Origin of the sequence: Bradyrhizobium sp. 35 (assembly GCF_023073215.1) — a bacterium.
Taxonomy (GTDB): Bacteria; Pseudomonadota; Alphaproteobacteria; order Rhizobiales; family Xanthobacteraceae; genus Bradyrhizobium; species Bradyrhizobium canariense_D.
On sequence record NZ_JADPJC010000023.1, the window covers coordinates 1 to 57,671 of the forward strand.

Here is a 57,671-nt window from a genome sequence, read left to right on the forward strand (position 1 = left end):
GCCGTCCAACCATCGCGCAGGGAAGGCCGAGTGATTGGCTACACCTGTATGCTGCTGTGCGGTTTCCTTGCGCTACATTTTCGCGCAGCGGACCGCGGGTGCCAGCCGGCACCCGGCCTTCCCTGCGCCCTCTTGGCTTTGAGGGTGGAATGACCAGGCAAAGCTCGGGCGAAACGCGCCGCGAGGACGCGAAGGCATGTCTGCAAGTTGAACCTGAATTGGAGGATGGCGATGCTGCCCTTTGCTCCGTCATTGCGAGCGTAGCGAAGCGTTCCAGCGTCCTACCGCGGAGAGATTCTGGATTGCTTCGCTGCGCTCGCAATGACGCTTTGAGAGAGTGCGCGCCTCACTCCGCACCAGAGTCCGCGTCACAATGTTTGCAACAACTTCTCGGCAGCCTTGATATCCGCTGTTTCCGAGCCCTGGGCGAAGCCTTCATACGCCAATTGAAGCCACCGCTTCGCTTCCTCGCGCCGGCCGCGTTCGACAAGGAGACCGGCGAGATCGATCGCGGCCCGCAGCTCCCAGGCCTTGGCACCTTTGCGACGACTCAATGCCAGTGATTGCACGAAATGGGCTTCCGCTTGATCGGCCTCGGGCTGGGCTCTGGCCAAGAGAACCCTGCCCTTCATGCGCAGCAGCTCGGGCATGTACAGATGATCGCCGCTTTGCTCGACGAGGCGGATCGCGTCGTCGAGCAGGCGCGCGCTCCGCTCGATCTGCCCAAGCGTCATCAAGCCCTGAACAAGCGCGATGTTGAACGTCGTGGTGAGCAACTCGTAACCGGCATCGTGGAGCTCACGCAGACACGTCCCGATCGTCTCGACGCCTTCGGCGGCATTGCCGCGCTGGATCGCCAGCTCGCCTTTGACGCCGCGGCCGACCGCAAGATAGGGCCCCATGGAGCGCGATTCGGCATGGGCGATGAAGCGGTCGATGTTCTCTTCCGCGGCATCGAGGTCTCCGCTCCAGAGATCGATCGAGACCGCCCAGATCAACGCAATGCAGAGCGTGATCGGATGGTCCATCTGGGCGGCCTCGACGACCGTCTGCCGGGCCAGTTGCATCGCATCCGCGGGGCGGCCCTGCAACCAAAACTCGCGCGCGAGCGAGATGCCGGCCCGGTTGCGGTGATCGAAGCCATAGACGGTGCTGATCCGTTCCGTGCCCGGCTTATGCCAGGCGGTCTCCAGCATCGTCAACGCGTCGCGATGCTCGCCGGCAAGATGCAAGGAGACACCGAGGAGCGAATGGGCGAGGGCGAGGGAGGCGGCATCGCCGAGTGTCCCGGCGACCGTGAGGCTTTGCTGCGCATAGCCGAGCGCGGCGTCGAACTGTCCCATCCGCTCGTGGAAGATATGCATGCGCCCGAGCAGCTGGAGCTGGTTCGGCGCGTCGCCGCGCGCCTCGGCGATCGCAAGGCTTCGGCTCAACGCGGCACGCGCCGCTTCGCTGCCGCCGCGCGTGAACATCAAGGTCAGTCCGAGCGCGGCCTGGATGTGCATTTCCTCGGCGCCGCCGCGCGAGGAAGGATCGAGCGCAAGCAGCGCCCGTTCAGACCAGCGCCGGCACTCGACCAGCAACGACATCGCGAGAAAAATTGGCGCTGCAGCTGCGGCCAGTGCAATGCCGATGCTGGCATCGCCGTCCGTGCCAAAACACCAGTCCAGCGCCGCGCGCACGTTGTGAAGCGCGGAGAAGTGGATCGCGCGCTCGTCGGCGCTCGGCACCGTGGCCCATGTCGTGCCGGCCTGCTCCAGCCATTGCCGGTAATAGGTCGCGTGGCGGGCGGCGAGCGCCGCGTCATCAGGTTCGATCTCGAGCAGATAGGCGCGCGTCGTGTCGAGCAGACGGTAACGCATCATGGCGCCAATCGGCCGCGCCGCGACCATCGACTTGGCCACCAGGCCGTCGATGGCATCGAACAGGCGGGAGCGGTCGACGCGTTCGTCCGGCACGATCTCGAGTGCGGCGTCGATAGTGAAGTGACCGGCGAAAACCGCGAGCCTGCGCAGCACGAGACGTTCGATATCGGACAAGAGCCCGTAGCTCCATGCCAGCGTCGCCTGCAACGTCTTCTGTCGCGGCGGCGCCGTGCGCTGGCCCTGCCAGAGCAGATTGAGGCGCTCGTCGAGCAGTGCCGCGGTCTGCTCCAGGCCGTAGGCTTCGACCCGGCCGGCGGCGAGTTCGATTGCCAGCGCCATGCCGTCCAGCTTGCGGCAGATCCCGGCGACGATCGCTGCATTGGCATCGTCGAGCGCGATCTGCGCGCCACCGGCCGTGGCACGTTCGAGGAAGAGTTGAAGTGCAGGATAAGTCTGCGCCGCGGCCGCCGTCAGACCGGGATGGTCGGGCGGAACGGCAAGCGGCGCCAGCCGATACACCTGCTCGCCCTCGACCCGCAGGGCTTCGCGGCTCGTCGCCAGAATGTAGATATTCGGTGCGGCGTGGAAGATCTCGGCGGCCAGCGGGGCCGCGGCTGCGATGACGTGTTCGCAATTGTCGAGGATCAGCAGCATCCGCTTGTCCCGGAGATGCGCGAGCAGCGCAGGCAGGGGATCGTCGGTTTGCGCCGGCAAGCCCAGCATCAGCAGGATCGAGGTGATCACGAGATCGGGATCGCTCAGCGCGGCAAGATCGACGAAATGTGCGGCGTCGGAGAATGTCGCGAGCAGATCGTGAGCGATGGCAACGGCAACGGCGGTCTTGCCGACACCGCCCGGGCCGACGATCGTGACGAAGCGCGAGCGGATCAGCCTGTCGGAGACGGCGGCGACCGCATCGTCGCGCCCGACCATTCGTTGCAGCCGGTTCGGCAGTTTGACGGGCGGCAATTCCGTTCGCGCTACGGTGCGCCGATCTGCCGCGATAGCCGCCTGCGAGATCGGCGCCACGAAGCAATAGCCGCGGCCGGAGAGCGTCGTGATGTAGCGGGCACCGTCCCTGCCGTCGCCAAGGGCCTTGCGAAGCGCCGCGACGTGAAAGCGCAGATTGGCGTCCTCGACTGTCATGCCGGGCCACACCAGCGCCATCAGATCATACTTGCTGACGACCTGGTTCGGCCGCGACATCAGCGCGAGCAGCGTGTCGAAGGCCTTTGCACCGAGCGGCAGCGCGACGCCGTCGCACATGACGAGTCTTTCGTGCGGCGTCACAGTGAATGGCCCAAACGAGAGGGTTCCCGTTGCGGTGCCGGCCGGCTCGGTCATGGCGGAATCCTGATCTTTTGGAACGGACCGGATAGCCAGATGATCGCAATCCGGCAAGGCCGTCCCACGCCGCGATCGGACCGCGGATGCAGGTCCTGTGAGGCGCGCGAACCGAGACCTCACAACTTCTCACAAGTCCCAACGGGTGTGTCGCGGCAGCCGCTGCTAGTGAGTTGCGCGATGGCAAGGAGACATTCATGACCCAAGCGGCAAAATTGCTCTACACGGCCCGGACCCGCACCAGTGGCGGGCGGCAGGACGGGATATCGCGCAGTTCCGACGGCCGTCTGGATGTCAAGCTGTCGCCGCCGGGCGGCAACGGCATCGGTACCAATCCCGAGCAATTGTTCGCGGCCGGCTGGTCGGCCTGCTTCGAAGGCGCGATGGAAATCGCGGCCCGCAAGCGGAAGATCGAGCTCCCCAGGAAATGTGCGATCGATGCGGAGATCGACCTCGTGCTCGACGAGGGCGCCTATTCGCTCAGGGCACGCCTCGATGTCAGCCTGCCCGGCCTCGATCGCGAGATCGCGCGCGGCCTCGTCGATGAGGCGCATCAGACCTGTCCCTATTCCAAGGCCGTCCGCGGCAACATCGACGTCACGGTCGCACTGATCTGACGCACCACCTCCAACTATCAGAAAGGTAGCAGCATCATGAAACAGATCATCGATCAGCACCGCCGCCAGTTTTTCGGCATCGCCGCGGGAACTGTCGCCGCCGGCCTCGGCGTGATCGGCCTCGCCCGCGCCGAATCGCAAGCGACGCGCTCTTCCGCAAGGAATGCGTCGTTCGGCGCGATCAAGCAGATCGATGCCGGCGTCCTCAACGTCGGCTACGCGGAGGCCGGTCCTGCGAACGGCCCCGTCGCGATCCTGCTGCACGGCTGGCCCTACGACATTCACGCCTTCGTCGACGTCGCGCCAATCCTGGCAAAGGCCGGCTATCGCGTCATCATTCCCTATCTCCGTGGTTACGGCTCGACCCACTTCCTCTCCGCCGAGACGCCGCGCAACGGCGAGCCCGCGGCAATGGCAGCCGATATCATCGCGCTGATGGACAAGCTCGACATCAAGAAAGCGGTGGTCGCCGGTTTTGATTGGGGCGCGCGCACCGCCGACATCATCGCCGCGCTCTGGCCGGAGCGCTGCCGCGCGCTGGTCTCGGTCAGCGGCTATCTGATCTCCAGCCAGGCCGCGGGCAACGCGCCGCTGCCGCCGTCGGCCGAGCTGCAATGGTGGTACCAGTTTTATTTCGCGACCGAGCGCGGCCGCGCCGGATACGAGAAGTACACGCATGATTTCGCAAAACTGATCTGGAAGCTCGCTTCGCCGCAGTGGAAGTTCGACGACGCCACTTTCGAGCGCAGCGCGGCGGCGCTGGACAACAAGGATCACGTCGCGATCACCATCCACAATTACCGCTGGCGGCTCGGACTCGCCCAGGGCGAGGCGAAGTACGAGGAGCTCGAAAAGAAGCTTGCCGCAGCTCCCGTCATCAGCGTCCCGGCGATCACGATGGAAGGCGATGCCAACGGCGCGCCACATCCCGATCCAAGCGCCTATGCCAAGAAATTCTCGGGCCGGTACGACTATCGCCTGATCACCGGGGGCATCGGCCACAATCTGCCGCAGGAAGCACCGCAAGCCTTTGCCAAGGCCGTCATCGACGCCGACGGCGGCGCCTGAGGATTTTGGCAGCGCCTCGGTCCGGCAAGGCCGGACCGAGGCCTGACATGCGAACGCAGTTCAATGAAGCGTCAGCGAAAATGAAATCCGAAAAGTCAAAAGTTCCGTCTTCTACGACGATGATCGTGCTTGCCGTGCTCCTCCTCGTCGTTGTCCTGACCTGCGTGCCCTATCTGGTCACGATCGCTTTCGCGCAGGGCCCGGCGGATGCCTCGCCCATCTTCGGCGTCACTGTGCCGGAGGGCTACAAGCAGTGGGAGCTGATCGCGCCGGCCGAGGAGGCGGCTCCCCTGGACGAGCTGCGTGCCGTCGTCGGCAACAGGACCGCGATCGATGCTTATCAAGACAACAAGCTTCCGTTCCCGGACGGCACAATTCTGGTCAAGCGGGCCTGGAAGCGGAAACAGTCGCCCGAATTTGCGTCCGCGACGATTCCCGGTGAAGCCACCACCGTCCAGGTGATGGTCAAGGATTCCAAAAAATATGCCTCGACCGGCGGCTGGGGATTTGGTCGCTTCATCAACGGCAAGCCGGTCGACGAGGCCCAGCATCGCACCTGCTTCGCGTGCCACGAAGCTCGTGTGAAGTGTCGCGACTACGTGTTTACAAGGCTTGCGCCCTGAGTGCGGAGTTTCACTCCGCAGCCACCATCTGCTGCGTGCGCCACTGGCCGAGCAGGGCGCGCAGCGAAGCCGGCTTGACCGGCTTGTTGAGCACCGCAACCTTTTCGTCGCGCGCAGCCATTTGCACGGCGGGGCTGCGGTCGGCGGTGATCAGGATCGCGGGGATGCCGTCACCGAAGCGGCGGCGGATGTCGCGGATCGCGGCGATGCCGTTGCCGCGGTCGAGATGGTAATCGACCAGCAGGCCGGTCACGCGGCGGCCCGCAGTCTCGATTGCGGCGATCGCGGCCTCGGGATCGGCGACCGCGATCACTTCGGCGTCCCAGGCTTTCAGCAGCGTGCGCATGCCGTCGAGGATCGCGGCGTCGTTCTCGATGCAGACGATCAGGGTACCCGAGATCGAGGTGCGTGCGAGCGGCGTCGCACTGGTCACGGCCGCGGTGTGGGTGATCGCCTTCGCCGTCGGCACCGTCACGGAAAACACCGAGCCGCCGCCGACATTGGAATCGATGGCAATGTCGTGCTTGAGCACGCGCGCCAGCCGCTCGACGATCGACAGGCCCAGGCCGAGGCCGCGGGCGATCCGCGCACCCTGCTCGAGGCGGTGAAATTCCTTGAAGATCTCGCCGCGCTTGACCGTCGGGATGCCGACGCCGGTGTCGTAGACGCAGATCTTCAGCGTGGCGCCGCGGCGGCGGCAGCCGACCAGCACGCGCCCGCGTGGAGTATATTTGATCGCGTTGGAGATCAGGTTCTGGAGCAGCCGCCGCAGCAAGAGACGATCCGACTCGACGGGCAGCGAACACGGCACGAACACGAGCGCCAGATTCTTCGCGCGTGCGATCGGCGCGAACTCGATCTCCAGCGAGCGCATCAGATCGGCCATCTTGAAGCTCGAGATCGAGGTCGTCATCGCGCCGGCGTCGAGCCTGGAGATGTCGAGCAGCGCGCCGAGAATTTCCTCGATCGCCTGGAGCGATTCGTCGATGTTCTCGACCAGCCGTGTCTCCTCGCCGCTGTGCTGACGCTCGACCAGGCTCGTGACATAGAGCCGCGCCGCGTTCAGCGGCTGGAGAATGTCGTGGCTTGCGGCGGCGAGAAAGCGGGTCTTGGAGATGCTGGCGTCTTCGGCCGCGCTCTTGGCCAGCGCCAGCTCGGAATTCAGCCGGGTCAGCTCCTCGGTGCGGTCGCGCACCCGCTTTTCCAGCGTCGCATTGGCCCTCTCCAGCGCTTCGGCCGCCTCGAACGTGGGCGTGACGTCGGTGAAGGTAATGACGAAGCCGCCGCCGGGCATGCGGTTGGTCAAGATCTCGATCACCATGTGGCGGTCGGGCAGGCGCTCGAGATAAGGCTCGCCGTCGGTGGTGTAAGCCACCAGCCGGCGCTCCAGCATGGCCTCGCGCTCGATCGGATCGGCCGGCTCGCTCACGCCCATGAATTCCAGGATTTCACGCAATGGCGTGCCGAACTGGATGAAATGCGGAGGAACGTTGAGGAGATCGCCGAACTGCCGGTTGGAGCAGATCAGTTGCAGATCGGCATCGAACACCGCGATGCCCTGGCGCACATGGTTAAGCGCGGTCTGGAGGATCTCGCGGTTGAAATGCAGCGCCGCATGGGAATCGTCGAGCAGTTTTAGCGCAGCCTTGGCGGAGACCGTCCGTTTGCGCAGCAGCAGCGACATTACGAGACGCGAGGAGGCTGCGCCGATCGAGGAGGCGATCAGGTGCTCGGCGTGCTGCAGCAGCTCGAAATCGGCGGGCGCCCCGGACTCCAGCCGCACATTGCGCCGCGCGGATAAGGCCTCGAACGAATGCCGCGCGCGGTCAGGCCCGAGATATTGCGCTACCGTGGTCTGGATGTCCTGCACCGTGACCGTGGTGCGCCAGCGGCGGAAATTCGGGGAAATTGGCGCGAGCGTGTTGGGGACGAACAGATCGGCCTGGACCAGCTCGATCGAAGACGGCCGGCGCGCCAGCGACAGCAGCACGTAGGTGAGGATGTTGAGCGACAGCGACCAGACCACGCCGTGCATCAGCGGCGGCAAATCGGCGCCGAACAACGCCTGCGGCCGCAGCGCCTCGATCCCGAACGGGCCGTGCTGGAGCAGCAGGATGCCCGCCGTCGAGGTATCCATGAAGCTCGGGATGAAGAGCGTGTAGAGCCACACTGCGAAGCCGACCAGCATGCCGCCGATCGCGCCGCGCGCGGTCGCGCGCCGCCACAGCAGTCCACCGAAGAAGCTTGGTGCAAGCTGGGCGATGGCGGCAAAAGACAGCAGGCCGATCGCCGCGAGCTGGGTGTTGCCGAGCGCGCGGTAGTAGAAATAGGCCATCACCATGATGGCGAAGATCGCGAGCCGGCGCGAACGCAACAGGAAGTCGCTGAAATCGGCACCGCCGGTGCGCCCCTCCGGCCGTCGTTGCAGCACCAGGGGCACCACGAGGTCGTTCGAAACCATGATGGAGAGCGCGACGCATTCGACGATCACCATCGCGGTCGCCGCCGACAACCCGCCGACGAAGACGGCGACGCTGAGCAGATCCGCGCCGCCCTCCATCGGCAGCGCCAGCACGTACATGTCAGGATCGGCGGCGCCGAACGGGAAGCTGACGAGGCCGGCGAGCGCGATCGGGATCACGAACAGATTGATGGCGACGAGATAGAGCGGAAACAGCCAGCGCGCGCGACCGACCTCGGCGTCCGAGGAATTCTCCACCACGCTGACGTGGAACTGGCGCGGCAGCAGCATGATCGCGCACAGCGACAGCAGCGTCATGGTCAGGAAGTTGCCGATCGACGGCGAATAGTTGATGACGCGCACCGCCTCCGGTGTCTTCATCGCGCGCTCGATCAGTTCGTGCGGCGAGAACATCCAGAACGTGACGAAGGTGCCCGCAGCGAGGAAGGCGACGAGCTTGATGATGGATTCGGTTGCGACCGCCAGCATCAGGCCGTGCTGGTGCTCGGTGGCGTCCGTCTGCCGCGTGCCGAACAGCACCGCGAAGGCCGCCATCGCCAGCGTCACGATCAGCGCCACGTCGCCGATGATCGGGATGTGGGAGAAGGCCTGGTCTTCGCTCAGGATGGTTTCGAGCGAGGAGGCGACCGCCTTGAGCTGGAGCGCGATGTAGGGCACCGAGCCGATGATGGCGATCAGCGCGACGGTTGCCGCCACTGCCTGGCTCTTGCCGTAGCGCGCGCCGATGAAGTCGGCGATCGAGGTGATGTTGTGGGCCTTCGCGAGCTGGATCACGCGGCGCAGCACGCCGGCTCCGAGTCCGATCATCAGGATCGGGCCGACATAGATCGCGAGGAAGTCGGTGGAGGTGCGGGTGGCGAAGCCGACCGAGCCGAAGAAGGTCCAGGAGGTGCAGTAGATCGCCAGCGACAGCGGATAGATCAGCCCCGAGGCGCGGCCGCGCCCGGCCGGCGAGCGGCGGTCGCCATGGCTCGCCACCAGGAACAGAAAGCCGATATAGCCGAAGGCGGCGGCGATCACGCCCCAATCGTGCAGCATGGCGAGCGTGCTTCTCCCGGGGCGCGCGCTGGCCGCGCCCGATCTCATTTTCCCTGTAAATCTAGCGCGTTGGACGGGTGGAGGCGACAGCGAAATGCCGTGCCACGGCGGGAACCGGAGTTGTCGTTAAGCGGCTGCCTTAAAGCTGCGCTGCTTCTGGCTCCCCGAGAGAGTCCCCGCGTGGTACCCCCTCCCTGACCCTCCCCCACAAGGGGGAGGGAACGGAGAGACCGTCCGCGTTGCAGGAAATTCGAGACCGACCGCTACGCTGTGCGGCTCCGCCGACCTAAGGGAGGCGCAACTCTCTCGCTCCCTTCCCCCTTGGGGGACGGTGGGGAGGGGGTAGCTCCGGGACGGTGAAACTTAGATCGAAAGAGAAGGCGAAGAAGCCTACTCCGCCGCCAGCGACTTCTCGCGGAGCGGCAGACCCAGGCGGTCCCACACCTGCAGCAGGGCTTCGGCGAGTTGATCGATCAGGCCGTCGTCGTGATAGGGCGAGGGCGTGATGCGCAGGCGTTCGGAGCCCTTGGCGACCGTCGGATAGTTGATCGGCTGGATGTAAATGCCGTGCTGTTCGAGCAAGAGGTCGGAAGCCTGCTTGCACTTCTCGGCATCGCCGATGAACAGCGGGACGATGTGGGTGTCGCTCGACATCACCGGCAGGCCGGCGGCGTTGAGGATCGCCTTGACTCGGGCGGCACGGTCCTGGTGACGCTCGCGCTCCCAGCTTGACGTCTTCAGATGCTTGATCGCGGCGGTCGCGGCCGAGCAGATCGCCGGCGGCAGCGCGGTGGTGAAGATGAAGCCCGGCGCATAGGAGCGCACGGCGTCGATGATCTGGCCGTTGGCGGCGATGTAGCCGCCGAGGCAGCCGAACGCCTTGGCCAGCGTGCCTTCGAGAATGTCGATGCGATGCATCACGCCGTCGCGCTCGGCGATGCCGCCGCCGCGCGGGCCGTACATGCCGACGGCGTGGACCTCGTCGACATAGGTCATCGCGCCGTACTTCTCGGCGAGGTCGCAGATCTTAGCGAGCGGGGCGATGTCGCCGTCCATCGAATAAAGACTCTCGCAGGCGATCAGCTTGGGCCGGCTCGGGCCCGCAGCCTTCAACAGTGCTTCGAGATCGGCGAGGTCGTTGTGGCGGAACACGACCCGCTCGCAGCCGGACTGGCGGATGCCCTCGATCATCGAATTGTGGTTGAGCTCGTCGGACAGGATCAGGCAGTTCGGAATGAGCTTTGCGATGGTCGCGATGCCGGTCTGGTTCGAGACGTAGCCGGACGTGAAGAGCAGCGAGGCTTCCTTGCCGTGGAGATCGGCGAGCTCGGCCTCGAGCTGCACCAGCGGATGATGCGTGCCGGCGATGTTGCGGGTGCCGCCGGCGCCGGTGCCGACGCGGGTCGCGGTCTCGACCATCGCGCCCACCACCTTCGGGTGCTGGCCCATGCCGAGATAATCGTTGGAGCACCAGATCACGACGTCGCGCTTGCCCTTGGGCGAGTGCCAGAGCGCATGCGGGAACCGGCCGGCAATGCGCTCGAGATCGGCGAACACGCGGTAGCGCCGCTCGGTGTGGAGACGATCAAGGGCGGAATTGAAAAACTGGGCGTAATCCATCGTCAAACCTGCAGCGGAACCGACCAAAGACCCGCATATCCTTAGAGCTTTTCCAGCTCCAATGTCTATGCGCTATCCCACATTTGGACCTGCGGGGCATTTGGGCAAAATGCCCTATCGTGCGATTTGAAACTTGATCCGGATCAAGTTCGCGCGAGATGCAATGTTGCTCTGCACCATCCGCTGAATTGAAGTCAGCGCTCAGGTCGTCCTGAACTGCAACACGCCGTCCTGCGTCTCGGCCGTCAGCCGGCCCTCGACGATCATGTAATTGACGTGGGCGACCAGTTCGCCGGCAGCGAAACCCATCTGATGTTCGTCCAGAACGTGCTTGTTAAACACCACGGGCACCAGGGCGCGCGAGGTCTGCGGCACCTCGCGGCAGGCTTCCGCGATCAGGCGGCAGCGCTCCTCATGGTGATCGGCGAGCTGCTTGATGCGGGTCTTGAGCCCGTAGAACGGCACGCCGTGGCCAGGCAGCACCAGCACGTCATAGGGGAGAGTCGTGGTGAGGCGGGCGAGCGAGGCCAGATATTCGCCGAGCGAGTTCTGGTCGGGTTCGACCGCCCACACGCTGACGTTCGGCGAGATCTTGCTCAGCACCTGGTCGGCCGAGAGGAACAGCTTGTCGTCGGCGCAGTACAGCATCACCTGGTCGAGCGCGTGACCGCCGCCGGTGATCACCTTGAAGCGGCGCGTGCCGATCACGACGTCATCGCCATGCGAGATGCGGCGGTAGGACGGCGGCAGCACCGAGACGCGCTTGAGATAGTCCTGGCCGCGGCCGAGCAGTTTTTCGGTGAGCGACTCGTCCATGCCATGGCGGCGGAAGAACAGCCGCTGCGCTTCCTGCCGCTCCTCGGTGCCGCGGTTCTGGTGATAGACCGATTGCAGATATTCGACCTGCGACATCACGAGCGGGCAGTTGAACCGCTCGACGATCCACCCGGCCAGACCGACATGATCGGGATGGGAATGGGTCACGATCAGGCGCGTGATGTTGACGCCCTTCAGCGGCCCGTCGAACAGCTTCGTCCAGGCTTCGATCGTCTCCTCATTGCCGAAGCCGGCATCGATCATGGCATAGCCGTCACCATCGGCGAGCAGGTAGATGTTCACATGGTTGAGGCGGAACGGCAGCTTCAGCCGCGCCCACAACACTCCTGGCTTCACCTCGACGACCTGTTCGGGGCCGGGATGCTGTTCCCAGGGATAGCGCAGGGCGTCGGCGGAGGACTGCACGGTGTCGGTCTTTGCGTTCATCCTACCGGCTTAAACCCGCCCGTCACGGCGCGCCAGCCGAAAAAGAACGCTGGCGCGGCCTGCATAGCGGTCATTCCGGGCTACGGAACGGCGCCTTACGCAGCCCGCATGTTGTTGAGGAACGCGTCGATCTCTCCGCGCAGCATGTCGGCTTCGCGGCGGAGCGCGTCGGAGGCGCCGAGCACTTCGTTCGCCGCTGCGCCGGCTTCCGCCGAAGCCGTGGAGACGCCGACGATGTTGCTGGAAACCTCGCTGGTGCCACCGGCCGCATGCTGGATGTTGCGGGCGATCTCGCGTGTCGCCGCGCCCTGTTCCTCGACGGCGGCGGCGATCGTCGTAGTGACGTCGTTGATCTCGCCGATGATCCGGCCGATGCCCTGGATGGCGCCGACCGCCGACGTCGTCACTGACTGCATGCTGGCGATCTGGCTACGGATCTCCTCCGTGGCCTTGGCGGTCTGGCTCGCGAGGCTCTTCACCTCGGAGGCGACCACCGCGAAGCCGCGGCCGGCTTCGCCCGCGCGCGCCGCCTCGATGGTGGCGTTGAGCGCCAGCAGATTGGTCTGCGAGGCGATGGTCTGAATCAGGTCGACCACCACGCTGATGCGGCTCGCGCTGTCGGCGAGGCTCTGCACGGTGGCGTCGGTCGCGCCCGCTTCGTCGACCGCCTTCCTGGCGATCGCGGCCGAGGTGACGACCTGCTTGCTGATTTCCTCGATCGAGGACGAGAGCTGCTCGGTGCCTGACGATACGGTCTGCACGTTGACCGAGGTCTCTTCGGCTGCGGAGGCAACCGCGTTCACCAGCGCATTGGACTGGTCTGCCGTGGTCGACATGCTCTGCGCGGTCGATTGCATCGAATTGGCCGACTGCGCGAGATTGTCGAGTGCGGAGCGCACCGTACTCTCGAACCCGGCGATCTTCGCCTCCATCTGCGCCGCACGCTCGGCCTTGGCGATGCGATCCCTGTCCTGCTCGCTCGCAAGCGCCCGGGCTTCGATCATGCTGTCGCGGAACACCGTCAGCGTTTCCTTCATCGCGCCGATCTCGTCGTTCTGCCGGGAGCGGACGATCTCGGTGTCAAGGTCGCCGGCCGAGAGCAACTGCATGGCGCGTTGAAGCTCGCGAATGCGGCGCAGGATGTTGCGGCCGACATAGAGCCAGACGAACAGCGCCGAGCCGACCAGCGTCAGTGCGCCGAGCGCCAGCATCGCGGTGGTCGCGAGCGAGATCTCCTGCCGCGCCTGGAAGGTCGACGCGTTGGTCTCCTTCTGCACACCCTCGACCAGCTGCTGCACGCTGATGCCGAGGCCGACATTGAGCTTGCGGGTCTCGTCCAGGATGGTCTGGCCGTAGTCGATGGCGTCGAGCTCCTTCTGGCGGATCTTGAACACGCCGGACTTGCCTTCGCCGAAGGCGAACAGCTTTTGCACGGTGTCGCGCACCGCTTGCATCGAGGCCATGTTCGGCAGGTCCTCGAGGTTCGACTTGACACGGTCGCGCGTCGCCTTGAACTCCTTCTCGATCGCCTCCAGCGTATCGCTGTTGTTGGCCGACAGCGCCGCCATCATGTCGGCGGCCATCAGATTGCCGTTGGCGGAGATGGTCGCGACCTGGGAGACGGTGCGGGCGGCTTCGGTGGCATCGTCAGCGGAAACTTCCGCCGCACCGAGGATCGCGTTCAGACGCGTCTGCGCATCCAGCATGGCAGGACCGGCCGCACCGACGAAGGTGAGCTGCGCCTTGCGGAGTGCTTCATATTGCTTGTCATGCAGCGCGCCGGTATCGAGCCGCTCGCGCGCGGCTGACACCAGGCTCTGGGTCGCCTCGTCGATGCTCTTGGCGGTGTCGCGCAACGCGGTTGCGATCTGCTTGTCGGCGCCGAGCTCGATGATCTCGCCAAGCTTGGCCATGGCAAGCTGCTGGATCTCCTGCACCTTCTTGGTGCGTTCGTTCAGCGCCTCGTCGGACGGCGACGCCAGCAGGCCCGGCCCCTGCGCCGCGAGCGTTGCGCTTTGCGATGCGAGTTGAAGGCTTGCGGAAAGGCGGGGGATATCGCGGCCGCTCAGGTCCATCATAGTGCTGCCGAGATGGTTGAAGACGAAGCCGGCGCCGGCCGCGATCACGAGACCCATGCCCGCGATCACTGCGAAGGCCGTGAACAGGCTGCCGCGCACGCCCCATGTCGGCATTTTGAAACGAGGCCGGATACCACCAAGCAAACGGCCAAGGCCCAGACGGATCGCCATCGAAATTCCCCCACGCATGATCTTTATGTTTTCGCGGCGGAGTATCCTCGGGGCAGGTTAAAAAATCGCAAGTTGCTCAATTGGTTGCGTTGCGTTCCGCACAGCGAAAAAAGAAGGGCCGGCAACGATGCCGGCCCTTCATCATGATAAGGCTTTGATAACCGTTCAGTAGCGCGCGACCGCCGAGTTGGCCCAGTTGAAGCGGTAGTTGACGCCCGCCTTGATGGTGTGGTCGTCGGTGGTGAAGTTGCCGGTTCCCGCCAGCGGGCCCGCGGTGAAGTGGGCGTCGCCGAAATTGTAGTACTGGTACTCGGCCTTGGCTGACCAGTTCGGCGCGAACATGTATTCGAGGCCGGCGCCGACGGTGTAGCCGTTGCGGTGGTCGCCGCTGATGATGAAGCCGGTCGGCACGCCGCCGACGGTCACCTTCTCGTTGTTGTCGGAATAGGCGTAGCCGCCCTTCACGTAGAGCAGGCCCGGACCCCAGGTGTAGCCGACGCGGCCGGTGATCGAGCCGAGACCGCGCTGGTCGTTGGTGTAGGCGACGCCGGCTGGGAACACCGCGCCGACGCTGCCGGAGAGCCAGGAATACTGGCCTTCGACGCCGACAACGAAGTTCGGGTTGAACTGCCAGTCCGCACCGGCCTGCAGACCGCCGAGGAAACGGCCGTTGCCGTTATTGCCGGTGGAGAGGCCGCTGAAATTGTTGTCGCTGGAGAACGCGCCGCCGACATGGCCGCCGATATAGAAGCCGGTCCAGTTGTAAATCGGGGCGGCATAGGCGGGCGCGGGCGCCTTATAATAGTTGCGGTTACCGAGATCGGCACCGACCGCCGGTGCGGCAGCGCCCACCACGAGCAGCGCAACGGTCGCAAACAGAATCTTCTTCATAGTCCAAACTCCAACACTTAAGTCCCCGGCAGTCGCGCTTTCCGCGCCGTCGTTGGTTTGCAGATAGCTCGCTTTTGACGAAAATGCTGTCACATCCATGGCACAGCGGCAGCCAACGTAACTTATTGGGCTGTAAATGATTTTTGTGCTTAATGTCGGCTTAAGAAGTGCTGAAGGAAAGCTTAACTCGGCGTTATCAGGGTAACTTGCGCGCGCATCTCATTAACCAAGACGGCGCCGCGCCTCATCGCGCATCTGTTCGCGGAATGCAGCGCGCTTTGCGGGCCGGTCTTCCTCGCGCACGTCATGACGATCGAAGACGTCGAACTTCTCCAGGATCGGATAGCGCTCGCTCGCCATCGCGAGCACGCGCAGCACCTTGGTCGCCGACGGTGTCGGGCCGCTCACTTCCCAGCGCCGGATGGTGTCGGCGCCGCCCTTCTCCGGCAATCCGCAAAGCCGGGCCATGTCGGCCGCGGTGAGCTTGCGCTCGAGGACCTCCGAGAGATCGTTGCGGAGTTGCTTCAGTTCGGGACCGGTCATGTCGCCTCAATACGCGAAGTCGATGAGGTGAATGCACTAGCGCTGATTCGGGTCCATCCGAAGGCGAGGCACGCGAGCGGGCGTGCTAGTCGTGCGACCGCTCCCCGGCGCCTCCGCCCGCGCACGGAGTTATGAACGGCTGCCTATGGAAATCCGCGGCTGAATGAACAGATGGCAAGGGGCCCACAGCGAATGAAGGGATCAGCCATGACAAGCATCAAACCCGCCATTGCCGCCCTAGTCACCGTCGGGTTGCTTGCCGCGCCGATCGCGGCTGAGGCCAAGAAGCACCGGTCAAGCCGAGCTTACAGCACCGGCGTGGTGGCTCCGAGCTATGGGAGCGCCGGATCGTTGGCAGCACAGCCCAGAGCCTACGGGTCGAGCGGACAGTCGGTCGGGACGGTCACGGCGCCGTCGGTCGGTACGTATAACTGGCCGTCGGTCGGCGTGACCAACGCAGTCCCGACCTGGAGCAACACCAACCCGCCGGTCAGGTAGGCGCGCCTGTCTGGCGAGCCAATGCCGGTCACCTGTGACGGTCGCAAGGCCAAAGAAGATGATAAAGTGCGACCAGCAATGATCATGGCGGTGGACCAGACATTGCGGATCGTTCAGGGAGAGCCCGTCCGATCCTAAATTCCCCCCCCGGCCTGTTGGCCGATCACGCAGCGCCACCCGGCGAGGCGCTCGGCCGGATGCTGGTTCATCCATTCGGCGAGTTGCGGCGCGCCCATCAGGCAAGATTGCATCGAGACGTCGGCGAAGTCGGATGTGGTGACGGTCTGCTCATGACAGTTCGCCGGAGAGGCGAGGTTGCAGAGCACGGCGATGATTTTGATCACGCGAGGTTGCCCCCGTCGCTGCGACGTGCGGCGGCTCCGCCTGATCTCTCGCTCATCGGATCAGTCGGCGGGAAGATGCTGTCGTAGATCGCGCGCGCTTCCTGGATGAGGCGAATGCGCTCGCGCTCGGATTTCGAGACAAACTGAATAATCTGGCCCATGTCGGCTCCAATTAGATCTTCAATCCACCATCACATGATGGAAATCATTTCATGCGGATGTGGGGTGCCGGCTTCGGCTTTGCAGCCATGCGGGCGGCCACGAGGGATAAAAAGCCCGTGACTATTCCGTTCCTGAGGTGGAACGGGGTACCTTCAGCGATGCGCCGATGGCACGGCGCATCCGTTCGGCGGGGACCGCTTCGTAGCATCGTGATGAAGAGTTGAGCCCACGGGATGATGGCACTGCGGCACATTTTCTCGCGCGTGGAGTTGTAAGGTCAGTCAGTGCACGGGCGCCTCGACGAACGGCATTGCGATTGAGAGACCGCGCCCGAAAGGATCAGCCATGACAAGAACAAAACGCACCATTGCTGCACTTATTGCTCTCGGATTGGCCGCCGCGCCACTTGCTGTAAACGCACAAACATCGGGGACGGGTACACCAGGCAGCACGAGCGGACGCACCGGAGCGCCGGTGCAGCAAGGGACCATCGGAAGTTCCGGGCAGACCGTCGGGACGGTGACGGCGCCGTCGATCGGAACGTCCAACCAGCCCTCCGTCGGCGTAACAAACTCAGTCCCCACCTGGAACAACACGAATCCTCGAACGAAGTAGAAACCGCGGTCGGCTGACTTACGCCGGCGCGCGCTCTCTCTGCCCCGGGACTGCTGCGAGCAATTCGCGTGTATAGGCATGCTCGGGCGCGGCGAACAGCTGCGCGGTCGGCTTCAGCTCGACGATGACGCCGCGCTGCATCACGGCGATGCGGTCACAGATTTGCGCTGCGACTCGCAGGTCGTGGGTGATTAACAGCATCGAGAGGCCGAGGCGGGCCTTGAGGTCTTCGAGCAGCCTTAGGACCTGCGCCTGCACGGAGACGTCGAGCGCGGAGACGGCCTCGTCCGCGACGATGATCTCGGGCTCGAGCGCGAGCGCGCGCGCAATGCCGATGCGCTGGCGCTGGCCGCCGGAGAATTCATGCGGATAGCGTTCGAGCGCGCCGGCATCGAGCCCGACCATCTTGAGGAGATCGCGGGCGCGGTCGAACGCCACTTTCGGATCGGTGCCGGCCGCGATCGGGCCGTCGGCGATGATATGACCGACCTTGCGGCGCGGATTGAGCGAAGCGAACGGATCCTGGAAGATCATCTGGATGCGAGGGCGCTCGGCGCGTAGCGCCTTGCCCGCGAGCTTTGTGAGATCGGTCTCGCCGATCCGCACGGTGCCGCGGTCGGCCTCGATCAGCCGCATCACAAGGCGGGCCACCGACGATTTGCCAGAACCGGATTCGCCGACCAGGCCGAGCGTCTCGCCTTTGAGGATGTTGAAATTAACCCCGCGCGCGGCATCGACGCGGCGGTCCTCGCGAAACCAGCCGCCCGAGGTGACGTAGGTCTTGTCCAGTCCGATCACCTCGACCGCCTTGGCCTGGTCGTCCAGGGGGCTGCGGGCGGGTGGGTCCATCGAGGGCACGGCGGCGAGCAGCGCCTTGGTGTAGTCGTGTTGCGGCGCGTTGAAGACCGCCGAGGCGGGGCCTTCCTCGACCACCTTGCCATGGCGCAACACCACGACTTGGTCGGCGATGTCGGCGACCACGCCGAAATCATGGGTGATGAACATCACCGCCATGTTGCGATTGCGCTGGAGGTTGCGGATCAGTTTCAGGATCTGCGCTTGCGTGGTGACGTCGAGCGCGGTGGTCGGCTCGTCCGCGACCAGCACCGCCGGTTCGAGCGCGAGCGCCATCGCGATCATGGCGCGCTGGCGCTGGCCGCCGGAGAGCTGGTGCGGATAGGCGCGCACGATGCGCTCGGGGTCGGGGAGGCCGACTTCGCGCGCCAGCGATAGCGCCTTTGCGCGCCGCTCCCTCGGCGTGAGCAGCCCGTGCGCCTCGAACATCTCCGCCATCTGGTCGCCGATCCGCATCAACGGATTGAGCGCGGTCATCGGTTCCTGAAAGATCATCGCAAGCCGGCGGCCGCGCAGATCGCGCCAGCATTCGTCGTCGAGTTTGAGCAGGTCGCGTCCTTCGAACTGGATCTCGCCGGAGGTGACGGTGACCGTGTCCGGCAACAGGCCCATCAGCGCATGCGCGCACATCGACTTGCCGGAGCCGGATTCGCCGACCACGCAAACGATCTTGCCGGGCCGCAAATCGAGCGAGATGCCGTCGACCGCGAAGGGACGCTCGGCGCCCTTGGGCAATGCGATCCGCAGATTCTTGACGGAGACGGCGGGCGGTGCGGTCATGATCAGCGGCCCTCCCGCGACAGCCGCGGATTGAGCGCGTCGTTGAGGCCTTCGCCGATCAAATTGAGCCCGAGCACCGAGATCAGGATCGCGACGCCGGGAAACACGGTGATCCACCAGGCCTGGCGGATCACGGTGCGGCCGGCACCGACCATGTAGCCCCAGGAGATCAGATTGGGATCGCCGAGGCCGAGGAACGCCAGCGAGGATTCCAGCAGGATCGCGGTCGCCACCATCAGCGAAGCCAGCACGATCACCGGCGACAGCGTGTTCGGCAGGATTTCGCGCAGGATGATCCAGGTGTTGCTCTGGCCCGTGACCACCGCGGCCTGGACGTACTCCCGCGTGCGCAACGACAGCACCTCGCCGCGGACGAGGCGCGCGACCGGCGGCCAGCTTACCAGCGCGATCGAGGCGACGATCGAATAGATCGAGGGCTGCAGGATCGCGACCAGGACGATCGCGAGCGCAAAGCTCGGAATGGTTTGGAAGAACTCGGTGAAACGCATCAGGGCGTCGTCGACCCTGCCGCCGAAATAGCCGGCCATGGCGCCGATCGGAACGCCGACGACCAGCGCAACCAGGGTGGAGACCATGCCGACGAGCAGCGAGACGCGTGCGCCGAAGATCATGCCGGCGAACACGTCGCGGCCGAGTGCATCGGTGCCGAGCGGCACGGTCGCGAGCGTGAACGGCGGCAGGAACGGCCGCTGCACCATGCGCCAGGGCGAGTTCGGGAACAGCATCGGACCGAACAAGGCGACTGAGATCGCAAGGAGCAGGATGATGAGCCCGATGACGCCGCTCGGGCTCCTCAACATCGATTTCCAGAACTGTTTCATATGGAGAATTCGATGCGCGGGTCGACCAGGCGATAGACCAGGTCGGTGATGAGGTTGAAGATCAGGACAATGGCGGAGCAGATCACGAAGACCCCGAGCAGCAGATTGTAGTCGCGCTGGAGCAGGGCGTCGTACATCAGGCGTCCGATGCCGGGCCAGGCGAACACGGTCTCGGTGATGACGGCGCCGCCGATCAGGGTGCCGGAGTGGACTCCGGCGAGCGTCACGACGGGCAGTAGCGCGTTGCGCAGGACGTGGCGACGCTGGATCACGGCGTCGGACAGGCCTTTGGCGCGCGCGGTCTTGACGAAGTCGAGACGCTTCACTTCGAGCATCGAGGCTCGCGTCATGCGCGTATACGTCGCCATAAAAAACAGGCCGAGCGTCATCGCCGGCATAATCAGGTGCCTTGCGACGTCGACCACATGGGCAGGGCCGGAAAGGTTGGCGCCGACCGTCTCGTAGCCGAAGCTCGGCAGCCAATCCATGGTGACCGAGAACAGCAGGATGCTCATGAGCGCCACCCAGAAGATCGGCATGGCGTAAAAGATCAGCGCAAAGACGGTGATCGCGGTGTCGAGAAAGGTTCCGGCAAAGCGCGCGGCGAAGGTGCCGAAGAGAATGCCGAGCACGAGCGAGATCGCGAAGGCCGTCAGCGTCAGCAGCAATGTCGCCGGCAGCCGCTCGCCGATCAGCTTCGCGACCGGCGCCTGCTGGCGGAAGGAGAAGCCGAGGTCGAGGGTCACGATGCCCTTGACGTAGATGAAGAGCTGCTCGGGCAGCGGCTTGTCCAGGCCGAACTTCTCCCTGAGCTGCTGGACGAAGATCTGGTCGCTGGCGCCGGCCTCGCCCGCCATCACGACGGCGGGATCGCCGGGCGCGAGCCGGATCAGGAAGAAATTGAGGACGACGATCGCAAGCAGGACGATCACGCCCTTCGCGACACGCTGAGCGACAAAGGAGAGCATCTAGAGGATCATATCGGTGGTGTGACCTGGAGCGACAGAGACGGAGCGCCCACCTCTCCCCGCAAGCGGGGAGAGGTGACGGAGGTAGCCCTCACTTGTCGAGCCATGCATCCTTGAAGCCGTCGTTGACTCCGATCCCGGTGGTGATCAGGTTCTTGACCTTGCAGCGCATGATGGTCGGGAATTGCAGCTCGAGCATCCAGGCCACCGGCACGTCCTCGACCAGGATCTTCTGCGCCTTCTCGTAGATCTCCTTGCGCTTGGAGTCCGGCGTTGCCACCGCGCCCTCGGCGAACAGCTTGTCGATCTCAGCGTTGGAGTAACCCTCGACGTTGTTGAACACCTGGCCCTTGGCAATCGCGCTGGAGACGTAATTGCGGCCGACGCCGAGCGCGGGGTCGCCGTACTGGTAGAGGTAGGTGAAGGCGATGTCGTAGTCCCAGTCGCCGATCTTCTGGTTGCCGCCGGCGACGTCGGTGGCGATGGTCTCGATGTTCATGCCGACGTCCTGGAGGTTCTGCTTCACGGCTTCACCCCAGCGCTGCCAGGTCTCGCCATAGGCGAGCGGCAGAAGGCGGATCTTCTCGCCCTTGTAGCCGGCTTCCTTCAGCAGCGCCTTGGCCTTGGCGGGATCGTAAGGGTACTTCGGCACGTCGTCGGTGTAGTATTTGATGGTCGAGGCCGACGGGCCGGTTGCGACCTTGCCGAGCCCGTTCCAGATCACGTCCTTGGCGAACTCGCGGTCGATCGCAAACATGACCGCCTGCCGCACCCGCTTGTCGGCGAGCGGACCCTGCCGGTTGTTGAGCCACAGCCAGGCCAGCGGCGAGAAGAACTCCCAGCCGGCGCCGGTGACGCAGGTGTCCTTCAGCTTGGAGAGCCGGGGCACGTCGAAATTCTCGACCGAGCCGCCGGGCAGCACGTCGACCTTGCCGGTCTCATACGCCACCGAGCGCGCCGCGGCATCGGGAATGATCTGCCAGTAGATCTCGTCGAGATAGGGCTTGCCCTTCTCGTAATAGTTCGGGTTCTTGACCAGGCGGATGAAAGAGCCCTTCTGCCATTCCTTGAACATGAAGGGGCCGGTGCCGACAGGGGCGTTATTGTAGGGATTGGTCTTCCAGTCGGTGCCTTCATAAAGATGCTTGGGTACCATCGGCATTGAGCCGACCTCGAAGATGCCCAGGAACGGGCCGAACGGCTGCTTCAGCGTGAACACCACCGTGTAGTCGTCGGGAGCCTCGACCTTGTCGACCTGCGCCAGATTGTTGCGGGCACGCGCGTGGGTCTGTTTCAGCATCTCGAGCGAGAACAGCACGTCGGCGGCGGTGAAGGGCTTGCCGTCATGCCAGGTCACGCCCTTCCTGAGCTTGAATGTGTAGGTTTTTGCGTCCTCGCTGACACTCCAGCTCTCGGCGAGCTCGGCCTGCGGTTCGAGCTTGGGGCTGTAGCGAAGCAGGCCTTCGAAAATGTTGCCCGACACCATCTGCACCGGGCCGTTCTGGACCATCGCCAGCATCAGGCCGGGCGGCTCGGGCTGAATCACGGCATTGATCGCTCCACCCGCTTTCGGGTCTTGCGCCAGCGCCGGGGCCGCGAGACCGCAAGCCAGGAGGACACCAAGCAACACTCGTTTTGACATGTCGTATCTTTCTCAAGCGAGACCAGCCGCAAACGCTTCGCACGTCATGGCGCGCAAAGCTATGGCCGGCCCATCCAAGTCCCCATCCGGGATCGAGGCTCACACAGTCTCGTTCGGCGCCGCAAGATGAAAGTCTCGACAGTGTTCGCACAAAAAATGTACAGCGCGTCCTGTTATGGCGTTTGGCAGCCAATCCGGCGCCGCAGCGCCGCGCGATCCGTCCATCTGCGCCGCAAGCGCGACGCGGACCCGGCGTGAGGATCGTCTAGCGCAAGCCCGCCCGCCGGAATCCTTCCAGATAGTGCTCGCGGTCGGCCTCATTGGCCCATGGCAATTGCGTCGAAATCCAGTGCAGCGAGATGTTGGGCTGGGTGCGGCGGAGCTCGCCCAGCGCCATCTCCCCAAGCACGCCGTCTCCGGTCATGCCGGCAGAAACCGCGAGCACGCGGTAGGCGCCGGTAAGGTCGCCGCGATGACGGATTGCCTCGCGCGCGAGCGCGATGGCCTCGGCATAGCGCCGCTCGGTGAAGCGGGCATAGCCGGCGATGCCGTGATAGATCGCCAGGGATGGATCGCGCGGCGACAGCCGCATTGCCCTCTGCGCTGCCTCGAATGAATCCTTCGGCCGCCCGGCATAGGACAGCGCCAGTGCGTAATAGCCCTGCGCCAGCGAGAAGTTCGGATTGAGTGCGAGCGCCTGCTCGAACTCGGACAGTGCGTCGGCAAGTCTTCGCGTCGAGAAGTAGACGCTGCCGAGCGCGGCGTGCGCCCAGGCATCCTCATGGTCGCAGCGCACCGCGGCGAGCGCGGCGGCTTCCGCCGCTGGCGCCACCATGGCAAGCTCGGCCCAGCCGAGATGCACGCCGAACATGTGGTTCGCCGCGAGCACCGACAGCGCCTGGCCGTAGTTCGGGTCGATCCCCACCGCGCGTTCTAGCAGCGCCCGTGCGGTCTCGTGATCCCGCCGCGTCACGCGCCAGTAATGCGACAGCGCCCGCATCAGGAGATCCCAGGCATCCAGGCTCGCGGGGGGCTTGCGATGGGCGCGAAAACTTTCCGCCGCATGGATCTGCGGCTCGATCGCCGCAGCGATCGCATTCGTGATCTCGTCCTGCACGGCGAACACGTCGACCAGCTCGCGGTCGTAGCGCTCGGCCCAGAGATGGCTGCCCGTCGTGGCGTCGTTGAGCTGCGCGGTGATGCGCACCCGGTTGTCCGACTTGCGCACGCTGCCTTCGACGACGTAGCGGACGCCCAGTTCCTCGGCAATCTGCCGGATGTGGACCGCGCGTCCCTTGTAGGTAAAGGACGAGTTGCGGGCGATCACCATGAACCAGCGCTGCTTCGACAGCGCGGTGAGGATGTCCTCGCTGATGCCGTCGCCGAAATAGTCCTGTGCGGGATCGCCGCTCATGTTCTCGAAAGCGAGCACCGCGACCGCCGGACGGTCCGTCAGGACGCGCGGCAGGGCAGCGACGGGCTGCGCGGGCGCAGTCGTGGCTGCCACTTCTTCCCGGACTTCGCCGACGAAACGAAAACCCTTGCGCGGAATGGTCTTGATCAGCCGCTGGCTTGCGCCATCGTCGCCGAGCGCCTTGCGGGCGGCGTTGATCCGGCTGTTCAGGGCGGAATCCGAGATGATCCGATCGCTCCAGATCTGGCTGATCAGGTCATCCTTGCTGACCACACGCGTGCGCTGCGCCACCAGATAGAGCAGGAGATCGAACACCTGCGGCTGCAACGGCACAGCGGCTCCGCTGCAAGTGAGTTCCCGCAGGTCGCCGTCGAGCACGTTGTTTTCAAAGCAAAATCGCACGTTTTTGTCGTCTCAAGCAAAAATCAAAGTCGTCTCAGGCGAAAATCAACCGTCCGCGAAAGTCTTGGGACCTCCGGTGCGGCATGGTGCAGCGACCAATGAAGTGCCGGCGTTTTGGCACAACGGAGCTGTTTATGACCCAAATTGATCATCAGGTTCATCCTATCGGCCCGGTTGCGGGCTCACGCATTTTCAAGTTCATCGCCTTTCTGTACGGAATTGCGGCGTATCTCGTGTTTTTCATCACCATTCTCTACGCCATCGGTTTCGTCATGGGGCTGGTGGTGCCGAAGACCATCGATACCGGGACCGACACGCCCGTGGCCGAGGCCATCATCATCAATCTGCTCCTGATGGCCCTGTTTGCGGTCCAGCACAGCGTAATGGCGCGCCGGCAATTCAAGGCCTGGTGGACGCAGTACGTCCCCAAGCCGGTCGAGCGCAGCACCTATGTGCTGTTTGCGAGCCTGTCATTGCTCCTCCTGTTCTGGCAGTGGCGTCCGCTGCCCACGGTCATATGGGACGTCGCGAATCCGGATATCGCTGTGACGATCGTCACGCTGTCGCTGGCGGGCTGGGTCCTGGTGTTCACCTCGACCTTCATCATCAATCACTTCGAGCTGTTCGGCTTGCATCAGGTGACCAATCATCTCGTCGGCAAGGAGGCGTCGCCGCCGCGATTCAAGACGCCGCTGCTCTACAAGTTTGTCCGTCATCCGATCTATCTCGGCTTCATCATCGCGTTCTGGGCGGCGCCGGTCATGACCGCGGGCCATCTGCTGTTCGCCGCCGTGACCACGGCCTACATCTTCGTCGGCATCGCGCTGGAGGAGCACGACCTCGTCGATCTCTTCGGCGACGAGTACCGGCAGTACAAACAACGGGTGTCGATGCTTATTCCCTGGCGCAAGTCGGTATAGCTTGCGCGTCGTTCCGTCGCGTCCGCCGAAAGGAGGATGCGCGGCGGCGCCGAGGCGCGTAACGGATCGTGCCGGACGCAACCTTCAACGTTTCTCGGGGTGAATCCCCCTCACCCCGACGCTATCAGTGCGAGCAAAGCTCGTCGCGACCCCGCATTCGTTTTTGCCGAGTTCTCGGCAAACAGGAGCGGGGGGAGGAATCTAAACCATCATCAACGGAGACGACCTAATGAAACATGTTGGAAACTGCTTCTGTGGCGCAGTCACGATCGAGGTCACAGGTGCACCGGAGGCGATGGGCTATTGCCATTGCAGCTCGTGCCGCTCGTGGTCGGGCGGTCCGGTGAACGCCTTCAGCCTGTGGAAGCCCGAAGCCGTGCGCATCAGCGAAGGTGCAGAGAATGTCGAGACCTTTGCGAAGACGCCGCTCAGCCAGCGCAAATATTGCAAGAAGTGCGGCGGTCATCTCATGACCAACCATCCGCCGCTCGGCCTGATCGACGTCTTCACTGCCACCATCCCCACCCTCGCGTTTGCACCAGGCGTCCACGTCAATTACGCCGAGACGGTGCTGCCAATGCGCGACGGACTGCCCAAGCTCAAGGATTTCCCGGCCGAATTCGGCGGCAGCGGCGAGATGATGCAGGAGTAGCGGCGCCCTTCTCCTCTCCCGCAAGCGGGAGACGAGAAATTAGCTACCTCATCCCCGCGCGCCGCAATCCCTCGAGATAATGCTCGCGATCCTCGTCCCGCAGCATCGGCAGCTCGCGTGTGATCCAGGCCAGCGAGATGCCGGGCTGGGCGCGGCGCAAGCCTTCCAAGGCGGAAGCCGCGCGCGCGGAATCCCCTGACATACCGGCGGCGGCCGTCAGCACGCGATGCGCGCCGACGAAATCGGCGCGCTGCCGCATCGACTCGCGCGCCATCTGTGCGGCGCCTTCGTAATCGCGGCCGATGAACCGGGCATAGGCCGCGACGCCGCAATAGATTGCTGCGAGCGGGTCGCGCGGGCTCAGCCGCAGCGCGCGGCGCGCCGCGACATCGCCGTTCTGCCATCGTCCCGCGTAGCACAGCGTCACGCCATAGAAGGCGTGCGCCATCGCAAAGTTCGGATTGAGGTTCAGCGCCAGTTCGAACTCCGCCAGCGCGTCGTCGAAGCGGCGGCGGAATAGATAAGCATACGCCAGACCATGATGAGCCCAGGCATCTTCGCGATCGGCCTCCACCGCCGCGAGCGCGGCGCGCTCGGCGACCGGCACGGTCGGGGCCATGTCGGACCAGCCCATATGCGCGCCGAAGATGTGGCTGGTTGCGAGCAGGCCGAGTGCCTTGCCATAGGCGGGATCGAGCGCGACGGCCTCTTCGAGCAGTCCTTGCGCGGCGGCATTGTCCTCGCGGGTGATGCGCCAGTAATGCGACAATGCGCGCATCACAAGGTCCCAGGCATCCAGGCTTCCCGGCGGCTTCTGCTGGGCGCGAAAACTCTCGGCGGTATAGAGCTGCGGCTCGATCGCGGCGACGATCGCCTCGGTGATCTCGTCCTGCACCGCGAAGATGTCGGCAAGCTCGCGGTCGTAGCGTTCGGCCCAGAGATGGCTGCCGGTCGAGACGTCGTTGAGCTGCGCGGAGATACGCACGCGATCGCCGCTCCGCCGCACGCTGCCTTCGAGCACGTAGCGCACGCCGAGCTCGCGCGCGACCTCGTTCATGTGCACCGCGCGGCCCTTGTAGACGAAGGAGGAGTTGCGCGCGATGACGAAGAACCAGCGCAGCTTCGACAGCGCGGTGATGATGTCCTCGCTGATTCCGTCCGAGAAATAATCCTGCTCGCGGTCGCCGCTCATGTTGGTGAAGGGCAGCACCGCGATCGCGGGGCGGTCCGGTAGCGGCAGCGGGGCCCGTAGAAGCTTCGCTTCGAAATCGGATTCCGGCGCGGTTGCCCCACGCTTGGTTTCGACGTCGCCGACGAAACGAAAACCCTTGCGTGAGATGGTGCGGATCAGCGCCTGGCTCGCGCCGCTGTCTCCGACCGCCTTGCGTGCCGCATTGATCCGGCTGGTCAGCGTGGATTCGGAGACGCTGCGCCCGTGCCAGATCTTGTCGATCAGCTCGTCCTTGCTGACCACCCGATCGCGGTTCTCCATGAGGTGGACGACGAGATCGAAGACCTGTGGCTCCACGGCAACGGGAACCTGCTCGCGGCTCAGCTCGCGCAAGTCGGTATCGAGCAGGTGATCCCGGAACAGAAACTGCACGTCGAAAACTCAGACCTCAAGGCAACATCGGGCAATAATGAAAGCAAAACGGATTTCGGCTGATGTCTGTGAGTCCGCCGAGGGGCCTGCCCGGTTCACCACGACGCGTGATGGCAGGCATGCAGTTTACGGGGAGGAATGCAACCTGGATTAGAATAAAGCCGTTTCGGCCGGATTGTCGCGATTTCCTCACGTCGTTGCGAGCAATCCAGCCTGCCGCCGCGGAGCCAGCGTGGATTGCTTCGTCGCAAGGGCTCCTCGCAATGACGGTGTTGAGGCAATGGCGTGCGGCAGCTGCCGACGTTGTCCTGGCCTTCGCGACGGCATCGAATGTGTGACGAATAGTGAATGTCCATTGCCGAACAGTTCCGTGTGCGTAAGCTGCCCTCACACAAAACACCAACCACGAAGAAACGCCCATGCCCGCTTTTCATGCCTCGACCACCGTGCTCGATTCCATGCTGTTCCGCGATGCCTTCGGCACGCCGCAGGTGCGGGAGGTGTTTTCCGATATCGCGACGGTCGCGCGCTATGCCGAGGTCGAGGTGGCACTGGCGAAGGCGGAAGCGAGATGCGGAGTGATTCCGCAGGACGCGGCCGATCAGATCGCCGCGCGGACCGATGTTGCCGCGCTGGATTTCGACCTGTTGCGGCAGGAGACCGATGTCGTCGGCTATCCGATCCTGCCGCTGGTGCATCAGATGGTGAAGCAATGCGGCGATGCCGGCCGCTATGTGCATTGGGGTGCGACCACGCAGGACATCATGGACACCGCCGTGGTGTTGCAACTGCGCGCAGGGCTTGAGATCGTCGAACGGGACATCGCGGGCTTGCGCAAGATCCTCGCCGATCTATCGAGGCGCTACCGCGACACGCCGATGGCGGGCCGCACCCATCTCCAGCAGGCGCTGCCGGTCACCTTCGGCTACAAGACCGCGATCTGGCTCGCGATGTTCGACCGCCACGCCGAGCGGATCAGTGAGTTGAAGCCGCGCGTCCTGGTCGGTCAGTTCGCCGGTGCCGCCGGCACGCTGGCCCCGCTCGGCGACAAGGGGTTCGAGGTGCAGGAAGCGCTCTGCGCCGAACTGAGGCTCGGCGTCCCCGCTTCGACCTGGCACGTCGCACGCGACGGTTTTGCCGAGGCCGTGAATTTCCTGGCGCTGGTCACCGGCTCGCTCGGCAAGATCGCGCTCGACATCATGATCATGGCCTCGACCGAATTCGCCGAGGTCTATGAGCCCTTTGTCAAGGGACGCGGCGCTTCCTCGACCATGCCGCAGAAGCGCAACCCGATCTCCTCGGAACTCATGCTCGCGGCGTCCAAGGCGGTGCGCCAGCATGCCGGCCTCATGCTGGATGCCATGGTGCAGGATTTCGAGCGCGCCACCGGGCCCTGGCACGCCGAATGGATGGCGATCCCCGAGAGCTTCGTGCTGACCGCCGGCGCGTTGCACCAGGCGAAATTCGCGCTCGCCGGCCTCATCGTGGATGAAAGCAAGATGAACGAGAATCTCGCCGTCAGCCGCGGTCTGATCGTGGCCGAAGCCGTCATGATGGGGCTTGCGCCGCAGATCGGACGGCAGGAGGCCCATGACGTGGTCTATGATGCCTGCCGGCTCGCCAATGAGAAAGGTCTTACGCTGGCGGACGCGCTGTCTTCCGACGCCCGCGTCTCTGTCAGAATCGACCGTGCCACGATCGAGGCGCTGACATCACCGAAAAATTACCTCGGCCTTGCTCCCGCCATGGTCGACCGGGTGCTGAAATCGGCAACGCGTTGAAAACCAAAATGCGCGAAACTGCGTATCTTTGGGGTGTCGCAAGGCACTCGCGCACTTGTGTCTCGCGATGCTAGACTTAAATTGAGCAAGAGACGTTCGGCAGAGGACCCGGCATGACTGATCAACGCATCACCTCCACTCCCATCGATCCCGTGAAGCTCGACCGGCTGGCCGAGGTGGCGGTGAAGGTGGGCCTGGGCTTGCGGCCGGGCCAGGATCTGCTCTTGACGGCACCTGCGATCGCGTTGCCGCTGGTGCGGCGGATTGCCGTGCATGCCTACAAGGCCGGCGCCGGCATCGTGACGCCCATTCTCTCCGACGAAGAGATGACGCTGGCGCGCTACCGCCACGGCCACGACGACAGCTTCGATCGCGCCGCCAACTGGCTCTACGAGGGCATGGCCAAGGCGTTCTCCAACAACACCGCCCGTCTCGCCATCGTCGGCGACAATCCGATGCTGCTGTCGGGCGAAGATGCTTCCAAGGTCGCGCGCGCCAGCAAGGCCAATTCCATGGCCTATCAGCCGGCGCTGGAAAAGATCGTCAATTTCGATACCAACTGGAACATCATTGCGTATCCAAGCCCATCCTGGGCAAAGCAAGTCTTTCCGAACGATCCTGAAGAGGTCGCGATCGGCAAGCTCGCGGACGCGATCTTCGCGGCGTCCCGCGTCGATCGCGACGACGCGCCGGCCAATTGGGCGAGCCACAATGCGGTGCTGCGCGAGCGCACCAACTGGCTCAACGGCCAGCGTTTCCGCGCGCTCCAGTACTCGGGACCGGGCACTGACCTCACCATCGGGCTCGCCGACGGCCATGAATGGGAAGGCGGCGCTTCGCTCTCCAAGAACGGCATCAGCTGCAACGCCAATATCCCGACCGAAGAGGTCTTCACCACGCCGCATTGCCGGCGCGTCTACGGCCATGTCGTGAGCTCGAAGCCGCTGTCCTACCAGGGCACGCTGATCGACAAGATCGCGGTGCGTTTCGAGGACGGCAGGATCGTCGATGCGAAGGCTTCGCGCGGCGAGGAGGTACTGAACAAGGTGCTCGATACCGACGAGGGCGCGCGCCGTCTCGGCGAGGTGGCCCTGGTGCCGCATTCCTCGCCGATCTCGCAGAGCGGACTGTTGTTCTACAACACGCTGTTCGACGAGAACGCTGCCTCGCACATCGCGCTTGGCCAGTGCTACTCGAAGTGCTTCGTCAACGGCGCGCAGCTCACGCCGCAGCAGATCGCCGCGCAAGGCGGCAACCAGAGCCTGATCCATATCGACTGGATGATCGGCTCGGCCGAGACCGACATCGACGGCATTCTCGCCGACGGCAGCAAAGTGCCGGTGTTTCGCAAGGGCGAATGGGCGAAGTAACTACGCAGCCGGGTTGCGCAGCATCGGGCTGTTGTCGATGCTGAAGCGGTTGAACAACGTCGTGAACGGGCTGCCGTCGGTGGCCCGCACGACGGCGTCGGAGGCCGCCACCGCATCGTAGAGCGCACCGACCGGATCATTCGCCTCGGGCAGGTCGAGGCCCCTGCGGATTTGCTCGGGGGCCTCGTTGACGTCGTCCTCGTCGTCGAGTGTCGCCTCGAGCGCATCCGCCGCCCGAAGCATCTCATGGAGGTCACCGCCGATCTGCCCGGGGCTTTCGATGCCGTCAACGGTGAACCAGGGCTCCTCTTCGGTTGCGAAGGAGACATCGAGGCTGCCGAGCCAGGCGACGACCTCGCCATGAGCTTTGAGAACCTCCGGGGTGAGGGGCATCGGCATGGCTCCTTCAGATGCTTCGCGCACTTTGTCGCACCCCGGAAAAGAAGGGTTCATGTGCTCGAAATTGCAGGGAAATTGCGACGTTAACCGTTTCGCGTCTGCAACTTGCGGCTGATTGTCGGGCCCTGCGTAAGAAAGAATTAAAAATCGGCTACTAGCGTTCCCGCCATCTTTGAACAATCCGGGCCGAGATCCGGGCAGGTCATATTTTATCCCCCGAGGAAACAGATGTCGCGCACATTGATTGAAATCAGTCATTGCAATGTAGATCTCGAGCTGCGGCCGATCGAGCCGTCCTGGATTATCGAAGGCAATCCGGTGTCGCGCTCGCACATCCTGTCCACCAGCGCCGACGGCACCGCTTCGACCATCATCTGGGCCTGCACCGAAGGGCGCTTCAACTGGTACTACGATATCGACGAGACGATCATGATCATGGAAGGATCGATCGTGCTCGAAAGCGACGGCATGCCGCCGAAGCGCTACGGCCCGGGCGACGTCATCTTCTTCCGCGACGGCGCGCATGCCAAATGGCATGTCGAAGGCCACGTCAAGAAGATCGCCTTCTGCCGCAAGACCAATCCCGTGATGATCGGCTTCCTGATCCGCGTCGTCAACAAGCTCAAGAAGATCTTCGTCGCCACCGGCGAGCGCCGTCCGGCCTCGCTGATGGGCGCAAATTAGAGTTCAAACAGTTCAAGGACGCTTCCCAGCGGTCACGACGGAACAGGGGCCGGGATCAACATCCCGGCCCCTGTTCTCGTCATGGTGCCAATCCCTTTAAGGCAAATCGAGCCGGTAGAAATTGCTCGCGGTCTGCGAGAACAACGCCGTCTTCTCGGTCTCGCTCAGGGGCGCCGCGATACGCTTGAACGTGTTGAAGATCACCTGGTAGCTGCACTGGCCCTTGTCCGGCGGGAAGTTGCTCTCGAACATCGCGCGCTCGGGTCCAAACGCCTCGATGCAGGTTTCGATGTAAGGCCGCCACGCCGCGGCAAGCTCCTTGGATGATGGCGGACTCGCGCGCAAATGGAAGTCGTAGCCGAGCAGGCACATCGCGAGCCCGCCGAGCTTCACCACCACGTTCTCGCATTTGGCGATCTCCCGGATCGAGGCGCGCCATTGCGGAAACACCTCCTCGCGTCGCCCCGCAAAGCGGCCGATTCCGGCCGGGCCGCCGCAATGGTCGAGCACGATCCTGGTGTCGGGAAATGCGCGGGCGAGCTCGGTCAGCTCGCCGATTTGCGGATGGAACAGCCGAGCGTCGAAGCTCAGGTTGAGCGGCGCGAGGCAGGCAAAGCCCTTGCGGAAGGTCGGGTCCTGCAGCAATCCCTGCGGCCGGCTCGCATACATGCCGGCGACAGCAGGATCCTGGTCCCAGGCCGAGGAATGCCGGATGCCGCGGAAGCGACCGTTGCCCGCCGCGATCTCGGCCTCCAACACGGGTTGTGCGGCATCGCCGAGCAGCAGATTGACGTGGCTGACGATGCCGGCGCAAATCGCGGCCTTGCCGTAACCGCCGCTGGCGCTCATCGCGGCGACGCCATTGGCGAACTCGACTTCGCCCACCGGCCGGAACGCCTCCGGCCCGTGCGCGCGATACATCGAGCGGCAATCGACATAGACGGTGGCGATGACGTTGTGGCCGGAGGCGATATCTGCCGCCATCTCCTCGATCAGATAGCGGTGCCCGCGATTCCAGAGATGGTGATGGGGATCGACGATCGGCCGTGAGGGATCGATGATCTCCTCCTGATGCAGCGCGAGCCAGTCCTCGCGCGGCTCGACGAATAGCCCGCTCGTGTTGGCGGGCAAACCGCTTGCAGCCATCGGCGTGCGCTCCCTTGATGTATGCTTCTTGTTTTGGGAGCCTAGCACCTCGTCCTCGCATGCACCAACGCGCGTTGCGCAATCGCGCCCGTCATCGCGGTACAGCGGCGCCGGCGTCAACCCTTGCGCCGCTTCGCCCTCACATCGACCACCAGCCGCCAATCGGTTGCGGTGGCCGGCTTGACCTCGCCGAGCCAGTGGAAGAAATCCTCGGTGACTTCCGTAAAACTCCAGCGCGTCAGGTCGCCAGCTTCGGTCGTGCCTTCCTGCACGATGTCGGCATCGCGTGGACGGCCGATCTGCTGGCGGAATATGCAGCGGCCGGGATCGAACCATGAAATCCGCCAGGCATCGATGGTCGGATCGTAGACCCGCAGCGTCGTGCCGTACCAATTGCCGGCGATCGGCAAGGCCGGGCTGCCGGCCGGGCGCGGAATGATCCAGACGTCTTGCACGGCGCGGCCCTCCAGCACCCAGCCGAAATGGATTTCGCCGGGCGCGGTGTGTTTCGTTCCATCGGGTCCATGGGCGGTGATCTCGGCGTCCCAATCGCCGACGAAGCGGCCATAAAGCTGGAGTGCCGCCGCGTGCTGGGGGTTCGGTCCGTCCGCGTGCAATAATCTCGCAAAGTCGGTCATGTCGATCTCCCTTTGCGGGAGATCAGCACGACCGGCCGGCAGCCGACTTGGAGAAAATTGCGTCACACCCCGTCGAGGATGATCACCGTCGGCTTCGACGGCAACGCATCTCGGGACATCCGGAAACTTCGTTCCATGCGCCGGTCGATCTCGAACTGCTGGCCGATGCGTTGCATGAAATCGTCGAGCGGGGTGGCGAAGCGGTGCATCGGCAGCACCACCGAGGCGCGCAGCCGCTTGGTGATCTCGGAGACGCCGTCGAGCGACATGGTGTAGGTGCCGTCGATCGGCACCATCACGATGTCGAGCCGCCCGATCTGGGCGAAGTGGCTGTCATCGAGCTTGTGGTGAAGATGGCCGAGATGGCCGATGCAGAGGCCCGCCACCTCGAAGATGAAGATGGAGTTGCCGTCACGGATCATGTCGGCGCCGGCATCGTCGCCGAAATAGCGACGGATGTCGGTCGTGACGTTGCGGATGAAGGTGTCGCCGATGCGCTCCGACACGATGGCCGGCTTGCCGTCCTCGCCCCAGCCATGCAGCACACGAGGAATGCGCTTGTCGGGATATAAAGAGTAGTGCGTGCTGTGGGCCCGGTTCATGGTGACGACATCGGGCAGCCGGCCCACCTGGTAGGCCCCGCTATAGTCGGTGGCGATGCGTAAGCCGCCGGGCGTGTCGATGAAATAGGTGGAATGGCCGGCATAGGTGATCTCGACCTCGGGCGCAGCCGCCGCCTGCCTGAACGCGACCGACATGAGGCGCGGCGCAGCATTCGCCATCGCCAAGCATTCGCTGCGCTGCGACTGCTGGGCGATGGCAGGTGAGAGGAATGCGCCGAACAGCGCCAGAGCGGCCGAAACCAGTCGTCGCATGAATTCATCCCCGATGACTTCAGGGGAAAGTCTAGCTTGCAATGCAGCGCGTGGCCAACAGCGCGCGATCAACAGCGCGTCAGTGTCGCACCGTCACGCCGCCCTATGATTCGCGCCTTTACTACTCCCGCCGCGGGCTGAACTTCCAGGTGAGGGCGACGAGGCTCGCGGTGATCAGGCTGCTGACGAGGCCGACGATGGGCAGCGTGAGCACCAGCGCGGCGCTGGCAGCCCAGCCGATCGAGGAGAACGCCTCGGCAAAGGTCGCAAGCCGCGACGAGGTCTGGCGGCGGCGGAATTGGCTGCGCCGGGCTTGCACCCGGAACCAGAGCTGGATTGCGGTGGCGGAGGCCGCACTGACGATGACCGCACCGGCGCTGACCGCGGCCTGGAACGCCGAGGCGAAAGCGAGCGCCGCGATCAGCGGGCAGAAGATGACGCCGATCGCGATCAGCACCACCTCTATCTTGGCGCGGATGACGCTGGACGGCGGCAATGGCGCGGTCGCAACCAGGTCGGGCGCGTCCTCGCCCGAGAGCGTCAGCCAGGCAAGCCCGCCGGCGAGTTGTCCCGCCGCCATGACGATGACGGGCGTGATCAGCGTCAGCGCCGCGGAGCTGTCGGCAAAGTTGCGCCAGAGCAGCAATGCCGGCGGCACCAGATAGAGCAGCTGCATCAGCGTCTGCGAGATCAGCCAGGGATCGCGCCAGAGCAGCGAAAATTCCTTGCGCCGTAGGGCATGCTGCCGCGGTCCGCCGCGGAACGGGCGCTCCTTCGCGCTGCGACGGCCGGACGCGCCATAGGCGGCGGCATCGATCGCCGTGTCCGCAAAGCGGCCCGAGAAGATCGCCATGACGCCTCCGAGCAGCACGAGGCCGAGCGCCAGGAGCAGCAGCAGCGCTTCGGCATCCCCCATCGCCGCCCGCGCCGGCCACCACCAGATGCTGTCGGCATCGGGCGCGTAAGCGGCCAAGCTACCCGAGGTCAGGATGGTGAAGCGCGACAGCGTGCCGTAGGACATGATCGCCGCCACCTGGAGCGCGATCACGAAGCCGGCGCCGATGATGGCGGCGAGGATCTGGGCGACGAACCGTGTCCGCGCCGGACCGATCAGGCGGAACAGCAGGATGGTGACGGCGATCGCGATCGCTGCGGCCGACAGGCCCATCGCGACGACGACGCCGAACGCTGCAAGCCAGCGCGCGCCGCCCCCGAACACCAGCACGTCGATGAAGGGTGTCGAGAACAGCAGCGCCATCACCGTGATGGCGAGCGCGATCGCGGCGATGCGCACCGAGAACAGATTGGCCAGCGTCGCGGGTGAGGACATGATGAGGTCGAGATCGGCGCGTGCGTAGAACACCCGCGTCACCGATTCGATCGCCTGTGACAGCATCAGCGTCCAGGCCAGAAAAATTGTCGCCGAAATCACGATCAGCGAGGATTTGTCGAGCGGCAATTGCAGGTCGGCGAAGCGGCCGATCACCGCCCAGGCCGGGACGTGCAGCAGCGCCGCGAAGAACAGCAGGCCGATCACCGCGGCACGCGTTCGATTGCGCCGCCCGCCGGTCATCATGGCGAGCCATTCGCGCCAGGCGAGCCGGAGCTCGTGGCGGGCGAACCAGGACAGCGCGGTGGCCGAGCTCATGCGGCTTCCTGGAGGGTCACCAGCGCGATGAAGAGATCTTCCAGGCTGGTATCGGCGTGCCCGTTTTGCTGCCGGAGCTCAGTCAGCGTGCCCTCGGCAACCAGGCGGCCGGCTGCGATCACGCCGATGCGGTCGGCCATGCGTTCGGCGACCTCGAGGATATGCGTGGTCATGATGACGGTGCAGCCGGCGCGGACGCGCTCGCTCAGGAGTCCCTTGACATGGCGGGCGGAGACGGCGTCCAGTCCCGTCAGCGGCTCGTCGAGGATGATGAGGCGGGGATCGTGCACCAGGGCGCCGGCGAGGGCGACCTTCTGGCGCATGCCCTTGGAAAAGCCCTCGCAGCGTTCGTGCCGGTGCGGCTCGAGCCCGAGCGAGTTCAGGAGCTCCGCGGCGACCGGTTCCGAGGCCGATGGTGCGATGCCCCACAGACCGGCTACGAACTCGAGATATTCGAGCGGCGTGAGCTTGTCATAGATCATGGGCTCGTCGGAGACCCACGCCATCACCTGCTTGGCGGCGACGGGGTTTTGGAGCGCATCGATGCCGAAGATGGAGACCGAGCCGGCATCGGGCCGCAAAAGGCCTGCAACCATGCGCAAAGTGGTGGTCTTGCCGGCGCCGTTGGGGCCGACCAGCGCATAGAATTCGCCGGCATGGATGGTGAGATCGAGGTTATCGACCGCCAGACGGTCAAAACACTTCGTTAACCCCATGACTTCGAGCGCCGAGTCGTCCCGCTTCATCACGGCCACACCTTGCGGTTTTGCATCGCTCGCGACCATGCCCCGAAGATGTTTCGGCACCGTGAATCGCGCTGCCGCAAATTCCGTCATCCGGATTGGACTAATGGCAAGTCACCGTTTGTTGACAGCGCTTGGCGGTTCAGGCTGAATTGGTGAAGGGACGAATGGCGCGAACGCAGCGAAACGACTGCGTAGCGACTGAACACAAGATGCGGCAAGGCGGTCAGGAAGAACCGCCGGTTGTATCGGGAGGATGCGCGACGATGCTGGATTTCGTTCAGCAGCTGGTCAGCGGTGTTGCGCTCGGCTGCGTCTACGGCCTGATCGCGCTCGGCTTCGTGCTTGTCTACAAAGCCACCGAGGTCGTCAATTTCGCCCAGGGCGATTTGATGATGCTGGGCGGCTTCTTTGCCTTCACCTTCATCGGCATGATGGGGCTGAACTACTGGATCGGCTTTGCCGGTGCGGTGGCGGCGATGGCGCTGTTCGGCATGCTGGCCGAGCGCGTGGTGGTGCGGCCGATCCTCGGCTATCCGCAATTCTCCATCATCATGGCCACCATCGGGCTCGGCTATTTCCTGCGCTCGATCGCAGGCATGATCTGGGGGACCGATGATCTGAAGATCGAGACGCCGTTTAGCCAGGGCGTGCTGCGCATCGGCCCGCTGGTGCTCGCCTACGACAAGCTCTCGGTGATCGCGGCGACCATGATCCTGTGCACGCTGCTCTATCTGTTCTTCAACAAGACCACGCTCGGCACTGCGATGCGCGCCAGTTCCGAGAACATGCTCGCGGCCTATTACATGGGCATTCCGGTCAAGCGCGTGGTGTCGATCGTCTGGGCGATCAGCGCTGCGGTCGCGACCTGCGCCGGCGTGCTGCTGGCGCCGATCACCTTCATCCATTCCAATGTCGGCCTCGTGCTCGGCCTCAAGGCGTTTCCGGCCGCCGTGCTCGGCGGCTTCGGCTCGATCCCCGGCGCCGTGGTCGGCGGCGTCCTGATCGGCGTCATCGAGAGCATGGCGGGCTTCTATCTGGCCGAGGGCTGGAAGGACGTCGCGCCCTACATCGTGCTGCTCGCCGTGCTCTTGCTCAAGCCCGAAGGCCTGTTCGGCCTTCACGTCCGCAAGAAGGTCTGAACGCATGCGCTTCCTGTTCAAGACCGACTACGAGGACGACATCAGGCTGTTTCCGCATTCGGGCTATTACGTCTCATACGGTCTCCTGCTGGCCGTGCTGCTGATCGCGCCCTATGTGCTCTCCAGCTATCTGATGAGCCAGCTCGTCTTCGTCTGCATCTATGCGACCGTCGGCGTGGCGCTGCTGATCCTGACCGGTTTCACCGGGCAGGCCTCGCTCGGGCACGCGGCGTTCCTCGCGATCGGCGCCTACACGGCGGCGTACTTGCAGACGTACAACGTGCCGTTCCCGGTCTACTTCCTCGCCGCAGGCCTTCTGTCCGGTTGCATTGGCGCGTTGGTCGGCTTTCCCGCGCTGCGGCTCCAGGGCATCTACCTCGTCATCGCCACTATCTCCTTCGCCTTGATCGTCGAGGAGATCCTGGCGCGTTGGGAGAGCGTGACCCACGGCAACGAGGGCATGCGGGTGAAGACGCTGTCGCTGCTCGGCGTTGCGGTGCCGCGCGACAGCCCCACTTTCTATTTCCTCTGCCTCGCCGTGCTGGTGCTGACCATCGTCGGTACGCTCAATCTGCTGCGTTCGCCCACCGGGCGCGCCTTCGTCGCGATCCGCGACAGCGAGACCGCTGCGCGCAGCATGGGCGTCAATGTCGCGCTGTACAAGGTGAAGTCCTTTGCGATCTCCGCGGCGATCACCGGCTTCGCCGGCGTGTTGTTTGCGCACAAGCTCTCCTTCATCTCGCCGGAGATGTTCACGCTCCAACTCTCGATCGAGTTCATCATCGTAATCCTGATCGGCGGCACCTTCAGCCTGCACGGCGCGGTGCTGGGGGCAATCTTCATCGTGATGATCGATCCGTTCCTGACCTACCTCAAGGACGACATGCCCGGCATCATCGCCGGCATTGCAGCGACCTTCGGAGCGGGCACGCAAGCCGCAGCCAATGTCCAGTCCAAGGTCGCGGCCTTTGCCTCGCTCAACGGCCTGAAAGGCGCGATCTACGGCATCATCATCGTATTGTTCGTGCTGTTCGAGCCGCTCGGGCTTTACGGCCGCTGGCTCAAGATCAAACTCTTCTTCCAGCTGTTCCCGCTCTACAAGCGCGCCACCTTCAAGCGGCAGAAGATCTACGTGAAGTCGGAGCGCAACCGATGAGCTATTTTCGCGCCGAGAACTTGTCCCTGCATTTCGGTGGGCTGAAGGCCGTCGATGCGGTGTCGTTCGCGGTCGAGAAGGGCGAGATCCTCTCGATCATCGGGCCCAACGGTGCCGGCAAGAGCTCGATTTTCAACCTGATTTCGCGGATCTACCGCCCGACCTCGGGTCGCATCTTCTTCGAAGACCAGGACATCACGGAGCAGCCGCCCCACGACATCGCAAGGCTCGGCATCGCCCGCACGTTCCAGAACATCGAACTGTTCGAGAATGCGACGGTGTTGTCGAACCTGTTGGTCGGCCGCCACCGGCATTCGACCACGCAGCTTTGGCAGGAGCTGTTGTTCCTGCCGGGCGTGCGCGCCGACGAGAAGGTGCATCGCCGCAGGGTCGAACAGGTCATCGAATTCCTCGATCTCGAGCCCTACCGCGACAAGCTGATCTCGGGTCTGCCTTACGGCGTGCGCAAGGTGATCGAGCTGGCCCGCGCGCTGTGCTCGGAGCCGAAGCTGATCCTGCTCGACGAGCCGTCCTCCGGCCTCAACGTGGAGGAGACCGACGACATGTCGTTCTGGATCCGCGACCTGAAGAGCGAGCTCGGCGTCACCGTGCTCATGGTCGAGCACGATATGTCGCTGGTCAACCGCGTCTCCGACCGCGTCATCGCCCTGAACTACGGCCGGGTGCTGGCGATGGGCTCGCCCGCCGAAGTGCAACAGCACCCCGATGTCGTTGCCGCCTATCTGGGAGCCTGACGCGATGGATGCCGTGGTAACACCAGACATCATCCTGAAACTCTCCAACATCGAGAGCTATTACGGGCCGATCATGGCCATCCGCGGCATCTCGCTCGAAGTGCCGCGCGGCCGCATCGTCACGCTGCTGGGCGCCAACGGCGCCGGCAAGACGACGGTGCTGAAGACGATCTCGGGCATTCTCGATCCGCAGAAGGGCGCCATCGAGTTCATGGGCAAGTCGATTCAACGCATGGAGGCGGACAGGATCGTGCGGCTGGGCCTCAGCCACGTGCCGGAGGGACGCGAGGTGTTCCCGTTCCTCTCCGTGCGCGAGAACCTGATGATGGGGGCCTATCCGCGCAAGGATCGTAACGGCGTTGCGGACGATCTGGAGCGCGTCTACGGCTATTTCCCGCGGCTGAAGGAGCGCATCAACCAGCCGGCCGGACAGCTCTCCGGCGGCGAGCAGCAGATGCTCGCGATCGGCCGCGCGCTGATGAACCGGCCGACTCTGTTGCTGCTCGACGAGCCCTCGCTTGGGCTGTCGCCGATCCTGGTGAAGGAAATCTTCGCGATCATCCGGCGCGTCAACGAGGAGCAGGGCATGTCGATCCTGCTGGTCGAGCAGAACGCCAAGGTGGCGCTGGAGACGGCGCATTATGGCTATGTACTGGAGACCGGCCGGATCGTGATGAACGACAGCTGCGACCGCTTGATGCATTCGAAGGACATCCAGGAATTCTACCTTGGCGCCAAGGAAGCGGGCGCACGAGGCGAGCGGCGCTGGAAAAAGAAGAAGACTTGGCGTTAGAGGAAGACTTGGCGTTAAGGGAAGACTTGGCGTTAGAAAAAGCCTTAAATACCAAAGCCCATCCGCCAATATAGACCGCCGGCAAGGCAGGCAGCGGAGGGGAACGCGACAGGGAGGAGACGTGCATGGCCCGACCGGCGGTGCTGACGGTCGCTGACACGATCGCGAAAAGCTTTTTGCGCGCCGCGGAGACGCGGGGCGACAGGCCGGCTATACGCGAGAAGAAATTCGGGATCTGGCAGCCGACCAGCTGGCGCGAATGGCTGGAGATCTCGAAGGAGGTCGCCTACGCGCTGCATGCCATCGGCTTCAGGCCCGGCGACGTTGCTTCCATCATCGCCAACGCCGTGCCGGAATGGGTCCATGTCGACATGGGCATTCTGTGCGCCGGCGGCGTCTCTTCCGGGATCTATCCGACCGATGCCTCATCCCAAGTCGAATATCTCGTCAACGATTCCCGGACGAAGGTGATCTTCGCCGAGGACGAGGAGCAACTCGACAAGATCCTGGCCTGTCGCGCACGCTGCCCGTCTCTGCGAAAGATCATCGTGTTCGACATGGAGGGCCTCAGCGGCTTCTCCGATGAAATGGTGATGTCGCTCGACGAGTTTCGCGCGCTCGGGCGCAACCACATGGCCGGCCGCGAGGCGCTGTGGCAGGAGATGGTCGACAGTCGTAGCGCAAGCGATCTCGCGGTCCTCGTCTATACATCCGGCACCACGGGTCCGCCCAAGGGCGCCATGCACGCCAACCGTAGCGTCACGCACCAGATGCGGCACGCCAACGATTTCATTCCGGCGCGCGAGAACGAGGACCGGCTGATCTTCCTGCCGCTTTGCCACGTCGCCGAACGGATCGGCGGCTATTACATCTCGGTCGCGCTTGGCTCGGTGATGAATTTTGCCGAGAGTCCGGAGACTGTGCCGGACAATCTGCGCGAGGTGCAGCCGACCATCTTCCTCGCGGTGCCGCGGATCTGGGAGAAATTCTATTCCGCGATCACCATCGCGCTGAAGGATGCGACGCGGTTGCAGCAATGGGTCTACCGCCGCGCCATCGACATCGGCTATCGCATGGTCGATTGCAGGATTGAAGGCAAGCCGCCGCCGCTGCCGTTGCGGCTCGCCAACGGCATCGCTTACCGGGTCGTCTTCCGCAACATCCGACGCATGATCGGGCTCGACCGTTGCCGCATCGCCTTCACCGGCGCGGCGCCAATCGCGCCGGAGCTGATCCGCTGGTATCTCGCGCTCGGCATCGACATTCACGAGGTCTACGGCCAGACCGAGAATTGCGGGGTCGCCACCATGATGCCGGCGGAGCGGATCAAGCTCGGCTCGGTAGGCAAGGCGGTTTCCTGGGGCGAAGTCGCGCTGTCACCCGAGGGGGAAATCCTGATCAGGGGCGACTTCCTGTTCATGGGCTACCTGAACCAGCCGGAGAGGACAGCCGAGACCATCGACCATCGCGGTTGGCTGCATACCGGCGACGTCGGCACCATCGACAATGAGGGCTTCGTCCGCATCACCGACCGGATGAAGGACATCATCATCACCTCCGGGGGCAAGAACATCACGCCGTCCGAAATCGAAAATCAACTGAAATTCTCGCCCTACATCTCGGATTCCGTGGTGATCGGCGACAAGCGGCCATACCTCACCTGCCTCGTGATGATCGACCAGGAGAATGTCGAGAAATTCGCGCAGGACCACGACATCCCCTTCACCAATTATGCCAGCCTGTGCCGCGCGGCGGAGATCCAGGACCTGATCTGGCGCGAAATCGAAACGGTCAATGCCAATTTCGCCCGCGTCGAGACCATCAAGAGATTCTATCTGATCGAACGCCAGCTCACCCCGGAGGACGAAGAGCTGACGCCAACCATGAAGCTGAAGCGCGGCTTCGTGAACAAGCGTTATGCCGCCGAGATCGACGCGATGTATCCGGCGCGGGCGGTGGCTTGAACAATCTTGTTTGAATAACAGGGAAGGAGTGAAGGCCCCACCCTTCGCATCATAAGGGCCCCAAGGAGAGGAGACTTCAATGTCGAGATCGTTGAAAACGTTCGGCTTTGCGGCAGGCGCGGTGGTGCTCACCTGTCTGCCTGCCGCGGCGCAGACCAAGGTCACCAATGAGGGCATCTCGGCCTCCGAGATCGTCATCGGCACCCATCAGGATCTGTCGGGGCCGATCAAGGGCTGGGGTGTGCCAGTCTCGAACGGCATGAAGATGGCGGTCGAGGAGATCAACGCCGCCGGCGGCGTCCAGGGGCGGAAGATTCGGCTTGTCGTCGAGGACAGCGGCTACGATCCGAAGAAGGCCGTGCTCGCGTCGCAGAAGTTGATCGAGCGCGACAAGATCTTCGCGATGGTGGGGCCAATGGGCTCGCCGACCGTGCTGGCGGCGCAGGATATCCTGCTCGACGCCGGCGTGCTTCAGCTCTTCCCGCTGACGGCGGCGGAGTTCACGTTCAAGTTCGATCCCGCCAAGCCGCAGGAGCGGCTGAAGTTCAACAATCTGCTGCCCTATGTCGAGAGTACGCGGGCGGCGCTGAAATACATGATGGAGTGGAAGAACTTCAAGAAACCCTGCATCATGCATCAGGACGACGAGTACGGGAAGAACGTGCTCGACGGCTTCAACCAGCAGCTTACTGCCATGAAGGTGCAGCCGGCCTCGATCACGAGCTACAAGCGCGGTGCCTCCGACTTCAGCGCGCAGATCGCCAAGATGAAGTCCGACAGCTGCGACCTCGTTGTGCTCGGCGCTGTGCTCCGTGAGCCCATCGGCGCGATGACGGAAGCCAAGAAGCTCGGCTGGGAGGTCACCTTTCTCGGCGCGACGCCGACCAACGTGATGGAGGTGCCCATGCTCGGCAAGGAGGCGGTCGAAGGCCTCTATGCTGCGTCCGGATTCGAGATTCCCTATGAGGACACCGCAAAGGGCAAGGTGAAGGACTGGCTGGTCAACTACAAGAAGATGTTCAGCACCGATGCCAACACGCAGGCCATCATTGGCTACAATGCGGTGATGACGTTCGCGTTTTACGCCAACAAGGCGGGCAAGGATCTGACCGGCCAGAAGATGCTGGACGCGCTGGAATCGGGCGACAAGTTCCTCGACATCTTCAACTCGCCGCCGACCAAATTCTCCAAGACCGACCACCTCGCCAACACCATCACCCAGGTGCAGCAGGTCAAGGGCGGCCGCTGGGTTCTGGTGAAGGACAATCTGATGTTTTGATTTCTTCGCCTCTTCCCGCATGCGGGGAGAGGCGGGAATTTGCGCAGCAAATTTCCCGGTGAGGGGGCTCTCCGCGAGTCTAACTGTCACCGGATTCGCTGAAGCAGCCGCTCACCCCAACCCTCTCCCTGCGAAGAGCGGGGAGAGGGAGAGCACACAGCCCTACGATCCCCCACCTGCGGTGCCTGAATTCACCGGGGCCAGTTCGTCTTCCCGGCAGCGCCAGCCATCGGCGGCTTTGACAAATGCAAACGTGCGCTGGATCCGCAGGCGGCGTGTGACGTTGAAGGCGTCCGTGGAGCGCTCCTTGTTGCCGACGCCGGGCTGCGGACGACCCGTTCTGGCATCCCAGCAGGTGCCCGTACAGGTCGTGGCGATCTTGCTGCAGGTGGCGAAGGGCGCCAGCACGGCCATCTCGATCTCGCCCGTGACCTGCGCTTCCTGCTCGCCCACCTGGCTGTCGAGTGCGTAGACGCGGTTGATGCGGAGGAAGTTGCCGCAGGAATTGGCCGCGTGGATTCGCGCGGCGCAGAAATCGACGGCATCGGTGTCGGGCGAGTGGGCTGCGACCTGCCGGCCGAACACCTTCTTCGGATCGCCTTTCGCCGTGCCAATCTCGTCAGCCTTGTGCTTCAGATAGCCGGCGAGACAGTCCTCCGCGGACTCGAGCTCCCCGAGCGGCACGTTCTCCTTGCCAACCAGATTGCATTTGCGATCGCGCTCCCGCGTCCACCGGCCGTATTCGGCGAAGGCAAAGCGCGCCGCGGTCGGATCGAGCTTGCCGATCAGGCCGAGAACCTGGCTGTTCAACTCAGTCTCGGCCAGCGCCAGCGACGGGTCCGCACAGATCAGCGCGCCCGCGGCGGTGTTGGCGGCGAGACAGTCGAAATCCGGATCGCGTACGATCGCTGCGCGCTCATCGGTCACCTTGAGAAGACATGCCTTCACCCGGTCGAAATCTTCGGCGCGGATCGCGGTCTGGCCGACGATGCCGCAACCGAGATTGCGCTGGCGGATCCAGATCGCGTTCTCCTCGATCCCGGGCAGGCGATCGGGCAGGCGGGCAAGCCGCGCCTCGATTCCCGTGCTCAGCTTCTCGGCGGCGGCGGCAAGCTCGGCATCACCGCAGAACAATTGATTGCCGGGATCGCGGATCTGCTGGCAGTTGTTCCTGGCGAACAGCGGCAGCCTGTCGGCGACGGAGCGGTCGGACGGGCTGGATTGCGCGAAGCCTGGAGCCGCCGGCAAGGCCAGCAGCGCAAGCATAGTCAGCACGATGAACCGCATTCCAGTCGCCCCCGCATAGCCGCGGGCATGCTAGCGTCCCGAATCGCGCGGCGAAATGACTTTGTGGGGTAAGCGTACTTTATACCGGGCTACAACAAGATCAACGCGCCTCGGCGGCGATCATCGAGAACCGCACGGGCTCGTCGACATATTTCAACACGGCCGACTGGTAGAGCACGAACAGCGGCTGGTAGCTCCGTGCAGCGTCGTCCTCGACCATTGCCATGCGACGGTTGTCGAGCATCAGCCAGTGGCCGTCGAGCCGTGCAGCGGCAATCGCATGCTCTTCGCCGGCCCTGAGGTCGCGCACCACGACGATGCGGAGATCTTCCGCGGCAATGCCCGCGAGCTTAAGAGCGGCGAGCTTGGCAATGGCATAGTCCTCGCAATCCCCGGCGCCACGCGCGAAGGTCGCGAGCGGCGAGCTCCAGACGTCCTCAGAACCGTCATCGGCGGCGCGGATGCCGAGGTTGATGGCGCGATTGGTTTCGCCCAGCCGGGCGCGGCCGTCACGGCTGCGGGCCTGGTCGACGATCGCGAGCAGTTTCAGCGCAGCGGGCGAAGCGCAATTGTCCCGATCGCCGTCGCACAGGGCGAGCTGCACCATGTCATCGTCGAGCCTGGACCTCAGGGCGAGCCATTTCTGTTGCAGGCTGCCGGCGGAGATGGCGAAGGCGAACACGCCGAACGGCTCGGCGGATTTGCGCACGAGGACGCCGGCTCCCGGCGATAGTAGCGTGCCAGCGCGAAGCTCGGCGGCCGATCCGAGTAGGATCAATCCGCACAGCACAAGGATAGCGCGCCAAGCGCGCGAACGAGCAGCGGTCTCCATCTGACATCCCCTTCCGGCTTCGCCAGGTCCCCCTCGACCTGCACGTGCCGGGCTTTGTTGCTTTCGCGGAGATAGTGCGAGGCGGGCGGTTTTGTTCTGCTTAACGCGCCCGGCCTGGGGTCCCAAAACCGGGCAACAGGCTGAAACGGGCCTGCTCATATTGCGTAAAATTTTACGATTCGCCGGCTAGGAGGGCGGCAGTTGCCGCGAAGAGGGACCAATTGCAGGCAGAAGTTGTTGTGGAACTGATTCTGCGCCTTATGGCTAACGGCTGGCTATTTCGTGAGTTCTGTTAGCTGGATCACAGATTTGGCCCCGTATTTGCCGCAGGGTGGTGCGGGGCACCACGAACAAAAGATGACAGAAGTATCTATTGCCAGATTTCTGCAATAGAATACATGAGGTTACTGAAAATGAGCGAAAATAAGCGCTACTTTACTTATGAGTATTTGAAAGATTACTTTGGCTTCCCTGCAGGTGCCCAGCCGTCCGAGAGCATCGACCGCTTGGTGATGCGAAATCACACAAGCAATAGGTGGTTTCGCTAAGGACTTGGTAATGATATGCAAGTTTAGGCGAGCGATACTTACTTAGATTTTAACTCCTTTTTTGGTGCCCGGATTGAATTACGCTGGCAAATTTGACGCCGCGATTTCCTTGGACGGCTTGGGTTCCCGATCGCCCGCCGATGGCCATGTCGATTCCTTTACTGCGAAGGCACACGGCCACGTGCCCGATGGCGCATTCGTGGTTCCCGACCCGAACCTGATCTTCAACGGCGATTTCAAGCGCGCCGGTCTCGATCTCGTGCTGTCTCATGATGGGCACGATTTCGTCGTTCACGATTATTTCAGGGGCGACAAGCGCGCGGCGATCGCCTCGCCCGACGGCGCGCACCTCACCGGCGACGTCGTCAACGCACTCACCGGCCATGTGCAATACGCGCAGGCCGCCTCAGGCATTGCCGCCGCGCAGGTCATCGGCCACGTCACCAAGCTCTCCGGCAGCGCGACCGCGGTCCGTAACGGCGTCTCCGTCATCCTGAACAATGGCGACAACGTCGAGAAGGGCGACGTGGTCTCGACCGGCGGCGACTCGACGCTCGGCATTACGTTCATCGACGGCACGGTGTTCGGCCTGTCCTCCAATGCGCGGATGGTGCTGAACGATATGGTCTACGACCCCAACGGGTCGAACAATTCCTCTCTGCTCAGTCTGGTCGCAGGCACCATCACTTTCGTTGCCGGTGAGACCGCTAAGCACGGCGACATGAAGGTCGACACGCCGGTCGCCACCATGGGCATCCGCGGTACGGCGGTGCTGAGCCAGATCAACTTCGTCGTTCCCGCTGGCGGCGGCGATCCGCAGCCGCAGGCAAGCTTCCAGGTGCTGGTCGAGCCGAACGGCACGACGGGCTCCTACATCCTGTTCGACAAGGTCACGCTGCTGCCGATCGCGACGGTCAACCAGGCCGGCCAGATGATCCAGATCAGCGGCGGCAACGTCTCGATCTCCAATGCGCTGATGTCGCCGGACATCCAGAAGCTGATCACGGACGTGTTCACGCTGAAGTTCACGGACAACAACAGCAACACCAAGCTGACCCAGAACTTCACCGACTCGATCACGCAGACCGGCAACATTGTCTTCATCAAGACGGATACCGGTGCCACCGCGACCGCGACCTTCACGCATCTCCCTGAGCCGGGATCGCAGGGGACCGGCCATAATCCGTCGACCAGCACCCGCATTCCCGGCCCGCCCGTTCGTCAAAGCCTCGATCTCAACGGCAATGTGAAGACGGCGTTCGAGATGATCGAGCGCGCGGGCACGACCGGCGACACAACTCATTACGATACCATCTCCGGTCGCATCACCTTCGTCGATCAAAACCTGGCCGATCTGCCAACGGTGAGCATAGACCTCGGCGATGCGCCGAACTTTGTCTACAAGAACGCCGGCCAGCAGGATGTCACCGGCGCGCTCTCTGCGCTCCAGAAGCAGGACATCGCGGCAACGCAGATCCAGCTCAGCGTGGCCGCAGCCGCCGGTAACAACAACAACGGCTCGGCGGTCTGGACCTACACGATTCCCGACCACGTCTTCGACTTCCTCGCGGCGGGCGAAACGTTGACGCTGACCTACAAGGTCCGCGTCAACAATAATTTCTCGGTCAATCCCGAAACGTCGACCATCGACATCACCATCACGATCACCGGCACCAACGACAAGCCGGTGATCACCACCAGCGTTCCGACCATCATCTTCGAAGGCGGCACCAGCGTGCCGGGTGGCCCGCTCACCAGCGATGTTCCCACGTCGGGCACGCTGAGCTTCGACGACGTCGATCTCACCGACAAGCATACGGTGTCGGTGGCGTTGAGCAGCGCGACCCTGCCTGACGGCACCGTTCCGCCGGGGCCGCTTGCGGCGTTCCAGAGCGCGATGTCGGTCGCGATCGCGGCGGGCGCCGATAGCACCGGAGACGGCACCGGCACCATCAACTGGTCGCTGGCTGACCTGCCGGTCTATCTCGCCGACTTCATCCCCAAGGGTGAGGTGCTGACGCTGGTCTACACCGTGACGCTCAAGGACGCGCAAGGCGCCACCTCGCAGCAGACCATCACCGTCACGATCACCGGCACCGACGCTCCCGCCGTGGTGTGGATCGCGACCGACAAGCCCGGCGCTCCCTCGGGCGGCTTCTGGAAGGATGCGGCCAACTGGGCAACCGGCACGGTCCCGACCATCAATGACGACGTCATCGTCATCACCGACCAGCTGCATGGGCTGACGCCGTCCTATCCGGTGACGATCGACACGGCAGCCTTTGCCAAGTCGATCACGATGAACGACTACGACACCGCGGTCGGCCACAAGGCGCCGGAAGTCATCAACAAGAGTGCGTTGACGATTGCGGGCGAGATCAGCCTCAAGGCCGATTCGAAGCTCACCAATTTCACGGCAAGCACGATCTCGGTTGGTGGCAAGGCTGAGTTCCTGGACAGCAGCGTCCTCACCAATGCCGGCTACCTGACGCTCAAGGGCGGCGGCGATTTCGCCAACGGCACCACAATCACCAATTCCGGCACGATCGAGCTGTTCGGCGGCACGCTGAAGACGCTCGCCGGAATTAACAATGCCGGCGGCACGCTGAAGGCCGATGCCGGCACGACGCTGATCGTCGACACCGCCACCATCAGCGGCGGCACGGTCACCATCGCCGGCACGCTGGAACTCGACGGCAGCAGCGTCCTCAAGAACGGCACGCTGAACAATTCAGGGGCGGTCAACGTCAAGGGCACGGCGGATTTCGCCCACGAGACCGTCGCAAACACGTCCGGCGGCACGATCAAGGTGCTGGCGAATGGCTGGCTGACGATCGACCAGGGCTCCGGCGTCGCCAACACCGGCAACGTCACGGTGGACGCCACCGGCAAGCTGACGGTCAACGGCGCCACGATCAGCGGCACCGGCACGGTCACCGGCAACGGTGAGATTGATCTCACCGGCGCTGCGGTGCTGAGCGGCAGCATCCTGAACAACAACGCGGTCTTTAAGGTCAGCGGCACCGGCAACGTGCTGGACCACGAGACGGTCACGAATGCGAGCACCGGCACGATCGAAGTGCTGGCGAACGGCGCGCTGACGATCGACCAGGGCTCGACGGTCGCGAATGCCGGTAACGTCACGGTCGATGCCAACGGCAAGCTGACAGTCAATGGCGCCACGCTCAACGGTGCCGGGACTGTCACCGGCAACGGCGAGATCGACCTGACCGGCGCTGCCGTGCTGAGCGGCGGCATCCTGAACAACAACGCGGCCTTCAAGGTCAGCGGCAGCGGCAACGTGCTGGACCACGAAACGATCACGAATGCGACGACCGGCACGATCGAAGTGCTAGCGAACGGCGCGCTGACGATCGACCAGGGCTCGACGGTTGCGAATGCCGGCAACGTCACGGTCGATGCCAACGGCAAGCTGACGGTGAACGGCGCCACGATCAATGGTGCCGGTACGGTCACCAGCAATGGCGAGATCGATCTGACCGGCGGCGCGGTTCTGAGCGGCGGCATCCTGAACAACAATGCGGCCTTCAAGGTCAGCGGCACCGGCAACGCGCTCGACCATGAGACGATCACGAATGCGAGCACCGGCACGATCGAGGTGCTGGCGAACGGCACGCTGACGATCGACCAGGGCTCGACTGTCGCGAATGCCGGCAACGTCACGATCGATTCCGCTGGCAAGCTGACAGTTAACGGCGCCACGATCAGCGGTACCGGGACTGTCACGGGCAATGGCGAGATCGATTTGACCGGCGCTGCGGTGCTGAGCGGCGGCATCCTGAACAACAACGCGGCCTTCAAGGTCAGCGGCACGGGTAACGCGCTAGACCATGGAACAATCACGAACGCGGGCACCGGCACGATCGAAGTGCTGGCGAACGGTGCGCTGACGATCGACCAGGGCTCGACGGTCGCGAATGCCGGTAACGTCACGGTCGATGCCAACGGCAAGCTGACGGTCAACGGGGCGACGATCAACGGCACCGGCACGGTCACCGGCAATGGCGAGATCGATTTGACCGGCGCTGCGGTGCTGAGCGGCGGCATCCTGAACAACAACGCGGCGTTGAAGGTCAGCGGCACCGGCAACGCGCTGGACCACGAGACGATCACGAATGCGAGCACCGGCACGATCGAGGTGCTGACGAATGGCGCGCTGACGATCGACCAGGGCTCGACGGTCGCGAATGCCGGTAACGTCACGGTCGATGCCAACGGCAAGCTGACAGTTAACGGCGCGACGATCAGCGGTGGTACGATCAACGGTCTCGGCACGATCGATGTCACCGGCGCCAGCAAGATCGATCAATCGGCGACGCTGAGCACCACTGCCGTGACGGTCGAGAGCGGCGTCATCCTGACGCTGGATGACGTGATAGTTGCGGGCACCGCAATCGCCAATCATGGCACGGTCAAGGTCGATGCAGGCAGCAAGCTGACATTGAACGGTGCGAGCCTGACAGGCGGCGCGCTCACCGTTTCGGGCACGCTGAATTCGACCGGCACAACTGCGATTACCGACGCCAACATCTCGAACAACTATCTGATCGAGGCAACCCTGGGCGCGTTGACGCTGCTGGCGACGACCTCCGCAAGCTCGATCGCGAATGGCGGCATCCTCAGGGCCAATGGCGCCGAGCTCGACATCAACGGCGAAGCCATCGCAAACACCGGCACGCTGGCGGCGATCAATCATGGGACACTGAAGCTGATCGGGATGACGGTGACCGACACCGGCAGCGGTAGTGTCTCGGTCGAGTCCGGCTCGGCACTCGATCTTCAGGGCGCGACCATCGACGGCGGCACGGTGACGATTGCCGGTACGCTGGAATCGACCGGCACCAGCGCCATCGACAATGCCGACATTACCAACACCGGCACGATCACGGTCACCAGCGGTACGCTGACGATTGATCCCGCCACGCTTCACGCCATCACCAATCACAATCTCATTCAGGCGAAGGGCGGCGTGCTCGACGTCTCCGGTGAGGATATCTCCAACACTGCGGCTCTTGAGGCAGTCAACCACGGCACGCTGAAGCTGGCAAATCTCACCGTTAGCAACAGCAGTGCTGGGTCGATCACGGTCGACGGCACCTCGAAGCTCTATCTGACCGACGTTTCGATCAACGGCGGCAGCCTGAGCAATGCCGGCAATCTCTACAGCGCCGGCGTCGATACGGTCACGGGCAGCGTCACCAACACTGGCATCATCGAGGTCCAGAGCGGCATTCTCGACCTTGCGGGCGGCATCGCCGGTTCAGGCAAGGTAATCGTCGATGTTGGCGCGACGCTGGAGTTTTCGGGCGCGACCGGTTCGATCCACATCGTCAATTCCGGCTCCATCGTGGGCGCCGGTGGCAATGCGGCGATCCACATCCAGCAGGATACGACCGGTTCGGTGATCAACAATTCCGGCACCATCGGGCCGCCCGCCGCTTCGAGCGTGACCTCCGCGACCGACGCGATCATCGAGATCGGTGGCAGCCTCACGATCAACAACACCGGCCACATCAACGGCAATATCTCGGTCGCCAGCGCGACCTTCAATAACGAGTCCGGCGGCACCTGGACGGTCGCCGGCACGAGCGCCTTCGGCAATGCGTCGTCGATCGTCAATGACGGTGTCATCGATCTCCTCAACGGCGCCTCGATCTCCCTGGGTGGGCCTGGACTCGTCAATCACAGCCACATCGACAGCTGGGGCACGGCGTCGATCTCGGGCACCATCAGCAATACCGGCAGCATCGAGGTCCATGATGGCGAGCTGTCGCTGTTCGGCTTGCTGACCGGCACGGGCTCGGTCACCGTCGATGCCGGTGCGCTGCTGAAGCTCGAAGGCACGGTCGCGCAGACGATCAACCTCGCGGGCGACGGCGCCGCGGTTGAGATCGATACGGATACGTTCGGCGGATCGATCGCGGAGCTGTCGGCGAACGACACGATCGACCTGTCGACGATCAAATACGGGCTCGGCACCAGCGCGGTCTATGTTGCAAACTCCAATCCCGCGACCGGCGGCGTGCTGACGGTGACCGATGCGGACGGCAATCACATCAGCCTGAACCTGGCCGGCGCCGACTACAGCAATGCCCATTTCGCCGGGAGCGACGACGGCACTGGCCACACGCTGATCACGATGACCGATGACCACGCCCCGGCCTTCACCGCCGGCGGCGTGCTGGCGGGGGGCGTCTCCGAGCAGGCGGACGCCACCGGTGACTTCGCCACCTCCGATACCTCAACGCCTGCGACCGGCGCGATTGACTTCACCGACATCGACCTGACCGACCTGCCGTCGGCACAGATCACCGGCCAGGACGTGACCTCGCTTGGCGCCGATCACAGCACTAACCTCACCTCGTCGCTCTCGCTTGACGAGATCGCGGCGCTCAAGAGCGGGCTGACGCTTCTGCCGCAGGCCGGGCTGAACAATGGCATCGTCACCTGGAGCTATTCGATCGCCGACGGCGCGCTGGACTTCCTCGCCAAGGACCAGACCGCGAAGGTGGTTTCTACCATCACGAGCACGGACGATTACGGCGAGACCGCCACAACCGACGTCACGGTCACGATCACAGGCAAGAACGACGCGCCGACCTTGGCCGCGGTCACCACGGATCCGCTCGTCGATACCTCCATCGCCGACAGCTTCTCGGACGTCACGGGAATGCTGGTCGGAACCGACGCCGACCATGGAGAGACGGCGGGGCTGACCTATGCCGTTCTGAACGCGGATAGTCATGGGACGACGGCTGGCCTGTACGGCTCGCTGACGGTCAACGCGAACGGCACCTACACCTACGTTCCCGATGCGGCTTCGATCAACGCGCTTTCGGAAGGCCCTTGTTCGGACGTCTTCACGATTCAGACCACGGACGCGCAAGGTGCTGTCGGCACGGCATCATTCACGGTTGCCGTAACAGGCGCCAACGACGCTCCGGTGTTGACCGATGGTAGCATCGGGCAGCTCACCGATACGTGCGCAGCGGATAATTTCTCTGACCTCACCGGACAGGTGGTCGGGACCGATGCCGACTCCGGCGATACGCTGACCTACACCTTGCTGAACGCAGATCACCAGGCAGTCGGAGAGGTCACGGGTCACTATGGCGCGCTGGCGCTCAACACGAACGGCACCTACACCTACGTTCCCGATGCGGCTTCGATTAACGCGCTGCCGGGCTGCTTGCACTATTCCGACAGTTTCACGGTCCAGGTCACGGATGCACATGGCGCCGCCTCCACGGCGATATACACGGTGGACCTGACGGGCGCCAACGACGTGCCAACGCTGTCCGCTCTCAACCTCGGCAAGCTTACGGACACGGCGGCGACCGACACCTTCTCCAATCTCACCGGAAATCTCGCGGGCACCGACGCCGATGCCGACGAGACGGTGACGCTGACCTATTCTGTCCAGAATGCGGATAGTTGCGGGACGGCTCCAGGACACTACGGCGCGCTGACGGTCCACTCTGACGGCAGCTACACCTACGTTCCCGACGCGGCTGCGATCAACGCGTTGCAAGAAGGGCCCTTCGCGGATACGTTTACGGTCCAGACGACGGACGCGCATGGCGCGACCGGCACTGCGACACTCACGGTGGACGTGGACGGCGCGAACGATGCGCCGGTAATGGACGTCAACCAGATCAGCCTCACGCATGACGACGCTCAAGTCACTGTGCACGGTATCTCGGCCACCGACTCCGATGCGGCTGCCAATGAAACCTTCACGCTCGTTGCCTCCGGCTCGGGTAGCAATTTGAGTCCGGCGTCGACGTCCGATACCTTGGCGCATATCAATTCCGCGCTGCAGACCGTGACCTACACTGATGCAAGTGAAGGTGCGGCCATACAGACGGTCACGCTCACCGTGGCCGACAGTCACAACGCAAGCAAGACGGTTAGCCTGCTCTTTGGCACGGCCGGGCAAGATGACTTCATCGGGACAGGCCATCAGGACCAGTTCGTGTTCGCCGCCAGTTCCAACAACGATACGATCACCAATTTCACGCCCGGTCAGGACCATATCGACTTGTCGGCAGTCGTGACCGCCAGCGATTTTGGGGCATGGATGGCGCAGCACGTGGCGGCTTCGCCGACCAATTCCGCTGACACCCTGGTCACGATCAACGCTTCGGACACCATCCTTCTGAAGGGTGTCGCCCACCTCCAGGCGAGCGACTTCATCGTCCATGCCTGATTGCTGCATGATGGGCCGCGATCGTCGGCAGGCCCGATCCACGCTGCCGTTCACCGCCAAAGCGTGATATCCAGCCACCATGAAACGTCTCAAGATCCTGCGGCGGTGGTTTGCGCGCAAGTTCGGGTTTGCGCGGCTGATGTGCCTTGCGCTGCTGGTCGTATTTGCCGGCGCTCGGCTCTGGGATCCGCCTCCGATCCAGGAACTGCGGCTGCGCACGTTCGACATGTTTCAATTGATCGATCCGCGCCACAAGACGGCGCGGCCGGTCACCATCGTCGACATCGACGACAAGAGCCTCGCCAAGCTCGGCCAGTGGCCGTGGCCGCGGACGCGGATCGCCGACATGATCCAGAACCTCACCAATCACGGCGCGGTGGCGATCGGCTTCGACGTCGTGTTCTCGGAGGCCGACCGGCTCAACCCGGATCTGGTCGCGAGCCAGATGCGCTACCTGGACGACGCCACCCGCGCCAAGCTGCGCGAGCTGCCGAGCAACGACCAGATCCTCTCCGAAGCGATCAAGCGCTCGCGCGTGATCCTGGGCGAGACTGGGCAGCGGGCGATTTCGTCCGAGGTCGACAAGTCGCTGCCCTTCACCGGCGTCGCGACGGTCGGCGAGGAGGGCGCTGAGCGCTTCCTATTCGAATTTCCCGGGCTGTTGCGCAACGTGCCCGAGATCGAGAAGGTCGCGGCCGGCCGCGGCCTGTTCTCGATCAAGACCGAGCGCGACGGCCTGATCCGGCGCGTGCCGATGATCATGCGCGCCCAGGGCATGGTCATGCCTTCGCTGAGCCTCGAGATTTTGCGCGTCGTCACGGGCACGCCGACCTTGCTGGTTCGGACCGACAAGACCGGCGTGCGGGCCGTGCGTCTCAAGGGCGTGGAGATCCCAACCGACAGGAACGGTCAGCTCTGGGTGCATTACGCGCGCCAGGATCCCTCGATCTACGTCTCGGCCGCCGACGTGCTCGACAATACGGTGCCGCCTAACAAGATCGCCGGCAAGCTGGTGCTGATCGGCACCTCGGCGGTTGGGCTCAACGACATCAAGACCACGCCGGTGTCCTCGACCATGCCCGGCGTCGAGATCCACGCCCAGGTGCTGGAGAGCGTGCTGAGCGGCGCGGTGATCTCCCAGCCGAACTATGCGCTCGGCGTCGAGCTGCTCGCCGCGCTCGTCATCGGCTTGCTCGTCATCATCTTCACGCCGAACCTCGGACCAGTTCGCCTCGTGCTTGCCGGCGCGACCTTCGCCGCTATCCTGATCGGAGTGTCCTGGTTCTTCTATGCGCAGCACCGCTATCTCATCGACTTCACTTATCCGCTGCTCTCGACCACCGCGATCTATCTGACGCTAATCTTCGCCAGCTTCGTGCGCGAGCAGCGCCAGCGCGTGCAGATCCGCGGCATGTTCGCGCAATACATGTCGCCGGTGCTGGTCGAGCAACTCGCGCAGTCACCGGAAAAACTCGTCCTCGGCGGCGAGGAGCGCGAAATGACGATCATGTTCTCCGACGTGCGCGGCTTCACCACCATATCGGAAACCTACAAGCACGATCCGCAGGGCCTGATCGCGCTGATGAACCGCTTCCTGACTCCGCTGACCGACGTGATCATCGATCAGAAGGGCTATATCGACAAATATATGGGCGACGCCATCATGGCGTTCTGGAATGCGCCGCTCGACGATGCCGAGCACGAGGTCAACGCCTGTGAGGCCGCGATCCAGATGTTGGAGAAGATCGACGCGGTGAACAAGGACCGCGAGCAGGAGGCCATTGATGGCGGTCACGTCTACATCCCGCTCAATGTCGGTATCGGTCTCAACACCGGCATCGGCGTCGTCGGCAACATGGGATCCGACCTGAAGAAGAACTATTCGGTGCTCGGCGACAGCGTCAACCTGGCCTCGCGCCTGGAAGGCCAGTCGAAGGAATACGGCTTTCCCATTATCGTTGGCTCGCGCACCGCGCTCGCGGCCAAGGACAAGTTCGCGATCCTCGAACTCGACTTCATCATGGTCAAGGGCAAGACCGAGCCGGAGGTGATCTATGCCATCGCCGGCCGCGAGGATGTGATGCTTTCAGGCGCCTTCCAGCGCCTGCGCAACGTCACCATCGAAATGCTCGCCTGCTATCGCAGCCGCGACTGGCAGGGCGCGCTGGACGCGATCGACCGCGGCCGCAGGAGCGAGGATGCCGACACGCTGGAAAAGCTGTTCAAGCTCTATGAAGTGCGCATCAAGGAATTCCAGGTCAATCCACCGCCGGAAGGTTGGACCGGGGCCTATGCGCTGCTGACGAAATAAGGGAGGCGCTTGCTAGCGGCTAAACCCTCGGTGTCGTCCCGGCGCAGGCCGGGACCCATACTCCGCAGCAGAAGCTGTACGCCAGATCGGAGTTGGCTGTCGTTGCCGAATTCAACTCGGTGGTTATGGGTCCCGGCTACGCCGGGACGACAGCGGTGTTCGACGCCGCAGGCCGTCGCCTTAATAAGAGGTGTCGTCCTGGCTTTCGCCAGGACGACAGTGGTGTTTGCGGAAGCGGGGTGCCGACCTTGAGCCTCACTCCGCCCCGATCGTCGTGAGATCCTGGAACCAGTGCTGCGCCTGCACGAACTGCTTGACCTTGGGCGACAGCGCATGCGGGTTGGTGTCGTGCACCACCCATACCAGCGTGGCGTCGTCGACGATCAGCGCGTGCGCCTGCGCCAGCAACTCGTCCTGCTTGGCGCTGTCGAAGGTCTGCTTGGCCTCGTCGATCAGCGCGTCGGCCTTCGGGTTTTTGTAGCCGCCCCAGTTGACGCCGACCGGCGCGATCTGGCTCGAATGGAAGAAGCGGACGATGGCGTAGAGCGGGTCAGAGGTGACATAGGCGATGTTGTTGGCGGTGATGCCGGCGTTCATCTCGTCGGCCGCGCCCTTGCGCCAATGCGTATAGAGTGTCTCGAGCTCGACGACCTTGAAATCGATGTCGATGCCGGTCTCCTTGAAGCTCTGCTGCAAAAATTCGTTCATCGGCAGCGACAGCATCTGGCCGGTGCCGCCCTGTGCGATGATGAAGGTCGCTTTCAGCGGCTTCGCCTTGGAGTAGCCGGCT

The 57,671-nt window shown here is 63.8% G+C and carries 42 protein-coding genes (1 of these 42 running past the window's edge); 18 read left to right on the top strand and 24 right to left on the bottom strand.

What is annotated here, in order from left to right:
• Window positions 1–368: 368 nt before the first annotated feature.
• The gene (locus IVB36_RS04185; protein ID WP_247390757.1) at window positions 369–3,209 is read right to left on the bottom strand and encodes a winged helix-turn-helix domain-containing protein; all 2,841 of its coding nucleotides are present in this window, start codon (window positions 3,207–3,209) and stop codon (window positions 369–371) included.
• A gap of 197 nt (window positions 3,210–3,406) precedes the next feature.
• Here IVB36_RS04185 and IVB36_RS04190 point away from each other — a divergent pair, with 197 nt between their 5' ends.
• The 3 genes from IVB36_RS04190 to IVB36_RS04200 all read left to right on the top strand — a co-directional run bounded on the left by IVB36_RS04190 (window position 3,407) and on the right by IVB36_RS04200 (window position 5,517).
• Window positions 3,407–3,826, top strand: coding sequence for an organic hydroperoxide resistance protein (locus tag IVB36_RS04190; protein ID WP_018458156.1), 420 nt, complete (start codon window positions 3,407–3,409; stop codon window positions 3,824–3,826).
• Window positions 3,827–3,862: 36 nt separating this feature from the next.
• Complete coding sequence (locus IVB36_RS04195) at window positions 3,863–4,894, top strand: alpha/beta hydrolase (RefSeq protein ID WP_018458157.1); 1,032 nt, start codon at window positions 3,863–3,865, stop codon at window positions 4,892–4,894.
• Between the two features lie 119 nt (window positions 4,895–5,013).
• Window positions 5,014–5,517, top strand: coding sequence for a cytochrome P460 family protein (locus IVB36_RS04200; RefSeq protein ID WP_018458158.1), 504 nt, complete (start codon window positions 5,014–5,016; stop codon window positions 5,515–5,517).
• Window positions 5,518–5,527: 10 nt separating this feature from the next.
• Here the strand turns inward: IVB36_RS04200 and IVB36_RS04205 are convergent, their stop codons facing one another.
• From IVB36_RS04205 to IVB36_RS04230, 6 genes are all read right to left on the bottom strand, one after another.
• Entirely contained in the window at window positions 5,528–9,037 is a 3,510-nt protein-coding gene (locus IVB36_RS04205) for a hybrid sensor histidine kinase/response regulator (RefSeq protein WP_026233515.1), read from the bottom strand.
• 390 nt (window positions 9,038–9,427) lie between these two features.
• A complete protein-coding gene (hemA, locus tag IVB36_RS04210; RefSeq protein ID WP_018458160.1) occupies window positions 9,428–10,657 on the bottom strand; it encodes a 5-aminolevulinate synthase in 1,230 nt (409 codons plus the stop codon).
• 201 nt (window positions 10,658–10,858) lie between these two features.
• Window positions 10,859–11,920 carry an MBL fold metallo-hydrolase gene (locus IVB36_RS04215; protein ID WP_018458161.1) on the bottom strand — a complete coding sequence of 354 codons (1,062 nt, stop codon included), beginning with the start codon at window positions 11,918–11,920 and terminating at the stop codon, window positions 10,859–10,861.
• A gap of 95 nt (window positions 11,921–12,015) precedes the next feature.
• The gene (locus IVB36_RS04220; protein ID WP_018458162.1) at window positions 12,016–14,169 is read right to left on the bottom strand and encodes a methyl-accepting chemotaxis protein; all 2,154 of its coding nucleotides are present in this window, start codon (window positions 14,167–14,169) and stop codon (window positions 12,016–12,018) included.
• Window positions 14,170–14,334: 165 nt separating this feature from the next.
• Window positions 14,335–15,060 carry an outer membrane beta-barrel protein gene (locus tag IVB36_RS04225; RefSeq protein ID WP_018458163.1) on the bottom strand — a complete coding sequence of 242 codons (726 nt, stop codon included), beginning with the start codon at window positions 15,058–15,060 and terminating at the stop codon, window positions 14,335–14,337.
• 222 nt (window positions 15,061–15,282) lie between these two features.
• Complete coding sequence (locus IVB36_RS04230) at window positions 15,283–15,603, bottom strand: hypothetical protein (protein ID WP_027570057.1); 321 nt, start codon at window positions 15,601–15,603, stop codon at window positions 15,283–15,285.
• A gap of 207 nt (window positions 15,604–15,810) precedes the next feature.
• Here IVB36_RS04230 and IVB36_RS04235 point away from each other — a divergent pair, with 207 nt between their 5' ends.
• Window positions 15,811–16,101 (top strand): hypothetical protein, encoded by a 291-nt coding sequence (locus tag IVB36_RS04235; RefSeq protein ID WP_018458165.1) that lies wholly within the window; start codon window positions 15,811–15,813, stop codon window positions 16,099–16,101.
• Between the two features lie 134 nt (window positions 16,102–16,235).
• Here IVB36_RS04235 and IVB36_RS04240 read toward each other — a convergent pair whose 3' ends face one another.
• Together IVB36_RS04240 and IVB36_RS04245 are read right to left on the bottom strand one after the other, a co-directional pair.
• Window positions 16,236–16,445 (bottom strand): hypothetical protein, encoded by a 210-nt coding sequence (locus tag IVB36_RS04240; protein WP_247390758.1) that lies wholly within the window; start codon window positions 16,443–16,445, stop codon window positions 16,236–16,238.
• Window positions 16,442–16,606, bottom strand: a complete 165-nt coding sequence (locus IVB36_RS04245; protein ID WP_018458166.1) for a hypothetical protein — start codon at window positions 16,604–16,606, stop codon at window positions 16,442–16,444. The genes IVB36_RS04240 and IVB36_RS04245 overlap by 4 nt, the downstream gene beginning before the upstream one ends.
• 346 nt (window positions 16,607–16,952) lie before the next feature.
• Here IVB36_RS04245 and IVB36_RS04250 point away from each other — a divergent pair, with 346 nt between their 5' ends.
• Window positions 16,953–17,222, top strand: coding sequence for a hypothetical protein (locus tag IVB36_RS04250; RefSeq protein ID WP_083926507.1), 270 nt, complete (start codon window positions 16,953–16,955; stop codon window positions 17,220–17,222).
• Window positions 17,223–17,240: 18 nt separating this feature from the next.
• Here IVB36_RS04250 and IVB36_RS04255 read toward each other — a convergent pair whose 3' ends face one another.
• The 5 genes from IVB36_RS04255 to IVB36_RS04275 all read right to left on the bottom strand — a co-directional run bounded on the left by IVB36_RS04255 (window position 17,241) and on the right by IVB36_RS04275 (window position 24,125).
• Window positions 17,241–18,857, bottom strand: a complete 1,617-nt coding sequence (locus IVB36_RS04255) for an ABC transporter ATP-binding protein (protein ID WP_247296259.1) — start codon at window positions 18,855–18,857, stop codon at window positions 17,241–17,243.
• Window positions 18,858–18,859: 2 nt separating this feature from the next.
• A complete protein-coding gene (locus tag IVB36_RS04260) occupies window positions 18,860–19,699 on the bottom strand; it encodes an ABC transporter permease (RefSeq protein ID WP_018458168.1) in 840 nt (279 codons plus the stop codon).
• Window positions 19,696–20,667 (bottom strand): ABC transporter permease, encoded by a 972-nt coding sequence (locus tag IVB36_RS04265; RefSeq protein ID WP_018458169.1) that lies wholly within the window; start codon window positions 20,665–20,667, stop codon window positions 19,696–19,698. Before IVB36_RS04265 ends, IVB36_RS04260 begins: the two co-directional genes overlap by 4 nt.
• A gap of 91 nt (window positions 20,668–20,758) precedes the next feature.
• Entirely contained in the window at window positions 20,759–22,309 is a 1,551-nt protein-coding gene (locus IVB36_RS04270; protein ID WP_026233516.1) for an ABC transporter substrate-binding protein, read from the bottom strand.
• A gap of 265 nt (window positions 22,310–22,574) precedes the next feature.
• A complete protein-coding gene (locus IVB36_RS04275; protein WP_026233517.1) occupies window positions 22,575–24,125 on the bottom strand; it encodes a winged helix-turn-helix domain-containing tetratricopeptide repeat protein in 1,551 nt (516 codons plus the stop codon).
• A 134-nt stretch (window positions 24,126–24,259) separates the two neighbouring features.
• Here IVB36_RS04275 and mddA point away from each other — a divergent pair, with 134 nt between their 5' ends.
• Window positions 24,260–25,045 (top strand): methanethiol S-methyltransferase, encoded by a 786-nt coding sequence (gene mddA / locus IVB36_RS04280; protein ID WP_018458172.1) that lies wholly within the window; start codon window positions 24,260–24,262, stop codon window positions 25,043–25,045.
• A 229-nt stretch (window positions 25,046–25,274) separates the two neighbouring features.
• A complete protein-coding gene (locus IVB36_RS04285) occupies window positions 25,275–25,697 on the top strand; it encodes a GFA family protein (RefSeq protein ID WP_026233518.1) in 423 nt (140 codons plus the stop codon).
• A gap of 43 nt (window positions 25,698–25,740) precedes the next feature.
• Here IVB36_RS04285 and IVB36_RS04290 read toward each other — a convergent pair whose 3' ends face one another.
• Window positions 25,741–27,300, bottom strand: coding sequence for a winged helix-turn-helix domain-containing protein (locus IVB36_RS04290; protein WP_018458174.1), 1,560 nt, complete (start codon window positions 27,298–27,300; stop codon window positions 25,741–25,743).
• A gap of 419 nt (window positions 27,301–27,719) precedes the next feature.
• Between IVB36_RS04290 and IVB36_RS04295 the strand changes: the two genes are divergently transcribed.
• Together IVB36_RS04295 and IVB36_RS04300 are read left to right on the top strand one after the other, a co-directional pair.
• Window positions 27,720–29,081, top strand: a complete 1,362-nt coding sequence (locus tag IVB36_RS04295; RefSeq protein WP_247390759.1) for an adenylosuccinate lyase family protein — start codon at window positions 27,720–27,722, stop codon at window positions 29,079–29,081.
• A 113-nt stretch (window positions 29,082–29,194) separates the two neighbouring features.
• A complete protein-coding gene (locus tag IVB36_RS04300; RefSeq protein ID WP_018458177.1) occupies window positions 29,195–30,451 on the top strand; it encodes an aminopeptidase in 1,257 nt (418 codons plus the stop codon).
• Here IVB36_RS04300 and IVB36_RS04305 read toward each other — a convergent pair whose 3' ends face one another.
• Window positions 30,452–30,844 (bottom strand): hypothetical protein, encoded by a 393-nt coding sequence (locus tag IVB36_RS04305; protein ID WP_026233519.1) that lies wholly within the window; start codon window positions 30,842–30,844, stop codon window positions 30,452–30,454.
• Window positions 30,845–31,078: 234 nt separating this feature from the next.
• On the opposite strand from IVB36_RS04305, the gene IVB36_RS04310 reads away from it, so the two are divergent.
• A complete protein-coding gene (locus tag IVB36_RS04310; protein WP_018458179.1) occupies window positions 31,079–31,534 on the top strand; it encodes a cupin domain-containing protein in 456 nt (151 codons plus the stop codon).
• A 96-nt stretch (window positions 31,535–31,630) separates the two neighbouring features.
• On the opposite strand, the gene IVB36_RS04315 is transcribed toward IVB36_RS04310, so the two are convergent.
• The 5 genes from IVB36_RS04315 to IVB36_RS04335 form a co-directional block, all read right to left on the bottom strand.
• Window positions 31,631–32,680 (bottom strand): amidohydrolase family protein, encoded by a 1,050-nt coding sequence (locus IVB36_RS04315; protein ID WP_018458180.1) that lies wholly within the window; start codon window positions 32,678–32,680, stop codon window positions 31,631–31,633.
• A 116-nt stretch (window positions 32,681–32,796) separates the two neighbouring features.
• A complete protein-coding gene (locus tag IVB36_RS04320; protein WP_018458181.1) occupies window positions 32,797–33,318 on the bottom strand; it encodes a hypothetical protein in 522 nt (173 codons plus the stop codon).
• Window positions 33,319–33,380: 62 nt separating this feature from the next.
• A complete protein-coding gene (locus IVB36_RS04325) occupies window positions 33,381–34,193 on the bottom strand; it encodes an MBL fold metallo-hydrolase (RefSeq protein ID WP_018458182.1) in 813 nt (270 codons plus the stop codon).
• A gap of 121 nt (window positions 34,194–34,314) precedes the next feature.
• On the bottom strand, window positions 34,315–35,841 hold the full coding sequence (locus tag IVB36_RS04330) for a permease (RefSeq protein ID WP_247390760.1): 1,527 nt from the start codon (window positions 35,839–35,841) through the stop codon (window positions 34,315–34,317).
• Window positions 35,838–36,587 (bottom strand): ABC transporter ATP-binding protein, encoded by a 750-nt coding sequence (locus IVB36_RS04335; protein WP_026233520.1) that lies wholly within the window; start codon window positions 36,585–36,587, stop codon window positions 35,838–35,840. Before IVB36_RS04335 ends, IVB36_RS04330 begins: the two co-directional genes overlap by 4 nt.
• A gap of 263 nt (window positions 36,588–36,850) precedes the next feature.
• Between IVB36_RS04335 and IVB36_RS04340 the strand changes: the two genes are divergently transcribed.
• The 6 genes from IVB36_RS04340 to IVB36_RS04365 all read left to right on the top strand — a co-directional run bounded on the left by IVB36_RS04340 (window position 36,851) and on the right by IVB36_RS04365 (window position 43,673).
• Window positions 36,851–37,726 (top strand): branched-chain amino acid ABC transporter permease, encoded by an 876-nt coding sequence (locus IVB36_RS04340; RefSeq protein WP_018458185.1) that lies wholly within the window; start codon window positions 36,851–36,853, stop codon window positions 37,724–37,726.
• 4 nt (window positions 37,727–37,730) lie between these two features.
• On the top strand, window positions 37,731–38,882 hold the full coding sequence (locus tag IVB36_RS04345; protein ID WP_018458186.1) for a branched-chain amino acid ABC transporter permease: 1,152 nt from the start codon (window positions 37,731–37,733) through the stop codon (window positions 38,880–38,882).
• Window positions 38,879–39,637: an ABC transporter ATP-binding protein gene (locus IVB36_RS04350; protein WP_018458187.1), complete on the top strand. Its 759-nt coding sequence runs from the start codon at window positions 38,879–38,881 to the stop codon at window positions 39,635–39,637. Before IVB36_RS04345 ends, IVB36_RS04350 begins: the two co-directional genes overlap by 4 nt.
• Before the next feature lie 4 nt (window positions 39,638–39,641).
• Window positions 39,642–40,430 (top strand): ABC transporter ATP-binding protein, encoded by a 789-nt coding sequence (locus IVB36_RS04355; RefSeq protein ID WP_018458188.1) that lies wholly within the window; start codon window positions 39,642–39,644, stop codon window positions 40,428–40,430.
• Between the two features lie 125 nt (window positions 40,431–40,555).
• Window positions 40,556–42,394: an AMP-dependent synthetase/ligase gene (locus IVB36_RS04360; RefSeq protein ID WP_018458189.1), complete on the top strand. Its 1,839-nt coding sequence runs from the start codon at window positions 40,556–40,558 to the stop codon at window positions 42,392–42,394.
• Between the two features lie 79 nt (window positions 42,395–42,473).
• The gene (locus IVB36_RS04365; protein WP_026233521.1) at window positions 42,474–43,673 is read left to right on the top strand and encodes an ABC transporter substrate-binding protein; all 1,200 of its coding nucleotides are present in this window, start codon (window positions 42,474–42,476) and stop codon (window positions 43,671–43,673) included.
• 162 nt (window positions 43,674–43,835) lie between these two features.
• Here the strand turns inward: IVB36_RS04365 and IVB36_RS04370 are convergent, their stop codons facing one another.
• Together IVB36_RS04370 and IVB36_RS04375 are read right to left on the bottom strand one after the other, a co-directional pair.
• Entirely contained in the window at window positions 43,836–44,960 is a 1,125-nt protein-coding gene (locus tag IVB36_RS04370; protein WP_018458191.1) for a lysozyme inhibitor LprI family protein, read from the bottom strand.
• A gap of 100 nt (window positions 44,961–45,060) precedes the next feature.
• Entirely contained in the window at window positions 45,061–45,792 is a 732-nt protein-coding gene (locus tag IVB36_RS04375; protein WP_018458192.1) for a transglutaminase-like cysteine peptidase, read from the bottom strand.
• A gap of 666 nt (window positions 45,793–46,458) precedes the next feature.
• On the opposite strand from IVB36_RS04375, the gene IVB36_RS04380 reads away from it, so the two are divergent.
• Both IVB36_RS04380 and IVB36_RS04385 read left to right on the top strand, forming a co-directional pair.
• The gene (locus IVB36_RS04380) at window positions 46,459–54,570 is read left to right on the top strand and encodes a VCBS domain-containing protein (protein ID WP_247390762.1); all 8,112 of its coding nucleotides are present in this window, start codon (window positions 46,459–46,461) and stop codon (window positions 54,568–54,570) included.
• Window positions 54,571–54,649: 79 nt separating this feature from the next.
• On the top strand, window positions 54,650–56,881 hold the full coding sequence (locus IVB36_RS04385; protein ID WP_018457599.1) for an adenylate/guanylate cyclase domain-containing protein: 2,232 nt from the start codon (window positions 54,650–54,652) through the stop codon (window positions 56,879–56,881).
• Between the two features lie 255 nt (window positions 56,882–57,136).
• Here IVB36_RS04385 and IVB36_RS04390 read toward each other — a convergent pair whose 3' ends face one another.
• Window positions 57,137–57,671: the 3' portion of an ABC transporter substrate-binding protein gene (locus IVB36_RS04390; protein WP_018457598.1), read on the bottom strand. It continues 1,061 nt past the right edge of the window; the window shows 535 of its 1,596 coding nt (coding positions 1,062–1,596); the start codon falls outside the window, past its right edge; it ends in the stop codon at window positions 57,137–57,139.

Coding starts and splice junctions, on each gene's coding strand:
- IVB36_RS04300 (WP_018458177.1), top strand. CDS start 29,195: ATGACTGATCAACGCATCACCTCCACTCCCATCGATCCCGTGAAGCTC.
- IVB36_RS04305 (WP_026233519.1), bottom strand. CDS start 30,844: ATGCCCCTCACCCCGGAGGTTCTCAAAGCTCATGGCGAGGTCGTCGCC.
- IVB36_RS04185 (WP_247390757.1), bottom strand. CDS start 3,209: ATGACCGAGCCGGCCGGCACCGCAACGGGAACCCTCTCGTTTGGGCCA.
- IVB36_RS04315 (WP_018458180.1), bottom strand. CDS start 32,680: ATGGCTGCAAGCGGTTTGCCCGCCAACACGAGCGGGCTATTCGTCGAG.
- IVB36_RS04325 (WP_018458182.1), bottom strand. CDS start 34,193: ATGCGACGACTGGTTTCGGCCGCTCTGGCGCTGTTCGGCGCATTCCTC.
- IVB36_RS04255 (WP_247296259.1), bottom strand. CDS start 18,857: ATGACCGCACCGCCCGCCGTCTCCGTCAAGAATCTGCGGATCGCATTG.
- IVB36_RS04200 (WP_018458158.1), top strand. CDS start 5,014: ATGATCGTGCTTGCCGTGCTCCTCCTCGTCGTTGTCCTGACCTGCGTG.
- IVB36_RS04320 (WP_018458181.1), bottom strand. CDS start 33,318: ATGACCGACTTTGCGAGATTATTGCACGCGGACGGACCGAACCCCCAG.
- IVB36_RS04250 (WP_083926507.1), top strand. CDS start 16,953: ATGACAAGAACAAAACGCACCATTGCTGCACTTATTGCTCTCGGATTG.
- IVB36_RS04230 (WP_027570057.1), bottom strand. CDS start 15,603: ATGACCGGTCCCGAACTGAAGCAACTCCGCAACGATCTCTCGGAGGTC.
- IVB36_RS04375 (WP_018458192.1), bottom strand. CDS start 45,792: ATGGAGACCGCTGCTCGTTCGCGCGCTTGGCGCGCTATCCTTGTGCTG.
- IVB36_RS04205 (WP_026233515.1), bottom strand. CDS start 9,037: ATGCTGCACGATTGGGGCGTGATCGCCGCCGCCTTCGGCTATATCGGC.
- IVB36_RS04285 (WP_026233518.1), top strand. CDS start 25,275: ATGAAACATGTTGGAAACTGCTTCTGTGGCGCAGTCACGATCGAGGTC.
- IVB36_RS04265 (WP_018458169.1), bottom strand. CDS start 20,667: ATGCTCTCCTTTGTCGCTCAGCGTGTCGCGAAGGGCGTGATCGTCCTG.
- IVB36_RS04350 (WP_018458187.1), top strand. CDS start 38,879: ATGAGCTATTTTCGCGCCGAGAACTTGTCCCTGCATTTCGGTGGGCTG.
- IVB36_RS04195 (WP_018458157.1), top strand. CDS start 3,863: ATGAAACAGATCATCGATCAGCACCGCCGCCAGTTTTTCGGCATCGCC.
- IVB36_RS04270 (WP_026233516.1), bottom strand. CDS start 22,309: ATGTCAAAACGAGTGTTGCTTGGTGTCCTCCTGGCTTGCGGTCTCGCG.
- IVB36_RS04340 (WP_018458185.1), top strand. CDS start 36,851: ATGCTGGATTTCGTTCAGCAGCTGGTCAGCGGTGTTGCGCTCGGCTGC.
- IVB36_RS04360 (WP_018458189.1), top strand. CDS start 40,556: ATGGCCCGACCGGCGGTGCTGACGGTCGCTGACACGATCGCGAAAAGC.
- IVB36_RS04260 (WP_018458168.1), bottom strand. CDS start 19,699: ATGAAACAGTTCTGGAAATCGATGTTGAGGAGCCCGAGCGGCGTCATC.
- IVB36_RS04220 (WP_018458162.1), bottom strand. CDS start 14,169: ATGGCGATCCGTCTGGGCCTTGGCCGTTTGCTTGGTGGTATCCGGCCT.
- IVB36_RS04310 (WP_018458179.1), top strand. CDS start 31,079: ATGTCGCGCACATTGATTGAAATCAGTCATTGCAATGTAGATCTCGAG.
- IVB36_RS04370 (WP_018458191.1), bottom strand. CDS start 44,960: ATGCGGTTCATCGTGCTGACTATGCTTGCGCTGCTGGCCTTGCCGGCG.
- IVB36_RS04190 (WP_018458156.1), top strand. CDS start 3,407: ATGACCCAAGCGGCAAAATTGCTCTACACGGCCCGGACCCGCACCAGT.
- IVB36_RS04215 (WP_018458161.1), bottom strand. CDS start 11,920: ATGAACGCAAAGACCGACACCGTGCAGTCCTCCGCCGACGCCCTGCGC.
- IVB36_RS04225 (WP_018458163.1), bottom strand. CDS start 15,060: ATGAAGAAGATTCTGTTTGCGACCGTTGCGCTGCTCGTGGTGGGCGCT.
- mddA (WP_018458172.1), top strand. CDS start 24,260: ATGACCCAAATTGATCATCAGGTTCATCCTATCGGCCCGGTTGCGGGC.
- IVB36_RS04385 (WP_018457599.1), top strand. CDS start 54,650: ATGAAACGTCTCAAGATCCTGCGGCGGTGGTTTGCGCGCAAGTTCGGG.
- IVB36_RS04365 (WP_026233521.1), top strand. CDS start 42,474: ATGTCGAGATCGTTGAAAACGTTCGGCTTTGCGGCAGGCGCGGTGGTG.
- IVB36_RS04335 (WP_026233520.1), bottom strand. CDS start 36,587: ATGAAGCGGGACGACTCGGCGCTCGAAGTCATGGGGTTAACGAAGTGT.
- IVB36_RS04330 (WP_247390760.1), bottom strand. CDS start 35,841: ATGAGCTCGGCCACCGCGCTGTCCTGGTTCGCCCGCCACGAGCTCCGG.
- IVB36_RS04355 (WP_018458188.1), top strand. CDS start 39,642: ATGGATGCCGTGGTAACACCAGACATCATCCTGAAACTCTCCAACATC.
- IVB36_RS04235 (WP_018458165.1), top strand. CDS start 15,811: ATGACAAGCATCAAACCCGCCATTGCCGCCCTAGTCACCGTCGGGTTG.
- hemA (WP_018458160.1), bottom strand. CDS start 10,657: ATGGATTACGCCCAGTTTTTCAATTCCGCCCTTGATCGTCTCCACACC.
- IVB36_RS04345 (WP_018458186.1), top strand. CDS start 37,731: ATGCGCTTCCTGTTCAAGACCGACTACGAGGACGACATCAGGCTGTTT.
- IVB36_RS04295 (WP_247390759.1), top strand. CDS start 27,720: ATGCCCGCTTTTCATGCCTCGACCACCGTGCTCGATTCCATGCTGTTC.
- IVB36_RS04245 (WP_018458166.1), bottom strand. CDS start 16,606: ATGGGCCAGATTATTCAGTTTGTCTCGAAATCCGAGCGCGAGCGCATT.